Genomic DNA, 46,962 nt, shown 5'->3' on the forward strand with positions numbered 1-46,962 from the left:
TGGACCCGAGGCCGTTTCTCCGTCATCTCCGGCTCCAGCCTTTCATCTTGCGAACATGGGGCTGAGCTTGGCCGATAAGCAGGTCCTGTTAATCCATCTTTCAATCCTGTTAATCCTGTCCATGCCTTGAAAAGCTCAGCGGCTGAAGAACGGATCCAGGATGACGGCGGCGGTGAGGACGAGGGCGAAGAGGTTGATGTTCATGAAGACCCGGCGATAAAGCGGGGCGTCCTGGCCCTCCCGCAGCAGCGGCAGGGAGCCGGCGATGAGCCAGACCGCGCCCAGGCCCAGCATGGCCTGCGAAGGCCAGGACGTGAGCACCCGGAAGAGGGGCAGCAGGCCGCAGGCGGCGGCGGTGCCGCAGGTCCAGGTGAAGGTGAGGCGCGACAGGCGCGGCCGGCCGAAGACCGAGACCAGCGTGGGGAAGCCCGCCTTCTCGTAGCCCTCGGCGTGGAGGCCCACCAGCAGCCAGAAGTGGGGCACCTGCCAGATGAAGAAGACGAAGGCCAGGGCCAGGACCGAGGGATCCGCCACGCTGCCGCCCGCGGCGGTCCAGCCGATGGCCGGGGGCAGGGCCCCGATGAGCGAACCCGGCACCACCGCGAAGGGGCTCACGCGCTTGAGGGGCGTGTAGAAGCCGTTGTACCAACCCAGGGCCAGGGCCCCCAGCAGGGCGGAGGTGAGGTTGTGGGCGGCCAGCAGCACCAGGAAACCGGAGACGGCGAGGATCACCGCCACAAGGGTCGCCCGGCCCGCGGTGATGTCGCCGTGGGGGATGGGCCGGCCGGCGGTGCGGGGCATCATCGCATCGTAGCGGCGCTCCTGCACCTCGTTGAGGGCGCTGCTGCCCATGGCGAGGAGCAGGATGCCGAGCAGCGTGGTGATCAGCCCGGCATCCGCCCCGCGCAGGAAGGCCACGTAGCCCGCCGCCGCCGTGAAGGTGGAGGCCCCGGAGATGCGCAGCTTGGTCAGCTCCAGGAAGGTCGAGACCGGACTGGGTTTGGGAAGGGCCACGGTGGCTGCGCTCAATGGGACTCGCTTGAAGGATGTGGCAGGGTTGGGACTTCTTAATAGCGGAACACCGAGGACACAGAAGGCTCGCAGGGAGGCACAGAGGAAAAAGCAAAGCGATTTGTTTCTGCTCCTTTTCAGTTCTCTGTGTCCTTTGTGCGATCTCCGCGTCCTCTGTGTTCCGCTTTTCTTAGTTCAAAGTCTTGATGTAGCGCACGACCTCGCTCAGTTCCTGCTCCGTCATGGGCGTCTGGGGCATGGCGGGCGGATAGCCGCGCACCACCTGCTCCATCGGGTTGGTGATGGCCCGGCGGAGGTAGGCCTCGTCCACGGTGACCTGGCGCATGGCGCCGGCCACGAGGACCTCCTCCTGCCGGCCGTAGAGGGCCTTGAGGGTGGGGCCCACCTTGGGCTTGCCGTCCACGGAGTGGCAGGCGAGGCAGCCCTTGGAGGTGAGCACGGCGAGGCCCGGGGGAAGGTCCTTGAGGTCCGGGTGGGCCTCCGCGGCGCGGAGGGCCTTGCCGGGCTCCGGGGCGTCCTCGCCGCCGAAGTACCAGGCCTTGAACTCGTCCTCGGGCACCACGATGACCTTGCTCAGCATGAGGCTGTGGTCCACGCCGCAGATGACCGTGCACTCGATGTCGTACGAGCCCAGCTTGGTGGCCTGGAACCAGGTGGTGTTGGTGCGGGCCGGCACGGCGTCGATCTTGAGACGGAAGGAGGGGATGAAGAACCCGTGCACCACGTCGGCGCTGTGGACCTCCATCTTCATGGGCTTGTTGATGGGGGCGAAGAGCACCTTGCTCTTCTTGCCGTTGGGGTATTCGAAGGACCAGCTCCACTGGCGGGCCGTGACCTTCACGGCCATGGCGTCGCGCGGGGCCTGGCGCATGTACTCGTAGTTGGTCCAGCCGTAGTAGAAGATCGTCAGGAACAGGACGAGGGGGATGCTGGTCCACAGGAGCTCGAGGCCCAGGTGGCCCTCGATCTGCTCGGCCACGGGGTGGCGCTTCTTGCTGTAGCGCACCACGAAATAGATCATCAGGGCCGTGATGAAGATGAGGAACGCCACGGATAGGCCGAACACGTAGAAGAAGACCGCGTCGGACTTCTGGGCCGAGAGGGCGGCTTGGTTCATCCAGTCCATGGGTGCCTCAGTGGAAAGCGACGTCGGAGAAGAGCAGGGCGAAGAAGATCAGCAGCGTGCCCAGGGTGACCAGGACCACAATCTTGAGCAGCGGCCCCTCGTACTTCAGGTGCATGAAGAAGTAGAAGACCAGGCCCGCCTTGAGGGGGGTCAGCGTGAGCAGGCCCCAGACGGCATAGGTCTGGCCCAGGTGGCTGACGCCCACCAGGGCGCCCGTGAGGATCAGCAGGGCCACCCAGACCTTGATGAAGGTGCCGTAGCCGGGGTGCTCGGCGTGGGCTTCTGTGGAATGGATGGTTTCACTCATGGGGGTTCCTCAAACCGAGCATCCAGCTTGGCTGGAAGCGAGGTGGGGGGCACGGGGGTGTGCGCACAGCGCGGGACCCCCGGAGAGCATCAGGCGGCGAGATAGAACAGGGGGAGGAGGAAGATCCAGATCACGTCCACCAGGTGCCAGTAGAGGCCGCCGTTCTCCAGATGCACGTAGCGGTCCTGACGGATGCGGTCCGTGGCCACCCACCAGAGCATGACGCCCAGCACCGAGAGCCCGGCGATGACGTGGAGCCCGTGGAGGCCGGTCATGGTGAAGTAGAGGCCGAAGAACACCTGCTCCCCCGGGGGCAGCGTGGCCAGATGGGGGGCGTTCGGGTAGAGGCCGTGGTGGAACTTGGCGGCCCACTCGAAGGACTTGATGACCAGGAAGGTGAGGCCCAGACCCAGGGTGGTGCCCAGGAAGGCCATGGCCCGCTTCTTCTCGGCCCGCTGGATGGCCACGATGGCGAGCACCACCGTGAGGCTGCTGGTGAGCAGCACGAGCGTGTTGATGACGCCCAGGGTGGCGTTCAGTTCCATGCCGCCGTGGTGGAACTCGATGGGGTACTTGTACCGCATGTACGAGTAGCCGATGAAGAGGCCGCCGAAGAGGACGATCTCCGTCACCAGGAACAGCCACATGCCGAGCCGGGCGCCGAAGTCGTCGCGGTGGACGTGCTCACTCATTTGGACTCCTGCTCGAAGTGGTAGGGGCCGTGGGTGATGGTGGGGATGGTCTCGAAGTTCTCCAGGGGGGGCGGGCTGGGGATGGTCCACTCCAGGGTCACGCCGCCCCAGGGATTGTCCTCGGCCTTCCCGCCCTTGAAGAGCGCGTAGAGCAGCGCACCGAAGAACATCAGGAGGCCCAGCACCAGGAACCAGCTGCCCACGGTGGCCACCACATGCATGGTGTGGAACTGGGGCAGGTGCACGTAGTAGCGGCGGGGCATGCCCATCATGCCGAGGATCAGCATGCCGAAGTAGAGCATGTTGAAGCCGATGAACATGGGGAACCAGGAGGCGTAGATGGCCTTCTTGGAGTACATCTTCCCGAACATCTTGGGGAACCAGTAGAGCAGGGCCGCGAAGAGGCCCATGCCGGTGCCGCCGAACATCACGTAGTGGAAGTGCCCCACGATGAAGTAGGTGTCGTGGATGTGCACGTTGATGGCCAGGGCGCCCTGCATGACGCCCGTGAGGCCGCCGATGGCGAAGAGGAAGATGAAGGTCAGCGCGAAGAGCAGGGGCGGCTGGAAGTCGATGCTGCCCTTGTAGAGGGTGGCGACCCAGTTGAAGACCTTGATGGCGCTGGGCACGGCCACGATCATCGTCAGCAGCGAGAAGACCATGTTGGCCACGCTGCTCATGCCCGAGGTGAACATGTGGTGGGCCCACACCAGGCTGCCCACGCCGGCGATGGCCATGCTGGAGAAGGCGATGGCGCCATAGCCGAAGATGGTGCGCTTGGCGAAGGTGGGGATGATCTCGGTGATGGCGCCCATGGCCGGCAGGATCATGATGTAGACCGCCGGGTGGGAGTAGATCCAGAAGAGGTGCTGGTAGAGCAGGGGATCGCCGCCCTTGGCGGGATCGAAGATGCCGATGCCGAAGAACCGCTCCAGGATCACCAGCACCAGGGTGATGGCCACGATGGGGGTGGCCAGCAGCTGGATCCAGGAGGTGGAGTAGAGGGCCCAGCACATGAGGGGCATGCGGAACCACTTCATGCCCGGGGCCCGCAGGCGGTGGATGGTGGTGATGAAGTTGATGCCCGTGAGCATGGACGAGAAGCCCAGGATGAAGGCGGCGAACACCGCCAGGCTCACGTTGGTGCCGGTCTTCAGGCTGAAGGGGGCGTAGAAGGACCAGCCGGTGTCCGGAGCGCCGCCGCCCGTGAAGAGGGACAGCACGGCGAGGATGGCGCCGGCCATGAAGAAGTACCAGGAGGCCAGGTTCAGCCGCGGGAAGGCCACGTCCTTGGCGCCGATGAGGATGGGCAGGAAGAAGTTTCCGAAGATGGCCGGCAGGCCCGGGATCACGAACAGGAAGATCATGATCACGCCGTGAACCGTGAACAGGGCGTTGTAGGTCTGGGCTGTGATCAGGTGCTGGAAGGAGGTCAGCTGGACCAGGCGCATGACGAAGCCGATGCCCATGCCCACCAGGAAGAAGGCGATCATGGAGTAGAGGTAGAGCACCCCGATGCGCTTGTGGTCCGTGGTGGTCAGCCAGGCCATGAGGCCCTTGCGCGAGCCCGTGTCCACCAGGTAGCTGGGCTGGGGTTGGGCGGTGGCGGCGTGGGTGGTCATTCGGCCTCCTGGGACTTGGGCTTGCGGCCCCGGCGGATGAGGACGGCCACGTAGATCAGCGCCGCCAGGATGATGACGGTGGCGCTGATGGCCGTGGTGTTCAGGACGTACTTGCGCCCCGCCGGGTCATAGCTGAAGCAGAACTTCAGGAACTTGTTGATGGTGGGCTGGGCCTCGCCCCGCCCGGCCTCCTGGGCCGCCAGCTGGAGGTCCGCCGGCAGGTAGGTGACGCCGTACATGTACCGGGTGACCTTCCCCTGGGGGCTGAGGAAGATGATGGCGGCGGCATGCACGAAGTCGTCGCCCACCTGCTTGAATTTGAAGCCCACAGCATCGGCCAGGGCGCGGCTGGTGGCATCGGGGCCCGTGAGGAAGCGCCAGGCGGCCGGAGGGAAGGGGCGGGTGAGCTCGCCCAGGTAGTTGGTGCGCTTCTGGGCCGCCATCTCCGGCGTGTCCCGCCCGTCGAAGCTGACCGTGATGACCTGGAAGTCCTTGCCGGGGTCGGCTTGGGTGCGGTTCAGCACCTCGACCACGCCGTTGAGCTGGGGGGTGCAGATGCCGGCGCAGCGGAAGTAGTTCAGGGTCAGGATGGTGGGCTTGTCGATGAGCTGGCGGAGCGTGACGGGGCTGCCGTCCTCGGCCTTGAAGGCCAGGTCCAGGGGCACGGAGGCGCCCAGCTTCTCGTCGATGCCCACTTCCTGGGGCGTGAAGGAGGGCGTGGCCGGGCCTTCGACAGGCCGGGGAGCCGGGGCCGGGGGCGGCGTGGGGGCCTGGGCCTGGGCGGGAGCGCAGAGGAGCGCCGCGGCCAGGGCCAGGGACGAAAGGGTGACGGGGATCTGGCAGAGGTTCATGGCCGGCCTTCCGGGTGGGCTTCGGCGTACTCGCGGCAGAGGAGGTCCACGGCGCGGGAGACGGGGATGCGGTTGGGGACCACCTCGCCGGCGCTGGCGAACAGCTTCTCCATGGCGGCGAGGGCCTTGGGATCACTGGCGCCGTGGTCGAAGGCGCCCAGGGACTGCACCACGTGGACCAGGGCCATGCGGTCCCGCTTGGAGAGGTCCGTGTAGGCCACCATGGAGCTGCCCTTGATGCCCTCGTTCAGGGTCTTGTAGATGTCCTCGACCCGGGTGCCGTTCTTCCAGCCCGCGCTCTGGGTGAAGTTGCGGGGCGTGGGGTTGAGGCCCTTGCCGCCGGGACCGTCGCCCTTGCCGTCGGGTCCGTGGCAGGTGGCGCAGGTCTGGGCGTAGATGGCCTTGCCCCGGGCCATGAGGGCCGGGTTCGGCGTCATCACCGTGGCGGGGTCGATGGGCGGGATGACCTGCCGGGCTTGGGCGGGGTACTCCGTGGGGTCCAGCCAGCCCGTCTCGCCCTGCACGGCCTGCACCGGGGCCCCGGTGGTGGCCGTGTGGGCCTGGTAGCGCAGGCCGGGCAGCACGGTGAAGCCGAAGAAGGCGGCGATGAAGATGAAGCAGACCACCACCAGGAGGGCGGAGAGGAGGCGCTTCAGCTCGTCGGGGGAGAGGTAGTCGTGGATCTTCATAGACGGAACTCCAGGCCCTCGCGCAGGAAGGGGTCGCCGGCCGGCATGTCCTCGCCCTTCTGCATGGCGCCGCGGATCCACAGGAGGATCCCGCCCAGGAAGAAGAGGGCGAAGCTGAGCTCGGGCCAGGAGAAGCGGGGGCTGGCACCGAGGATGGGGAAGATGAGCCAGTAGATGTCGAGCGTGTGGGCGCCGAGCATCAGGTAGGCCACCCGGCGGAGGCGCCGGGGGTCCTTCTTCGCGTCCCGGGTCACCAGGGCGAAGAAGGGCAGGACGAAGTGCAGGCTCGCCAGGGCGATGGTGATGAGCCGCCAGGCGCCCTGGAGCCGGACCTTGTACCAGATGACCTCGTCCGGCAGGTTCGCGTACCACATGAGCATGTACTGGGCGAAGCCGATGTAGGACCAGAACACCGTGAAGGCGAAGAGGAAGCCGCCCAGGTTGTAGAGGTGGTCGCCCTTCACGCCCTCCAGCCGCCCCTCGTCCTGGAGGTGCAGGACCGAGAGGGACGTGGCCGCCAGGCCACTGAGGAAGGCCCCGGCGAAGACGTAGACGCCGAAGATGTCGCTGTACCACTCAGGCGTCAGGCCCGACAGCCAGTCGAAGGCCACGAGGGTGATCACGAGGGCGAAGATGGCCATGAAGGCGGGCGCGAACTTGCGGGCCTTGAAGTTGAAGGCGGGATCCTTGGTGGTGTCCTGCCTGAGGGAGCCGCCCACCAGTACCCAGAGGCCCAGGATGCAGAGAGCCAGGGCGATCACCGTGCGCACGGAGAAGAAGGGCAGGCTCAGCCAGAAGGCCTTGCCGGCCAGGATCGGGTGGTGGGCCGCCTCGGGCCGGGTGCCGGGGTAGAGCACCGGCAAAGCCGCCAGGGCGATGAGGCCCACGGGGACCGCGGGGATCAGCAGGGTGGCCAGGCGCTCGGGGATGCGCCGCACGGGCACGCTCCACTTGGCGTTGACCAGGTGCTCGAGGGCCACGATGAAGAGCGAGCCCAGGCCCAGGGTGAAGAGCAGCACGAACCAGAGGATCCAGTTGGCCCAGAAGCGCTCGGGGCCGGCAGAGGCATAGGTGCCGAGGACGCCCAGGGCGCCCAGGGCGACGGCACCCCAGAGCCAGGAGGAGGGCAGGTTGGAGGTGTTCTTGTTCGGGCTCATCGGGTGGCCACCTTCAGGTCCTCGTCCTTGGCGTTCTGGGCGCGCTGGAGGGCGCGCACGTAGTGCACCACGGCCCAGCGCTCCTGCTCGGAGAGGTAGGGGGCGTGGGAGGGCATGGCGTTCTTGCCGTTCACGACGGCCCAATAGATCTTGCCGTCCGGGTAGTCCAGGAACTGCTGGGCCTGCAGGTTGGCGGGCTTGGCGCCGTAGGCGGCCGTCAGGCTGCCCACGCCGGTGCCGACGGCCCCGTGGCAGACCTCGCAGCGGTTCGTGTAGACCTTCTTTCCGAGGGCGAAGACCTCCTTCGTGCGGGGCAGGGGATTCACCAGCGAGGCGGCCTCATCCTGGGTGCCCGTGGCCGTGGGCAGGTGCCCCCGGGCCACGGTGCCCGCCACGGGCTGCTGCATGCCGTGGCCGTCCTTGAAGAAGCTGGAGGGCTTCTGCGCGTTGAGGCGGGGCTGGTCCTGCATGTTGGCCATGGGCTTGAGCAGGGGGAACCACTTGGTGGCGAAGTACATCGCCAGGCCCGCCACCAGGCAGGCGACGAAGATGCCGCCGAGGGCCCGCAGGATGTTGTCGCTGGTGAGGAAGGGGCTGCGGTCCGGGGCCGGCAGGGCCTCGACCTCGATGGCGCCGGCGGCCCGGAGGGCCATGGCCGCCCCGGCGCTGTCGAAGGCTTCGTCTTCGGCCTCCACGGCCAGGACGTAGCGGTCGCGGGTGATGCCCTTGATGGACTTGGACGACAGCACCGGATGGCCGAAGAAGGGCAGCTTGTTCAGCAGATGCAGCATCCCCAGGCCTGCGGTGAAGGTGGCGAAGAGCACCGTCACCTCGAACATGATGGGGATGAAGGCCTCCCAGGAGCCTGCGCCCTTGCCGCCGGTGATGATGGGGTAGTCGATGGCGCTGATCCAGTACTGGAAGCCCAGGGCGGTGAGCGCGCCGATGATGCCCATGACCAGTACCATGCCGCCCAGGGGCGACTTGCGGAGGCCCAGGGCCTCCTCGATGCCGTGGATGGCGTAGGGCGTGTAGGCCTCGACGGTGCCCAGCTTGGCGGCCCGCACCTTGGGGATGGCCTTCATCAGGGCATCCGGGGTTTCGAAGACGCCCAGGACGGAGAAGGATCGGTCGGACATGGGGGCCCCTTCGGCCGCGAAGGCCGTCTCAGGCATGGCGCCGGTCCCGGAGGCGGACGTGATCTCAGGCATGGTGGTCGTCTCCATGGTGAGAGGGCTGGGCGTCCGGCAGGATCGCCTTCACCTCCGTGGTGGCGATGACCGGCAGGACCCGGGCGAAGAGCAGGACCAGGGTGAAGAAGATCCCGAAGGTGCCCAGGAGGACGCCGAAGTCCACGATGGTGGGTTTGTAGATGCGCCAGGCCGAGGGCAGGAAGTCCTGGTGCAGCGAGATCACGATGATCACGAAGCGCTCGAACCACATGCCGATGGTCACCCCGATGGCCACGAGGATCATCCAGAAGTAGCTGGCGCGGGCCTTCTTGAACCAGAGGATCTGAGGGATGAGGATGTTGCAGCTGATGGTGACCCAGCCGGCCCAGCCGTAGGTGCCCGTGATGATGTTCATGAAGCCGTGGTGGAGGTACTCGTTCATGGAGTACCAGGCCGTGAAGCCCTCCATCAGGTAGCTGTAGCCCATGATGCAGCTCATGGCGAGGATCACCTTGTTCATCACGTCCAGGTGGCGGTCGGTGATGAGGTTCTTGAGCTCCATGGTCTCGCGCACGACCACCAGCACCATCACCACCATGGCGAAGCCGGCGAAGATGGCGCCCGCCACGAAGTAGGGTGGGAAGATGGTCATGTGCCAGCCGGGCACCACCGAGGTGGCGAAGTCGAAGCTCACCACCGAGTGCACGGAGAGCACCAGGCCCGTCGCCAGGCCCGCCAGCAGCAGGTAGGCCTTCTCGTAGTGCTGCCAGTGGGCGGCGGCGCCGCGCCAGCCCATGGCCAGCACGGTGTAGAGGAGCTTCCGCAGCTTGCTGGTGGTGCGGTCGCGCATGGAGGCGATGTCGGGGATGAGACCCAGGTACCAGAACATCAGGGACACGGAGAAATAGGTGTTCACCGCAAAGACGTCCCAGAGCAGGGGCGACCGGAAGTTGGTCCAGAGGGCCCGCTGGTTCGGGTAGGGGAAGAGCCAGTAGGCCAGCCAGGGGCGGCCCACGTGGATGAGGGGGAAGATCACGGCGCAGATGACGGCGAAGATCGTCATGGCCTCGGCGAAGCGGGCGATGGCATTGCGCCAGCGCTTGCGGAAAAGGAAGAGGATGGCCGAGATCAGCGTGCCGGCATGGCCGATGCCCACCCAGAACACGAAGTTGATGATGTCGAAGGCCCAGAACACGGGGCTGGTGTTGCCCCAGGCGCCGATGCCGAGGTAGAACGTGTAGCCGATGCTGACCACGCCGATGAGGGCGGCGGTCAGCGTGATGGCCAGGGCGATGTACCACCGCCTGGGGGGCTTGGTCTCAGGGAAGGCCAGCACCTGGTCGTCCAGGCTGCCGGGCGTGACCTTGCCCACTGTGAGCGCCGGCTCGAGCAGGCCCTCCGGGATGTCGCCGGCGGACGTGGCGGCATCAAGCTTCATGGTGACCTCCCACGGGTGCCTCGACGGCGGGGTTCTTTAGATCGGCCAGGTAGGTGATGGCGGGCTTCACGCCCAGCTCCTCGAGCACCTTGTAGGCGCGGCTGGCGGCCACCAGCTGGGAGACCTTGCTCTTGGGGTCCTTCAGGTCGCCGAACACGATGGCGTCCGAGGGGCAGCCGGCCATGCAGGCCGTGGTGATCTCGCCGTCGAGGATGGCGCGGCCCTCGCCCTTGGCGCGGATCTTCACGTCGTTGATGCGCTGCACGCAGAAGGAGCACTTCTCCATGACGCCGCGGGGGCGGACCGTGACCTCGGGGTTGTAGGCCAGGGTCTCGGGCTCGGTCTTGTAGGCGGTGTACTCGAGGAAGTTGAAGCGCCGCACCTTGTAGGGGCAGTTGTTGGCGCAGTAGCGGGTGCCCACGCAGCGGTTGTAGGCCATCTGGTTGAGGCCCTCGGAGCTGTGGTTGGTGGCGTTCACCGGGCAGACGTTCTCGCAGGGGGCGTTGTCGCAGTGCTGGCAGAGCATGGGCTGGTGGACGACCTTGGGGTTCTCCAGCTCGCCCTCGTAGTAGCGGTCGATGCGGATCCAGTGCATCTCGCGGCCGCGGGCCACCTGCTCGGGGCCCACCACGGGCACGTTGTTCTCGGACTGGCAGGCCACCACACAGGCGGAGCAGCCGGTGCAGGCGGCCAGGTCGATGACCATGCCCCACTTGTGATCGGGGAACTTCTGGTCCTCGTAGAGGGTCACCAGCTCGGGCATGTGGTGGTGGCCCTTCGGGTTGTGGGCGAACTCGTCCATGGTGAGGGAGCGGACGAGGTCGCGGCCCTCCATGCGGTGGTGGCTCTGGGTGCGGGACAGCTCCTTCCGGCCGCCGGCCTTGGCCAGCTTCGCGCCCGCGCGCACGTGGGCGCTGGCAGGATCCAGGCCCGCCAAGGGGAAGGCGTTGGCGCCCACGCCCTTTGCCACGCCGCCGGTGGTGCGGCCGTAGCCCAGCGCCAGGGCGAGCACGCCCGCGGCCTGGCCGGGCTGGATGACGGCGGGCAGGCGCAGGGTGGCGCCGTCCAGGGAGAGGGTGACCAGGTCGCCTTCTTCGAGGCCCAGGGCCTTGGCGTCCTGCACGGAGACGGCCACGGGGTTGTCCCAGGTCATCTTGGTGATGGGGTCCGGCGTCTCCTGGAGCCAGCTGTTGTTGCCGTGGCGGCCGTCGTGGGTGGCGAAGCCGGGGAAGAGCACCAGCTCCAAGCCGTCGGCCTTGGAAGCGGCGGCCCTCTTCGCGGCGGGGGCCACGGAGGCGCCCTTGAAGGCCCCCCTGATGGACAGGTAGGCGGCCTTCTCCTCGACCTTCACGAGGCCGTCGTGGAGGGCCTGCTCGAAGGTGACGCCGAGGGGCAGCTCCTTCTTCCATCGGGCCTGGAGGTAGGCGTGGTAGCTCTCGGGGACATTGGCGCCCAGGGCCTTGAGGGCCCCCAGGAGGATGTCCTCGCCCTGGCGGGTATCGTAGAGGGTGCCGATGGCGGGCTGCTGGAGCACGGCGGCGCCGGGGGTGCTGAAGTCGCCCCAGCTCTCCAGCCAGTGGCTCTCGGGCAGCAGCAGGTGGCACTGGGCGGCGGTCTCGTCCTCCACCTGCCCGATCCAGGCGCGGACGGGCACCTTGGCCACGGCGTCCTTCCAGGCGGCGGCCCTGGGGAAGGTGTAGGCGGGGTTCACGTCCCAGAAGATCGCGGCGGCGTAGGCGCCGGCGGCCATCTTCTGCGCGGTGGCCTCCAGGTCCTTCACGGTGGCCAGGGGCTCGGCCGCACGGACCGTCACGGCCTCGGAGCCCAGCATGGCGTTGAGCAGGTGGGCGGCCTGGTGGGCCTCGGCGGGCATCTGGGCGCCGCAGAGCACCACGGCGTTGCGGCCGGCGTGCTGGAGGTCCTTCACCAGGCTGGTCCAGGTGGCAGGCGGAATTCCCGCGGGCGTGCCCGCAGGAATTCCGGACAGGTCGGAGCCGGCGGGCAGCGAGATACCCTTGGTGCTCAGCTCTTTCGCCAGCGCGAAGGCGATGGCGCCGAGCCGGGAGGGGGAGACGGGCACGCGCTGATCCGCGTTGGTGCCGGTCAGCGTGAGGGGACCCTCCAGGACCCACAGCCGGTTGATGGATTCATTCGCGCTTTTCAGCCTGCGCTTGGCGCCCCAGGCGCCAAGCGCCTCCGGATCCTCGCCGTTGAGGAAGTCCGCCCCGAGCGACAGGATGACCTTGGCCTTGTCCAGCCGCGGCTGCAGATCCACGGCCTGCCCGTAGCTGGCCAGGGCGGCCACCTCGGCGGCGTCGCCGGTGGCGGGTTCGACCGCCAGGTGCTCCAGGGTGGGCAGGGCGGCCTTGAAGTCCGCCAGCAGGGCCTTGCGGCTGGGGGAAACCACGGCGCCGGAGACCAGCAGCACGGGCTTGCCCGAGGCCTTGGCCTCCTTCAGGGCGCCGTGCAGCTTCGCCTCAGCCTCGGCCCAGCCGACGACGCGGCCCTCGGCCTTGGGAGCGCGGAGGCGGTCCGGATCGTAGAGGCGCAGCACGTCAGCCATGACGCGGGGGCTGGTCTTGCCCTTCACGCCGGGGTGCTCGTCGTTGCCCGTGAGGTGGATGGGGCGGCCCTCGCGGGTCTTCACCAGCACGGGGTAGACGCGGCGGCCCTCGTGGGTGGCGCTGGCGTAGTAGTTGGCCACGCCGGGGATCACCTCCACGGGGCGCTTGGTGTAGGGCACCACGGTGCCCTGGCCCATGCGGTCGCAGGCCACGGTGGCGGCCAGGGCCGCGGCGGCACTCACCAGGCCCAGGAAGTCGCGGCGGGAGACGCCGCTCTGGGGAGGCAGGCCATGGACGTCGTCGTAGTTGGGGCCGGCCGGAACGGCGCCCGGCAGGAACTCGTCGTGGGCCGCCTGCTGGGCCTCGGGCGTCTCGATGCGCTCCTCGAGGGTTCGCCAGAAGCGCGGGGTCTCGAGGGGGCCGTGTTCGGGGAGTCGTGTCTTCATCGGGTCATCCGCGGCGCTTGATGGCGTGTTCAGGGGTGGTGACGGGGATGCGGAGGGGGGCCGGAGGGGTCTCCGGAGGGGCCTCCCGGCCTGGCGGGAACACGAGGCCCAGGGCCTCCCGGCCCAGGAGGAAGGGGCCCGCCACCAGGGCGGCGGCGCGTTCGAGGAGCGGCTTGCGGGTCTCGTCGGCCATCGTCGGATCCCCCCGGCCTAGCGGTGGCAGGCGGCGCAGTTCTCGGCGCCCCTGGTGATCTTGGAGCCCGCCGGCAGCGCGGCATGGGGGTCCCGGTGGCAGGCCAGGCAGTTGCCCATGCGCATGCCCATCTCGCGGGTGACCACCTTCATGGTCTGCACCTCGCCGTGGCAGCTCTGGCAGGTGATGCCCGCGTTCACGTGGGGCCGGTGGTCGAAGAAGACGTGGTCCGGCAGGGTGTGGATCCGCTGCCAGGCCAGGGGGGCCCCGGAGTTGGCGATCTGCGTCAGCTTCTGGATGGCGGGGCTGTCGGTCTTGGTGACCTTGTGGCAGCCCATGCAGAGATCCACGCTGGGAATGCCCGCCGTCCGGGACTTCTCCACGCCGGAGTGGCAGTACTGGCACTGCATGCGGAGGGTGCCGGCGTGCAGCTCGTGGGAGAAGGGGATGGGCTGCTCGGGGGCGTAGCCCTTGGCGAAGCGGTCCGGCTGGGTGAACCAGCCCACGGACAGGACCGTGAGAAGGACCGCCACGGCCCCCGCCGGCAGGACGAAGCGGAACGCCTGATCGAATCGGTGCATGCACAACCCCATGGAAAGCGCTGTCTCACGAAGGGAGCGGGAGGGCCATCGGGAACAGGTGGGACGGGTGACGCGGCCGGGTATGGAGGGTGTGGTCGCGGAGATTCTGGCACGCACGGGGACCGGGGAAGCAGATTCCCCGAAATCCGGCGCCTCCGCCCGGGAGTGTCGGTGGGATGTTGTCCTGGACAATGATTGGGCAGCATCCGGAACCAGGGGCTGGGCCCGCTGGGGCGACCATGTGATGAGTTGTGTCGCAGGTCACGATCATAGATCAATGGACCTGTATTGTTTACCTATTTTTTCTGAGGAAGTTGCAGACATTTAGGGGATTTAAGGGTGCTCTATCTTGACCAGCCTGGACAGGGCGATTTCCTCCAGGGCCGGTGCTGATGCTCCCTGCCCCTCGCCTCCGGTGGCGGGGGAGGCAGGCCGGGGGCCGAGATTCCTTCCCAGAACCTCTCCTTTGCCAATGATTTCGGAACTTTCCGATGGATCCCCTACCGGGGCAGGCCCATCCAGGGGAGGAGAAGGCCCAGCCGGAGGAACAGCTCCCCCACGCGCTCGACCGGCAGGCCCATCACGGTGGAGAAGCTGCCCTCCACCCCCTCGATGAAGAGGGCCCCGATGCCCTGGATGGCGTAGGCCCCGGCCTTATCCATGGGCTCGCGGGTGCCCACGTACCAGCGGATCTGTGCTTCCGTGAGGGGGCGGAAGACCACCTGGGCCGTGTCCACGAAGCTGTGGCTGTCCCGGTCGCGCTGGAGGCAGAACCCCGTGTGCACCTGGTGGGCCCGCCCCTGGATGAGGGTGAGCATCCGCACGGCGTCTTCCACGTCCACGGGCTTGTTCAGGGTGTGATGGTCCACGGCCACGGTGGTGTCCGCGGCCATGACCCAGCGGCCGGGGTGGCGCTGGGCCACCACCTCCGCCTTCAGCTCCGCCAGGCGGAGCACCAGGTCGCCGGGCTCCTCGTCCAGCAGGGGCGTCTCGTCCACATCCGGGACCTGGATCTCGAAGGGGATGCGCATGGCCTCCAGCCAGTGCCGGCGGCGGGGGCTGCTGCTGGCGAGGACGAGGGGCTGCAGGGTGGTTTCGGGCAGGCCGGGCCGGGTCTCGTTCACCGCAGGCCCCGCTGCTCCAGTTCGGCGGTCCCCACGCGCATGTGGAAGCTGTCGATGTCCTGGCCCAGGCGGAAGCCGAAGCGGGGGTAGAAGTTCGCCGCGTCCCGGGTCTCGAGCACGTAGCGCTGCACCTCTCCCGCCCAGGGATGCCGCAGGGCCCACTTCACCAGCTCCGTGGCGACCCCCTGGCCCATGAGGTCCCGGGCCGTGACCACGTCGTAGAGCTTGGCCTCGTAGGCGTGATCGGACCAGAGCCGGGTGGCGCCCACCAGCCGGCCCCCCCGGTGACCCTCAGGCACGAGCCGGGCCGTCAGGAGGCGGGAGCAGGCCAGCAGCCGCCGCCACTGCCCGATGGTGCGATCCGCGGTCCAGTAGACTTCCTCCGCCTGGAAGAAGATCTGCAGCTCGCGGGGATCCACACTCCAGGTCTCGTCGAAGAAGGCCACGGTGCCGGATGGCGTCAGGAGCGGCTCGGGTACGAGGAGATCACGGTCCATCAGGCCTTCCGGGGCAGAGCCTTCAATCCTAACAGCAGGGCCAGGAGAGCCATGAGGCCCGGCAGCAGCCAGGCCGAGCGGGCGGGCGTGCGGACGGGCCGCCAGCGCAGCTCCAGGGTATAGGCGCCCTCGCTGAGGGGCTCGCCCCACAGCTCGAAGCGGCCGTCCTCGCGGAAGAGGCCCGACTTCCCCGTGAGCGTGGCCCGCAGCAGGGGCACGCCCAGCTCCGGCGCCCGCAGGCGGATCTGCGCCGCGTGCAGGTCCGTGGCGATGCTGCGGTCGAACCAGCCGTCGTTGGTGTGGTTGCTCAGGAGGTCGGCGCGGCCCAGCTCGAAGCCCCGGCGGGTGCGCTGGGGCAGGAGGGCCTCGCTGCAGATGAGGGGATGCACCCGCAGGTCGCCGCTGGGGGTGGGCACTGCGAAGGCGCAGCCCTCCTGAAGCACACCGGCCTCCTGGGAGACGAAGCCCATCTTCGCGTCTATCCACCGCCGGAAGGCCGCGGGCCCAGGCGTGCGCTCGCCGAAGGGCATGGGCTCGGTCTTGGCGAAGATGAACGCTGGCCGGCCCGCGGCCTCGCCCCGCACCAGGTTGTAGGGACCACCTTCGGTGCCGTAGAGCCAGGCCAGGCCCCGGGAGGCGGCCTCGGCGGAGAGGCGGGGATCCGGATGGCGGTCGTCCCGCCCCAACACGGAGCTCTCAGGCCAGAGCAGCAGGGTGGCCCGTCCCTTCCCGGGCCAGCCCTGGGCCTTCAGCAGCGCGTCGCTGCGCCGCCACATCTCGGCCTCCATGCCCAGCCAGCGCTCGCCCGCCCGGAAATTGGGCTGGACCATGGCCACGTCCAGGGTCCGTTCCGCCTCCCGCGGCAGCAGGTACCAGGCCCCGCCCAGCAGGGCCAGCAGGCCCACGGCGAAACCGGGGCCCGCCAGCGTCCGGCGCAGGGGGGCATCCCCCGCCAGGCAGGCAGCCGACCAGGCCCCCGCCCCCCAGGCCAGGGCCGACAGGCCCGAGGCACCCAGGAAGGCCGCCGCGCGCGCGGCCCAGGGCAGGGCGCCGAAGGCGGCGCCCCAGGTCCAGGGGTAGACGTGGAAGCCGAAGGTCTCCCAGGCCATGAGCAGGAAGCCGGCCGCGCAGGCCGCGGACAGGGCCCCCAGGCGCCGGAAGGCCCAGCGCGAGCCCAGAGCCACCAGCCAGAGCCCGGTGGCTTCCCAGAGGCTCAGCAGGACCATCCCCAGCCAGGCCAGACCGAGGGGAAGGCCGCCCTTGGAGGCCAGGGTCTGGGGCACCCACACATAGAGGAGGAGGAGGCCCGCCAGGATGGCCGCCCAGGTCCAGGCCGCGTGCCGCCCCTTGAACAGGCCCTCCAGGAGGAGGAGGGGGAAGAGCAGGGCCATGACCGGCTCCAGCCAGCCCCCCAGGGCGCCGGGGAAGCGGAAGGCCAGCACGAAGATCCCCGCCAGGACGGCGGTTTCGAGGGGGCGGAGCAGCCAGCCGCGGGTCAACGCGACGTCCCCCGGTCCAGCCTCCGTGCCGCCTCGTAGCACGCGATGCCCGCGGCCACGGCGGCGTTGAGGCTCTCCACGCCCTGGATGGGGATGGCGAGGCGCCGCACGGCCGCCGGGAGGGCCACGCCCTGCCAGCCGTGCCCCTCATTGCCCACCCAGAGGCGCAGGGGCTCGGAGAGATCGACCTCCGCCAGCGGCACCGAGCCAGGGCCGCCGTCCAGGGCGTACCAATGGCCGGGATCCGGCTCCAGCCGCTCCGTGCGGCGCAGGGGAAGGAGGAAGGCCGCGCCCATGCTGCCGCGCAGGGTCTTCGGGTGGAAGGGGTCCGCGCAGCCGGGACCCAGCAGCACCTCCTGGAAGCCGAAGGCGGCAGCGCTGCGGAGCACGGCGCCCAGGTTGCCCGGATCCTGGATGCCCCAGGCGCCGAGGACCCGGCCGGGCAGGGGTCCCGCTGGCTCTGGGCCCAGGTCCATCAGCAGGGCGTGATCGGGGGGGCTGCCGGCCTCCGCCAGCTCCCGCATGAGCGACTCGCCCAGGATCTGGGCCTCGACGCCAAGGACCGCTTCCAGGGGATGGGGATCGGTCTGTTCGAGCCTCAGCCAGAGGGCTGGGCGCAGGCGCTTTCCCGCAGCGGTCTGTCGAGCCTCAGCCCAGGCCTCGATGAGCTTCGCCCCCAGCAGGACCGTGGCTCCGCGCCGGGCGCCCCCCGGCCGGAGGCGGGCCAGGAGGTCCTTAAAGCGCGGATTGGCCTTGCTGGTGAGGGTGGGCATGGAATGGATCAAACGGTGATGTATTAGACTAACCGCTCCATCCGGCCTTTCTTTCCATCCCTCTGCGCCTTTCCAGGAGCATCGATGCAACCCTTTGTCCCCTCCGACCAGAACCTGCGGGAGTTCTCCCTGCGGGCGGTGCTCATCGGCCTCGTCATGGCCGTGGTGCTCGGCTCCGCCAACGCCTACCTCGGGCTCAAGGCGGGCATGACCATCGCCGCCACCTACCCGGCGGCGGTCATCGGCATGGCCCTCATCAAGCTGATGAAGGGCACCATCCTGGAAGAGAACATGGCCCGCACCGTGGGCAGCATCGGCGAGTCCGTGGCCGCCGGCGCCATCTTCACCATCCCGGCCTTCGCCATCAGCGGCATCTGGCCCAAGTTCTTCACCGCCGGGCACTACCTCACCAGCTCCCTGATCATGTTCGGCGGTGGCGTGCTGGGCATCATGTTCGTGGCCCTGCTCCGCCGCGTGATGGTGGAGGATGCGGAGCTGCCCTACCCCGAGAGCGTGGCCGCCGCCGAGATCCACAAGGCTGGCGCCCGCGGGGGCAGCGGCACCACGTTCCTCTTCGGCGCCATGGGCCTCGGCGCGGTGATCCAGGCCCTGGTGAAGATCCAGATCTTCGCCACCACCTGGGAGAAGTTCGTGGCCTTCAAGACCACGGCCATCACTCTGGCGGCCGGCTGGAAGGCCAAGGTCATGGGCGGCATGCTGCTCAGCTCCCCCGGCATCAGCCCCGCCTACATGGGCGTGGGCTACATCATCGGGCCCAAGCTCGGCGCCCTGAACTTCTCCGGCGGCATCCTGGCCTGGGGTCTGCTGGTGCCCATCATCACCTACTTCCTGGCCCCCGGCGTCCTGCCTGAGAACGCCGCCAACGGCGACTGGATCGCCCTCTCCTACGCGGTCTGGAAGTTCATCGTCCGCCCCATCGCCATCGGCGGCATGCTCGTAGGCGCCGGCTTCACCCTCTTCAAGATGCGCAAGAGCCTGGGCGCGGGCCTGGCCCGCTCCGTCTCCGACGTGAAGAAGGCCGCCGGCGGCGAGCACGTGGTGGACCGCGTCAACAAGGACCTGCCCTTCACCAACGTCCTGGTGGGCATCCTCTTCGCCGCCGCCGTCACCTTCTTCGTGACCTGGAAGATCTTCGGCGTGGGCGCCCTGACCTCCTTCGTGGCGGCCCTGGTGATGGTCATCCTCGGCTTCTTCTTCGCGGCCATCAGCGGCTACCTGGTGGGCATCATGGGCTCCAGCAACAACCCCATCTCCGGCCTGACCCTCACCGCGCTCGTCGTGACCGCCCTGGTCATGGTGGTGCTGGGCGTGAAGGGCCAGGAGGGCGTGGCGGCCGTGCTGGGCGTGGCGGCCATCGTCTGCGTGTCCGCGGCCGTCGCCGGCGAGATGCTCCAGGACCTCAAGGCCGGCCACATCCTGGGCGGCACGCCCTGGCGCATGGAGATGGGCGACATCCTGGGCGTGGCCCTGGCCTCCGTGGTCCTCTTCCTGCCCCTGATGATGCTCCACGAGGGCGACATCAAGGCCCAGTCCACCAAGCGCATCGCCGAGCTCACCGCCCAGCAGGTCCAGGTGGTCACGGCCCCTGACGGCAAGGCCTACTCGCTGGATGAAGTGAAGCAGCTGCCCGCCGACCAGAAGAAGGCCGTGCTGAACCTGGACGCCGGCTTCGGCTCCAAGCAGCTGGCGGCGCCCCAGGCGGGCCTCATGGCCCTGCTCAGCCGCGGCATCGTGGAGGGCAAGATGGCCTGGCCGCTGATCATCGTGGGCATGATGATGGGCTTCGCCTTCATCCTCATGCAGGTGAAGAGTCCCATGCTGGTCAGCGTGGGCATGTATCTGCCGCTGGAGACCACCTTCGCCATCTTCCTGGGCGGCCTCATCAAGGGTGCTGTGGAGATGGCGGGCGCCAAGCGGGGCTTCAACGATGCCCAGAAGGTGCGCGTGGAGAACAACGGCGTGCTCCTGGCCGCCGGCCTCATCGCCGGCGAGGCCCTGGTGGGCCTGCTCTTCGCGTCCTTCGCCTTCTTCGAGGTGAAGTACGAGCTGGTGAAGGATCCCGGCATGTTCTGGATCAGCCTGCTGATCCTGGCGGGCATCGCCGTCTACCTCATCCGGGTGCCCCTGGCCAACGCCGGCGAAGCCGACGAGCCCGCCCCGCCCAGCGCGAATTTCTAGGCCACTGACTTTTCACCACGAAGACGAGAAGACCACGAAGGATGAGCTTTTCTTCGTGGTCTTCTCGTCTTCGTGGTTCATTCTTTTGGTTTGAGAGTCCCGAGCATGAACGCGTTTCCTGATGACACCTTCCTGGGCCTCGTGCCCGCCCAGGCCGTGGAGGCAGAGCCCGGGGAGGGCGATACGGTGGTGCTGATCCGCCCGAAGATCCTTTCGCCGCGCTGGGCCTGGCTGCTGAAGCTGATGAAGCGGCCCCACTTCCGGGTGAAGCTGGATGCCCGGGGCACGGCCCTGTGGCGGGCCTGCGACAGCGCGCGCACCGTGGCCCAGGTGATGGAGGCCATGGCCCGGGCGCACCCCGGCGAAGCCGATGCCGGCTTCCGGGCTGCCCTCTTCCTCCGGGAACTGGCCCGGGGCGGGTTCGTGCGCCTGTCCTAAGACCTGTTTCCGCCCCAGGAAAAGCGATACAAGCGGAGGAGGCTGAAGAGCGGTGGAAGCGAGGTTGTTTTACTCCGCTTTCCTCCGCTCTTCCGCAATCCTCAGCTTAGGGATGTCTTTGTCTTTTCCCATCGCCGGCCCTGGATGGCGGGGACAGGACCTAGACTGGATGGTGGAGGCGTTTCCCATGGCCAGGCAGGTGAAGCAGGGTGGCCAGGTCCTCACCCGCCAGCGGGCGAAGGTGAAGGAGCCCGGCCTGTGGAAGGTGCTCCTCCACAACGACGACTACACCACCCAGGAGTTCGTGGTGTGGCTGCTGAAGACCGTCTTCCGCAAGGCGGAGCCCGAGGCCACGGCCATCATGCTGGCGGTGCACAAGGCCGGCGTGGGCGTGGCGGGCGTCTACACCCGGGACGTGGCCGAGACCCGCGCCGAGCGCGGCCGCCAGCTCGCCGAACGGGAGGGCTTCCCCCTGCTGCTGACCGTGGAGGCCGAGGATGCCTGAATCGCCCCAGATCAGCGCGGACCTGAACCAGGGCTTCCAGCGGGCCTTCGAGCTGGCCAAGGCGCGGCGCCACGAGGACGTGGCGCTGGAGCACCTCCTGCTGGCCCTCCTGGACGACCCTCACGCGGCCCGGTCCCTGAAGGGCTGCGGCGTGAAGCTGGACGGCCTCCGGCGCGACCTGGAGGCGGCCCTGGAAAAGCTGTTCGAGCCAGTCCCCGAAGGGGAGGAATTTCAGCCCCACAGCACCCTGGGCTTCGTGCGGGTGGTGGAGCGGGCCCTGGTCCACGCCTTCAGCGCGGGGCAGAGGGAGGTCCGGGGCGGCGAGCTGCTGCCGGCCTTCCTGGAGGAGGAGGCCAGCCACGCCCGCCACCTGCTGGAGAAGCACGGCGTGAAGCGGCTGGCCCTGCTCAAGGTGCTGAGCCACGGGCCCGCGGCGGCGAAGGCCAAGCCCTCCGCGAAGAAGCAGGTGGAGGAGGAAGAGGAAGAGGGCACCGTGGCCGAGCATCCCCTGGAGGCCTACGCCACGGACCTGGTGACCCGGGCTTCGGCGGGTCGGCTGGATCCCCTGGTGGGCCGCGAGGCCGAAATCACCCGCATGGCCCAGGTGCTCTGCCGGCGCCGCAAGAACAACCCCCTGCTGGTGGGGGAGCCCGGCGTGGGCAAGACCGCCATCGTGGAGGGCCTGGCCATGCGCATCCACGAGGGGAAGGTGCCAGAACCCCTCAAGGCGGCGCGGATCTTCGCGCTGGATCTCGGCGCCCTCCTCGCCGGAACCCGCTACCGGGGCGACTTCGAGGAGCGTCTCAAGGCTGTGTTGAAGGCCCTGGCGGAGGAACCAGGCGCCATCCTCTTCGTGGATGAGCTGCACACCCTGGTGGGCGCGGGCGCCACCAGCGGCGGCGCCATGGACGCGGCCAACCTGCTGAAGCCCGCCCTGGCCTCGGGCGACCTGCGCTGCATCGGCGCCACCACCTTCCAGGACCTCAAGGGCTCCCTGGACCGCGACCGGGCCCTGTCCCGCCGCTTCCAGGTGGTGGAGGTGAGCGAGCCGGCCACGGCCGATGCGCTCGCCATCCTGGAGGGCCTGAAGGCCTCCTACGAATCGCACCACGGCGTGAAGTACTCCAGCGAGGCCCTGGAAGCCGCCGTGCGCCTGGCAGCCAAGCACCTCACGGACCGCAAGCTGCCGGACAGCGCCCTGGACGTGGTGGATGAAGCGGGCGCCGCCCAGAGGCTGCTGCCGAAGAAGGCGCGTGCGAAGCAGGTGGGCCCGGCAGAAATCGAGGCCGTGGTGGCCCGCATGGCGCGAGTGCCAATGGCCTCCGTGTCTGCGGACGACCGGGAAGCTTTGCATACGCTCGAAGCGCAGCTTCGAGCGCAGATCTTCGGCCAGGATCCCGCGTGCGAAGCCGTCGCCAGCGCCATCAAGCTGGCCCGGTCCGGCCTGCGGGACCCGCTGAAACCCATGGGCTGCTTCCTCTTCGCCGGGCCCACGGGCGTGGGCAAGACGGAGCTGGCCAAGCAGCTGGCCAAGGCCCTGGGCATCGCCTTCCTGCGCTTCGACATGAGCGAGTACCAGGAGAAGCACACGGTGGCCCGGCTCATCGGCGCGCCGCCCGGGTATGTGGGCTACGAGGAGGGCGGCCTGCTCACGGATGCCGTGCGCAAGCAGCCCCACGCCGTGCTGCTGCTGGATGAGCTGGAGAAGGCCCACCCGGACCTCTTCGGCATCCTGCTGCAGGTGATGGACCACGCCGCCCTCACGGACAGCCACGGCCGCAGCGCGGACTTCCGCCACACGGTGCTGGTGATGACCACCAATGTGGGCGCGCGCGAGCTCTCGGCCCGGCAGGTGGGCTTCGCCGAGGCGGGCGGGCGGCGCTCGGCCACCGGCACCATCGAAAAAGCCTTCAGCCCCGAGTTCCGCAACCGGCTCGACGCCATCCTCCAGTTCGCGCCCCTCGGGAGGCCGGAGATGGAGCGCGTGGCGGACAAGCACCTCCGCGAGTTGGAGGAGCAGCTCAAGGAGAAGCGCGTCAGCCTCGCCTGTACGCCCGCCGCCCGCGTCTGGCTGGCGGAGAAGGGCTATGACCCGGCCTTTGGCGCCCGCCCCATGGCCCGGCTCATCGAGCGCGAGCTGCGCCGCCCCCTGGCGGAGGCCATCCTCTTCGGCCCCCTCGTCAAGGGCGGAAAGGCCGCCGTGGACCTCAAGGACGGCCGGCTGTGCCTGTCTTTCGGCTGACGAAGGCCCTGGTCTTCCCGGACCCGGAGCTGGCGGAGGACGGGCTGCTGGCCATCGGCGGCGACCTCGGCGTGGAGCGCCTCCTGCTGGCCTACCGCAGCGGCATCTTCCCCTGGTACGGTGAAGGCGATCCCCTGCTCTGGTGGTCGCCGCCGGAGCGGGCCCTGCTGCGTCCCGGCCACCTGCACCTCTCCGTCCGCACTCGCCGGAGCCTGCGCCACCGCCCCTTCGAGGTCCGCTTCGACACGGCCTTCGAGCAGGTCATCGGGCACTGCTCCGCTGTGCCGCGCCCGGGCCAGGACGGCACCTGGATCACGCCAGAGATGCGGGAGGCGTACATGGGGCTGCACCGTGCGGGCCATGCCCACAGCGTGGAGGCCTGGCGGGATGGCGAGCTGCGGGGCGGCCTCTACGGCGTATCCCTGGGCCGGGCCTTCTTCGGCGAGAGCATGTTCAGCCTCGAACCCGGAGGCCAGCCGCGCGGCCCTCCAGAGCCTGGACGCGCGCCTGAAGGCCTGGAATTTCGCCCTGATCGATGGCCAGCTGCCCCATGAGGGGCTGATGGGCTATGGCTTCCAGTGCGTGCCCCGGGCCCTGTTTCTGGAGGAGCTGGCCGACGCGCTGCGTGGGGCGGGGAGGACGGGGTCCTGGGAGTGCCTGTAGGGACATGAATGAATCCCGAGATTTCGAGGCGGGAAGGGGGCCGGGGACCTATGGTGGGTGCGGGAGCATTTCAGCTTCCCCGGCCTTCCATGATCAAGCGAACCCCCCGTTCCTGGCTCAACACCCTCTTCCTCTTGGGGACGCTGGCCTTGGCCCTGATCTGCGTGCCCTGGAAGCTGGCGGCGCAGGGCCTCCGCTGGAGCGAAGTCGTGGTGCTGCTGGCCATGTACACGGCCACCGGTCTCGCCATCACCATCGGCTACCACCGCCTCTTCAGCCATCGCGCCTTCCAGGCCGCCTGGCCGGTGCGGCTTGCGGTGTTGCTTCTCGGCGCCGCGGCCTTCCAGAACTCCGCCATTGCCTGGTGCAGTGATCACCGCCATCACCACCGCTTCGTGGACGACCCCGCGCGCGATCCCTATCCGGTCAAGCGGGGCTTCTGGTACGCCCACTGGCTCTGGGTGATGGAAGGCGGAGAGCGTCCCTTCGATGGTGTCGCCGACCTCCTGCGGGATCCCCTGCTGCGCTGGCAGCGCCGCTATCACTTCTGGATCGGCGGTGTGGTCGCGGCCCTGCCGGTGCTGGTGGTGGGCTGGGCGACCGGGAACCTCGTGGGTCAGTTGGTCATGGGCCTGCTGCTGCGCATCGTGCTGACGCACCACAGCACCTTCCTCATCAATTCCGCTGCCCACTGGTTCGGCCGCCAGCCCTACTCGGACGCCAGCAGCGCCCGCGACAACGCCCTGCTGGCGCCCTTCACCTTCGGCGAGGGGTACCACAACTTCCACCACATGTGGCAGTGGGACTACCGCAACGGTCCGCGCTGGTACCAGTGGGACCCGGCCAAGTGGCTCATCGCCGCCGGCGCCTGGGTGGGGCTCACCCGGGGGCTGCGCCGGGTGCCGGCCACGGAGATGCAGCGCGCCCGCGTGGCCATGGAGGCGAAGCGCCTGGCCACGCATCTGGCCCGGGGCTTCCCGATGGGTGCCCTTCAGGCCAGGTCAGCTCTGGAGGCGGCCCATGCACGGCTGGACGCGGCTCTTGCGGCCTTCCAGGCCTGCCTTGATGCGTGGCGGTTGAAGCAGGCGGGATGGCACCAGATGGGCCTGGCCAAGGCTGAAGCCTGGCGTGGGGCACGGGCGGAATGGAAGACCCAGCGCGCCCGCTACCGCTGTGATCTCCGCGAGGCCTGGACCGCCTGGAAACAGGCGCGGCTGGTGGCGCGGCTGGTGGCGCGGCGGCAGCCTGCGGCCTGAGCTGCCCTCCGGGGAGTGCCCGGAGAGAAGCGCCGAGACCATGGGATCACGCGTGGGCCTGCTGGGCGGCCGGTGGCGGGCGCCGATCCTCCCGACCCTGGCTCCGTCCGGGCGCAGGGAATGGAGGGGAATTCGCGTCCGGGACCGTGGATGGGGCCGGCCGCCGCGACCCTACTCGATGGGCAGGCGTCCCTGGCCCATGCGGATGATGGCGGGCACGTGGAGGTCGTCGTTGCCGCCGGGCAGCTCGCCGCTGGGGGTGGGGGCCTGGGGCAGGAGGCGGGTGGGCGTGGGGCCCTGGGGCTCGCCCGCGGGCACCTCGCCGTAGACGCGGCCGCTGACGCCATTCGCGGGGAGCACGGCCTGGCCATCCGCCGGCACGACCAGCGCGGTGGAGCTGGCGGGAAGGACGGCCTCCAGGGGGATGCCCAGGTGCAGGCTGTCCCGGCGGCCCTTCTGGAGCTCCTCCTCCCCGTCGAAGCCGCTGGCCAGGATGGTGACCAGGACGCGGTCCTCCATGCCTTCGCCCTCCACGGTGCAGGCCTTGATGTCGGGCCGGCCGCTGTAGTGGTCCTGGAGGTAGTTCATGGCGGTCTCGATGGCCGTGGCCTCCATGACCTCCCAGTCGGCGGTGATGGACACCATGACGTTGGCAGCGGCGCCGGTCTGGGCGCGCTCCAGCAGGGGGCAGGCCAGGGCCTTCTTGAGGGCGTCCATGACGGCGTCCTCGCCGCGGCCTGCGCCGGTGCCGATGAGGGCCTCGCCGCCGTTGCGGAGCACGGCCTCCACGTCGGCGAAGTCGCCGTTGATGATGCCGGGCTTGAGGATGAGGTCCGCGATGCCGCGCACGCCTTGGATGAGCACGCCGTCCGCCACGCGGAAGGCCTCCTTCATGGTCACCCGCTTGTCGCAGACGGTCTTCAGCCGCTCATTGCTCACCACGATGACCGTGTCGGCGGTGCTGCGCAGGTTGTTCAGGCCCGAGAGGGCCAGGTCGCCCTTCTTGCGGCCCTCCCAGGCGAAGGGAGTGAGCACCACGGCCACGGTGAGGGCGCCCAGCTCCCGGGCGAAGCTGGCCAGCACCGGCGCCGCGCCCGTGCCCGTGCCGCCGCCCATGCCGCCGGTGATGAAGACCATGTCGGCGCCCTGCAGGGCCGCCAGCACTTCCTCGCGGCTCTCCTCGGCGGCCACGGCGCCGCGCTCGGCATTGCCGCCCGCACCTAGCCCCCGGCTGCTCTGGGGCCCCAGGGGCAGCTTGAGGTGGGCCTTGCTCATGGACAGGCTCTGTTGGTCCGTGTTCATGGCGATGAACTGCACGCCAGTGACGCCGCTCTCGATCATGCGGTTGATGGCGTTGCAGCCCGCGCCGCCCACGCCGAGCACCTTGATGTTGGCGCCGGGCAGGCTGTGGGGGCAGGGGAGGAAGGGGGTCTCGGTCATCGGAACTCCCGATTGGGGGACGAGGGATTCGGAAGGATTCACCACGGAGACGCGGAGGAACAGATGGAGAAAGGCACGGAGAAAGACATGAGGGGGGCCGTCGAAAGGGTTTGCAGTGGCGATGAAGTCCAGGAGGAAGATGGAGGGCGAGGGGGGCTCGCGTAAGAGGTACCAGGTCTTTTCTCCGTGGTTTTCTCTGAGTGGTTCTCAGTGATCTCCGTGTCTCCGTGGTGGATCTTTTGGATCAGAACAGCTTCTTGAAACGACCGAGGAAACCGTCGCCCCGGTCCTGCTTGCTGTGGGTCTCGCCCATGTCGCGGGCCAGGGCCTTCACCGCGCCCAGGGCGTTCACGAAGTAGGGATTGCCGGTGGCCTGGGGCAGGCCACCCACGCCCATGATGCGGCCCAGCACCACGCGGGGCCGGCCCAGGATGGTCTGGGCGAGGATGGCGAGGTGGGTGAGGAGGGCCCCGCCGCCCACCAGGTGCACGCCGCCGTGGATCTCGTGCATGAGGCCCGTGCGGCCCATCTCGGCCAGCACCAGGTTCAGCAGCTCCGCGGCCCGGGCCTGGAGCACCTCGGCGATCTCCCGCCGGGGTACCAGGCGCCCCTCCTCCTCGAGCTCGATGGACTCCTCGCCGGGCACCTGGCTGGGCAGCACGGTGCCGAAGCGGATCTTGATGCGCTCGGAGGCGGCGATGCCGCCCAGGTGCTTGGTGATCTCCAGGTCGCGGGTGAAGTGCATGCCGCCGATGGGGATGACCGCGGAATGGAAGAGGGTGCCGTGCAGGAAGATGCCCAGGTGGGTGAGGTGCTCGCCGATGTCCACCACCACGGCGCCGTTCTGGCGGTCCTCGCGGGAGAGCACCGCCTCGGCGCTGGCCAGGGGCGAGTACATCAGCTCGGCGCCGTGCAGGCCCGCATTCTTCAGTGCCAGCTGGATGTTCATGATCACGGGGCTGGGGGCCACGACGATGCGGACCTCGGCCTCCAGCGACTCGCCGAACATGCCCACGGGGTTCCGGATGTCGCGCTGGCCCTTGATGTGGAACATCTGGGGGATGCGGTGGAGGACCAGCTCCTCCTTGGCCAGCTTGCAGCCGTTGGTGGCCTGCTCCAGCACCCGATCCCGGTCCGAGGTGCTGATGATCTTGTCGCTGCTGCTGATGGTGATGGAGTCGCGGAGGTTCTCGCCCTTGAACTGGATGCCGTCCACGGCCACGCGGATGCCGTCCACCTTGGTCTGGCCCGCGGTGTTCATGGCCTCCTCCACCGCCCGCACGATGGCGCGGGTGCAGAGGTCCATGTCCGTGATCTGGCCCTGCGTGAAGCCGCCCTGGGGCGAGGCCTGGCCGGTGCCTGTCACGTTCAGCGTCCCGTCTTCTTCCTGGACGGCCACCACCGCCACCACTTTGCTTGCACCGAGGTCGAGCCCTAGGAGAACGGCACGCTGAGGCATGAAGATCCTTTTCCTTGCTCTAGGTTTACACCACTTCCGTGCCGGGTTCGAGCCCTTGCGCACGGAAAAAACGCCGCTTTCTTCCCGCGGAGGTCAGCGTGGCGTCTTGGCGGCGGGGGAGGCCTCCTCGGGTTCCCCCACGGCGACCTCCTCGTCCCAGCGAAGGTCGATGTAGCGGAGCCGGGCCAGATCCGGCCGCTGGGACAGGCGATCCACGAAGAGACCCTGAAAATTGGGCACGTTTTTCGTCACATCCTGGCGGGAGAGATAGATGGGGGCCGGGAGACCCTCGATGTAGGCCACGGGCCCCTTCGAGCTCCACCTCAGCTCCGTCAGCCGATCGTAAAATCCTCCCTGTTTTTCCCTCAGAGCCCGTGCTGCGCTCACAAGCCGGGCCAGACCCTGGTCCGTCTGGCTGGCGGGATCCACCACCACGGGAATGGGGCTTAGGTTCGCCTGGCTCACCCGGTCCAGGAGGATGCCGTCGTCCGACACCAGGAACACGCCGTTGCTCCGCACCAGCCAGAGCACGGGATGCCGCTCCTCCACCACGAGGCTCAGCCGGTCCGGGGGGTCCTTGCGGATCAGGAGGTTCCTCACCCAGCGCTTGGCCTCGATGCGGGCCCGCAACTCCTCTGCATCCACCCAGAAGAGGGGCTTGCCCAGCACCAGCTTCTCCGCCAGGGCCTGGATCTCCGCCTGGCGCTCGCCCCGGCAGCCGCTCACATTCACCTGCTCGATGGTGAGCTTCTGGAGGCCCAGGTACCGGGTGCCCACCTCCATGAGCCCCCAGGCCACCCCGCCCAGCACCACCACCGTGAGTCCCGCCCGCACCCAGGGGAACCAGGGGCGCTTGGGACGGGTGCGGGGGAGCATGGGCATGGGGGTCAGTCTACCGCCTGGGGGCGGCGGCCCGAATGATCCGGAAGCATCCCCCATCCTCGAAAAGCTGGGAGGATGCCCCATGGCCGCGACCGCCCCCGGAGGCATTCCGGATCTCCTTGATGCGCTCTTCCGCTCGGAGTCGCGCCGGATCCTGGCCACGCTGATCCGGTTGCTCGGGGATTTCGACCTGGCCGAGGACGGCATGCATGATGCGTTCACGGCCGCGCTGGAATCCTGGCCCAGGGATGGCGTGCCCCGGAACCCCAGGGCCTGGCTGGTCTCCACGGGCCGCTTCAAGGCCATCGACCGCCTGAGGCGGTCCGCCCGTTTCAAAACCCCGCTCGAAGGCCTGGCGGAGATCCCCGACGAAGAAGCGCCAGGGTTCATGGAAGGGCAAGAAGGTATTGAAGATGACCGGCTTCGGCTCATCTTCACCTGCTGCCATCCGGCCCTGTCGCCGGAAGCCAGCGCCGCCCTGACCCTCCGGGAGGTGTGCGGCCTGACGACGGAGGCCATCGCGCGCGCCTTCCTCACCGCCCCATCGACGCTGGCCCAGCGGATCGTCCGGGCCAAGTCGAAGATCCGGGACGCCGGCATTCCCTACGAAGTCCCCGGCCGGGAGGAACTGCCGGACCGGCTGGACGCGGTGCTGAAGGTCGTCTACCTCGTGTTCAACGAAGGCTACTCCGCCTCCTCGGGAGCGGCGCTGACGCGTCCGGACCTCTCGGGCGAGGCCGTCCGCCTGGGCCGGCTGCTCCTTGAGCTGCTGCCGGATCCGGAGGTGAGGGGCCTGCTCGCCCTCATGCTGCTCCAGGAGTCCCGGAGGGCCGCGCGGACCTCGCCGGCGGGGGACCTGGTGCTGCTGGAGGACCAGGACCGCTCCCTGTGGGACCGGGCCCTGATGGCCGAGGGGAAGGCGCTGGCGGAGCGGGCCCTGGCCTCCCGCCGGGTCGGACCCTACACACTCCAGGCCGCCATCGCCGCCGTCCATGCCGAGGCTGTCCAAGGATCCGCCACGGACTGGACCCGGATCATCGGGCTCTACACCCTCCTCCTCCGGATCGCGCCCTCGCCCGTGGTCGAACTCAACCGGGCGGTGGCCGTGGCCATGCGGGACGGCCCCCGGGCCGGGCTGGACCTCATCGACGCCCTTCTGGGGCGCCGCGAACTGGCGGAGTACCACCTGGCCCACTCCGCCAGGGCGGACCTCTGCCGCCGGCTGGGGAGAACCGGGGAGGCGATCGACTCCTACCGCCAGGCCCTGGGGCTGGCCCGGCAGGAGCCCGAGCGGCGGTTCCTCGAACGGCGTCTGGTCGAGCTCCAGAAATAATGTTTCGGGCCCTGTCGAAAGGGTTCCTCCTCGAACGACCAGGGGGTGAAGGCGGTCAAGACGACCCCCAAGGAGCCACCCATGAAATACATCTGCTTCGGGTACCTCGACGTCCAGCAGTGGGCGACCCTCTCCCAAAGCGAGCAACACGACAGGTTCGATGCGTGCTTCACCTACGACGAGGGGCTGAAGAAGGACGGCCACTGGGTCGGCGGGGAGGGGCTGCAGGGCCCGGATACCGCCGTCATGGTGCGATACAAGGAAGGCAAGGTGTCCGTGACGGACGGCCCCTATGCCGAGACCAAGGAGCTGTTGGGTGGTCTCTTGATCCTGGAGGCCAGGGATCTCAACCACGCCATCCATCTGATCTCGAACCATCCGGGGCTGAAGATGGGCCCCTGGGAGATCCGCCCCGCCGCGGACCTCACCCCGATGATCCGCGAAAGCGAGCAGCGCCGCGCCGCCTTGAAATAGGCGCGGGGATCGCGTTCGACGGGCGGCCCTGGACCCTACCGCCAGATCTCCACTTCGGGTTCCAGGGCCACCCCCCAGCGCTCCCGCACGGCGGTCTGCACCCGCTCCATCAGCTCCGCGAACTGGGCGGCGGTGGCGTGGCCGTGGTTGATGAGGAAGTTGGCGTGTTCGGGGCTCACCTCGGCGTCGCCCACGCGCAGGCCCTTGAGGCCCGCCTGGTCGATGAGGCGGCCGGCGCTCTGGCCCGGCGGGTTCTTGAAGATGCAGCCGGCGTTGCGCTTCGACAGCGGCTGGCTGGTGCCGCGCTTCTGCCGGTACTCGGCCACCTGGGCCCGGATGGTGGCGGGATCGCCTTCCGCCAGCCGGGCCGTGGCGGAGAGCACCACGCGGCCCCCCGTGAGGAAGCTCCAGCGGTAGCGGAACTCGCCGGGATCCGGGGCCTTCTCCACCAGGTCGCCCTCGGGCGTGAGGAAGCGGTAGCGCTCCAGCACGTCCACCCACTCCCGGCCGTAGGCCCCGGCGTTCATGCGGATGGCGCCGCCGAGGGAGCCGGGTATGCCGCTGGCGAACTCCAGGCCCGAGAGTCCCGCCGCCGCAGCGGCCTCCGCCAGGGCGATGTGGCCGTGGCTGGCGGGAGCCGTGAGGCGCGCGCCGTCGCGCTGGACCGTCTTCGGCAGGGCCAGGCGCAGCACCGGCGTGTCGATGTCGCCCAGCACCACCAGGTTCGAGCCGCCTCCCAGCACCCGCCAGGGCAGGCCCTCCCGGGCGCAGGCGCGGACGAAGGCCTGGGCCTCATCCTCGGTCGTGGGCTCGAAGAGCCAGCGGCAGACGCCTCCGACGCCCAGCGTCGTGAGGCGCGCGAAGGGCACGTCCCGGCGGTGGGGCACCTTCAGCAGCTCGTCGGGCAGGGGGCGCGTCATCGATTCCAGTATGGACGAACCGGCTCAGCTCCCGGCTTCCGGCGCGGGCCGGAGGGAGGCCAGCACCATCTCCAGCAGGCCGTCGATCATGGCGCGGAGCTCGTCGGCGTCTTTGGCGGTCTCCTTGAAGCCGTGGACGGCGCGGGTGAGGACCCGGGCGATCTGCTCTGGAGGCAGGGTACCCGCGCCCAGGGGCGCGAGGATGGCCGCCAGCTCGACCTCAAAGGCCGCGATGGCCTGGTCGATGGCGGGTTTCGCGAAGGCGAGGCCGGTGTGGGCGGGCTCCCGGAACTCCGGCGAGGCCGCGAAGAGCCCGAAGGGCCGGACGGCCCAGAGCTCGAAGGCGAAGCGGAGCTTTTCCAGGGGGGTGGTCCGGGCGCCCAGGCCCTGGCGGACCTCCTCCAGGGTGCGGGCCGTGAAGGACCGGAGGACGGCCTCGAAGACCTCCTCCTTGCGGCAGAAGACCAGGTAGAGGGCGGGCCGGGACATGCCGGCGGCCTCGGCGAGGTCGCCCATGGTGGTCCGCCGGTAGCCGTGGCGGAGGAACACGGATTCGGCGGCCTCGAGGACCCGGGACCTCTTGTCGCTGCCCATGAAATGAGGATTGACAAAATGTGTCCGATTGTCAATATGAACGCACTGACATTATTCGTCTGAATGTCAAATCCTAGTTGGAGAGCCACATGAGACAAGAACCTTGGACCTGGGCCCAAGTGCCCAACCAGACCGGCCGGGTGGCCGTGGTCACCGGGGCCACCTCCGGCACGGGGTATGAGGCGGCCCGCATCCTGGCGGCCTGCCGGGCCACGGTGGTCCTGGCCTGCCGCAATCTGCCCAAGGCCGGGGAGGCCGCCCAGCGCATCCGAGTGCTCCACCCCGGGGCCCGGGTGGAGGTCCAGGGCCTGGACCTGGCCTCCCTGGCCTCCGTCCGGCAGGCCGCCGCGGACCTCCTCGGCCGCTTCGACCGGCTGGACCTGCTCCTCAACAACGCCGGCGTCATGGTCCCTCCTTATGGAAAGACCGAGGACGGCTTCGAGCTGCAGCTCGGCACCAACCACTTCGGCCCCTTCGCGCTGACCGGTCTTCTGATGGACCGCCTGCTGGCCACCCCGGGCTCCCGCGTGGCGACCATGAGCAGCAACGCCCACCGGATGGGCCGCATCTACGCCGACGACCTGAACTTCGAGCGCGGCTACCGGGCCTGGGCCGCCTACGGCCAGTCCAAGCTGGCGAACCTCCTCTTCGCCTACGAGCTGGATCGCCGCCTGGCGGCGGCCGGAGCGGCGACGCGCTCGGTGGCTGCGCATCCCGGCTGGGCCCGGACGGAGCTCCAGCGCCACGCGGGCTGGATCAGCTGGCTCCGCGTCGCGGGCCTGGAGAGCCTGCTGAGCCAGGACGCCTTCGGCGGCGCCCAGCCCCTGCTGCGGGCGGCCACGGATCCCGCCGTGAAGGGCGGCGAGTACTTCGGGCCCTCGGGCTTCCAGGAGATGAAGGGGGCGCCCATGCCGGTCCAGTCCGATGCCCGCTCCCGGGACGAGGGGCTCCAGCGCTGGATGTGGCGGCTCTCCGAGCAGAGCACGGGGGTGGTGTATCCGCTCTGACCGTTTTCGAAAAGCCGGGGCCCTGGTCCTCGCCGCTCTGGTGGCGGGAGGCTTCTGGGCTGCCGGTTCCTCCCCCGACTTCCTGAGGAGTCCCCGCATGGACCGATCCCCCCAATCTTCCCAGTGGCGCGATGGGCGCTTCCGGAACCCCCAGCCCCTCTGGAACGACACCCGGGGCATGCTCGGCGCCATGTTCCGGAGGGATCCGAACGCCAGCCCCCAGGCCGAGCTGCCCGTGGTCCATCCCACCCGGGCGGACTTGGCCGCGGAGGCCCCCCCGGGCCTGCGGGCCACGTGGCTGGGCCACTCCACCGTGTATCTGGACGTGGACGGCACGCGCATCCTCACGGATCCCGTGTGGGGCAAGCGCGCCTCGCCCCTCGGGTGGGCCGGGCCCAAGCGCTTCTACGCACCGCTCATCGCCCTGGACGAGGTGCCCGTGCCCCAGGTGGTGGCCATCTCCCACGACCACTACGACCACCTGGACGAGGGCACCCTGCGCCGCCTGAAGGACTGGGACACGCGCTTCGTGGTGCCCCTGGGCGTGGGCGCGCGGCTGATCCGCTGGGGCGTGCCCGCGGGCCGCGTCACCGAACTGGACTGGTGGGAGTCCGTGCGGGTGGGCGAGCTGGAGGTGGTGCTCGTTCCGGCCCGCCACGCCTCGGGCCGCGGCCTCCGGGACAAGGACAAGACCCTGTGGGGCGGCTTCGCCTTCCTGGGGCCCCGGCACCGGGCCTACTTCTCCGGGGACACGGGGATGTTCCCGGGCCTGGCCGACATCGGCGAGCGCCTGGGCCCCTTCGACCTGGCCATGATCGAGGCCGGCGCCTACAACCCGGCCTGGCCCGACTGGCACCTGGGCCCGGAGCAGGCCGTGCAGGCCCACCGGATGGTGCGGGGCCGCGTGCTCCTGCCCATCCACTGGGGCCTCTTCAACCTGGCGGCCCACGGCTGGACGGAGCCCGTGGAGCGCGTGCTGGCCGCGGCGGACCAGGTGGGCGTCACCGTGGCGCTGCCCCGGCCGGGCGAGGGCTTCGAGCTCAGCGGGGAGCCGCCCAGCCGGCGCTGGTGGCCCGCGCTGCCCTGGAAGACCGGAGCGGAGGTCCCCATCCGTGCCACGCTGGACGGGCGGCAGCCCATCGCGGAAGGAGGCCTGCCATGAAGGTCCTGCTCTTCGGCGCCACGGGCATGGTCGGCCAGGGCGTGCTGCGCGAGTGCCTGCGGGATCCCGGCGTCACCCAGGTGATGGCCCTCGTGCGGAAGCCCTCGGGGCAGACCCATGCCAAGCTGCGGGAGCTCGTCCACGGGGACTTCTTCGACTACCGCGTGGTCGAACCGGATCTCACCGGACTCGACGCCTGCTTCTTCTGCCTGGGCGTGTCCGCGGCCGGGCTGGGCGAAGCCGAGTACCGCCGCCTGACCCACGACCTGACGCTGGCCGCGGCGGAGACCCTCGCCCGGCTCAATCCCGCCATGACCTTCGTCTACGTCTCCGGCGCGGGGACGGACAGCACCGAGCAGGGCCGCACCATGTGGGCGCGGGTGAAGGGACGGACCGAGAACGCCCTGCGGCGCCTGCCCTTCAAGGCGGTGTATCTCTTCCGCCCCGGCCTCATCCAACCCCTGCACGGCATCCGGTCCCGGACGGGCTGGTACCAGGCCATCTACACCCTGATGAGGCCCGCGTTCCCTCTGCTGCGGCGCCTGTTCCCGAAGGCCATCCTCACCACGGAGGAACTGGGCAGGGCCATGCTCCGCGTGGCACGGGAGGGGGCACCCACGGCCATCCTCGAGGCCGCCGACCTCATTGTCCTCGGGGCGCCTCCAACTCGATCAGCCGCGCCTTGACCTCGGGCGATCCGAAGGCGCTCCAGCCACCCTCGTCCTTCGCGCCCACCACGCGGTGGCAGGGCACGAGGATGAGCACGGGATTCGCCTTCACGGCTTGACCCACGGCCCGCGCCGCTCCGGGCCGGCCCGCCAGCAGGGCCACCTCGCCGTAGGCGAGGCTCTGGCCGGGCCGCGTGGCCCGCAGCACTTCGGCCACACGAAGCTGGAAGGGCGTCAGGGCCGAGAGGTCCAGGGGGATCCGGGTCAGGTCCTGGGGGCTGCCCGAGAGGTGGGCCATGAGCCGCCGTACGGCCTCCAGCACCCAGGCCGGGGCTTCCCGGGCCTCTTCTCGATCCAGGGTGTCCGTGAAGCGCAGCAGGCAGATCCCCTCCGCCGTCCAGCCCAGGCGCAGGCGGCCCAGGGCGGTGGCGAAGGTGAGGAGGTGCCGTGTCATGGGGCTAGGATGGCAGGATGCGCTGGCTCGCCCTCGACCACGGCACGAAGAAGATCGGCCTCGCCTTCTCGGATGAGCTGGAGATCCTGGCCTCGCCCTTCGAGGTGTGGCCCCAGGAGGAGGTCCGCACGCTGGAGCGGCTGGCGCGGCTGTGCAGGGAGGAGGGTGTGCAGGCCCTCTGCGTGGGGCTGCCCCGCCACAAGGACGGCGCCGAGAGCGCCACGGCCCCCGCGGCCCGGGCCTTCGGCGAGGCCCTGGCCCAGCGCACGGGCCTGCCCCTGCGCTTCGTGAACGAGCACCTGAGCAGCGCCGAAGCCGAGCGGCTCCTGCGGGAGCGGGGGGTGAAGCCCGAGAAGCGCAAGCTCCTGCTGGACGCGGCCGCGGCGGCGGTCATCCTGGACGAGCTGCTGGAGGACCGGCGGGCCAAGGGGATACCCGCCAGCTCCCTGGATTGAATCCCCACCACGGGAGGGAAGCATGCGCATCGCATTCCTGGGCCTGGGACGGATGGGCGATCCCATGGCGCGCCGGCTGGTGGGCGCCTTCGAGCTGGCGGTGTTCAACCGGGACATGGCCCGGGCCAAGCCCTTCGAGGCGCTGGGCGCGCGCGTCGCCGGGTCGGTGCGGGAGGCCGTGGAAGGCGCGGAGGTGGCCGTGACCATGCTCTCGGACGACGCCGCGGAGGAGGCCATTACCTTCGGGCCCGGAGGGCTCCTGGAGGCCCTGGCCCCGGATGCCATCCACGTGTCCATGAGCACCATCGGTATCGCCACCTCCGCCCGCTTGGGCGAGGCCCACGCCGAGGCGAGGCAGGGCTACGTGGCGGCGCCGGTCTTCGGCCGCCCGCCCGCGGCGGCTTCGGGCCAGCTCTGGATCCTGGCCGCGGGCCCCGAGGACCAGGTGGCCAAGTGCCAGCCGCTGTTCCAGGCCCTGGGCCAGGGCGTCTTCCCCCTGGGGGGCCGGGCCTCCACGGCCCACGCCATGAAGCTGGCGGGCAACAGCCTCCTCGTCACCGCCGTGGAGGCGCTGAGCGAGGCCTTCGCCTTCGGCGAGAAGGCGGGCGTGGCGCCGGAGACCACGCTGAATATCCTCAACACGGCCCTGCTGAAATCCCCCCTGGCGGACGCCTACGGGGGCGCCGTGGTGCGGGGCGACTTCGAGCCCGCGGGCTTCGCCCTGCGCCTGGGCCTGAAGGACGTGAGCCTGGCCCTCCGCGCCGCCGAGGCCTACCAGGCCCCCCTGCCCATCGCCAGCCTCCTGCGGGACCGCCTCCTGTCCGCCGTGGCCCGGGGCTACGGCGACCAGGACCTGGCCGCCCTCTCCCGCATCAGCCGCGAGGACGCGGGGCTTTGAGCCCGGCAGGGACTGAAAGACAAAAGATCACCACCAAGACACCAAGGCACCAAGAACTGAAGAAAGCTTTTCTTGGTGCCTTGGTGTCTTGGTGGTGGGAATTTCCGCTTTCCGCCTGGAACGGCCCTCAGCCCAGCCGTACGGTCCGCATGCAGCGCTCGGCCAGGCCCGGGTTGTGGGTGACGAGGAGAGTGGTGGGGCGCAGTTCGGCGTGGAGGTCCAGCAGGAAGCCGAATACCTCCTCGGCGGTGGCGGGATCCAGGTTGCCCGTGGGCTCGTCCAGCAGCCAGAGGGCGGGCTTGCGCACCAGGGCGCGGGCCAGTCCGGCGCGGGCGGCCTGGCCGCCGGAGAGCTGGCCCGGCAGCCGCTCGCCGAGATCGCCCAGACCCACGGTGGACAGGAGCTGTCCGATCCAGGCCTCGGCCCCGGCGGAGCCGTCGCCGTCGATGAGCAGAGGCATGCGCAGGTTCTCCCGCACGGTGAACTCCGGCAGCAGGTGGGGCTGCTGGAAGGCCAGGCCCACGCGGCGACGGCGGTAGAGGGCCCGGGCCTCGGCGCCCTCGGGCACGGGCTCTCCGCCCACGGCGATGCCGCCGCCCTCCCAGTGATCCAGGCCCGCGATGCAGTTCAGGAGTGTGGTCTTGCCCACGCCGGAGACGCCCACCACGGCGCAGAGGCTGCCGGCCTCGACGTCCAGCGAGAAGCCGTCGAAGACGGGATGGGCGTTGCCGGGGTAGGTCTTGTGCAGGCCAGTGATGGAAAGGGGCTGTCCGATCATGGCACCTCGCACCCAGGGCTAGTGATCCACCACGGAGACACGGAACTCGCGGAGGCGTCACGGAGGCCTCTGTGGTTCCTCCGTGCATGGGCTGGCCAAAGGCCCATTCCGGCCAAGCCGGAATGGACTGAATGCACCGGGCTCGGATCCCCTTGCAAGGATCCGGGCCCGGTGCATTCAGTCAGCCCATACTCCGTGTCTCCGTGGTGGATCTTGATGGGTTGAACGCACGGTTGCACGAGCTTCATTCGGCCCTCAGCGCGTCGACGGGGTCCAGGGCCGCGGCCTTCTTGGCGGGGTACCGCGCAGCCAGCCAGGAGACCAGCAGGGGGAAGATGGCCACGAGGACGACGTCCAGCACCTTCAGGCGGAAGGGCATGTAGGTGATGAAGTCGTAGACGGCCGCCGGCAGCTTCAGGAGCTTCCAGCGGTCGAGGATGAGGCACATGGGCACGCTGATGCCCAGGCCCCAGGCTGTGCCCACGGCGCCGATGCGCAGGCCCTGCAGCTCGAAGAGCCGCTGGATCTGCTTCGGCGTGGCGCCCAGCGCCAGCAGCACGCCCAGGTCCCGGCGCTTCTCCGTCACCAGCAGCACCAGGGAGGCCACGATGTTGAAGGCCGCCACCAGCACGATGAGGCTGAGGATGGAGGCGAAGGCCCACTTCTCCACGGTGAGCGCCGCGAAGAGGGCCTTGTTGGACTCCCGCAGGTCCGTGGCCTGGAAGGCCGGGCCCAGGGCCTGGAGCACCCGGGGCTTCACGTCCGCGATGGCGTCGATGCTGGTGGCGCGGACCTCGATCATCTCGGCCCGGCCCTCGGAGCGGGCGATCCGGATGGCGTCCGCGAGGTGGATGAAGGCCCAGGCCTTGTCGTACTCGGAGCTGTGGCTGTGGAAGGTGCCCGCCACGCGGAAGGCCGCCACCTTGGGCTGCTGGCCGCCCAGGCCCAGCTCCAGCCGGAAGACGGCCAGGGCCACGGTGTCGCCCACCTTGAGACCCAGTCGCTGGGCCAGCTCCTTGCCCAGGACGATCTCCCCCTCCTTGAGCTGCTCCACGGGGGCGGGCTGCATGGAGTCGAAGATGCTGGAGGTCCCGTGGGCGGTGGCGGGGTCCACGGCCTTCACCACCACGGTTTCCGGCGGCATCTCGCTGTCGGGCCGGCGCAGCAGGCCCTTCTCCAGCCGGATGGGCGAGGCGGCCTGCACCCCAGGCACGGCGCGGATGGCCTTCAATGCCCCTTCGGTATCCGGAATGTCCCCGCCCAGGTTGAAGACGGTGAAGTGGGCCGTGGCGCTGAAGAGGGTGGCCTGGATCTCCTCATGGAAGCCGTTCATCACGGCCAGAGTCACCACCATGGCGAAGACGCCCAGGGCCGTGCCGCCCCGGGCGAAGCGCACCATGGTCCGCACAAAGGCCCCCTTCCGGTGGGTCTTCAGGTAGCGGTCGGCGATGGTGCGTTCGAACAGGGCCATGGATCCAGGGTAGCCGGGACTTGATGAATGCCCTCCGGCGCGGCAGATTGACCTCATGGCCGAAACCCCGCCCCGCTGTCTGCTCATCGCCCGCCAGGGCCCCGAGGACCGGGAGGACCCCATCGAGGACCACCTGCTGGAGCTGGCGGAGCTGGCCCGCAGCTGCGGCTTCGAGGTCTGGACCCGGCGCCGGCTCAAGCGGCCCCAGGTGGCGCCGCGCACGTTCTACGGCTCGGGTCAGCTCCAGGCCCTGGCGGACGAGGCCGCCCGGCAGGGGGTGCGCCACCTCATCTGCGACGACGAGCTGAGCGGCAGCCAGGTGAACGCCATCCAGAAGCTCACCAACCTCACCTGCCTGGACCGCACGGGCCTCATCCTCAGCATCTTCGAGCAGCGGGCCCAGACCCGGGAGGCCAGGGCCCAGGTGGAGCTGGCCCGGCTGGAGTACGAGCTGCCCCGCCTGAAGGGCGCCTGGACCCACCTGGAGCGCCAGGGGGGCGGCGTGGGTCTTCGCGGCGGGCCCGGCGAGACCCAGATCGAGGTGGACCGCCGCATGATCCGCACCCGCATCAGCCAGCTCAAGCGGGAACTCACCCACCTCGAAACCGTGCGGGAGACCCAGCGCCAGGGCCGGCCCCAGGGCCTGCCCCGGGTGGCCCTGGTGGGCTACACCAACGCGGGCAAGACCACCCTGCTGAAGGCCCTCACGGGCGAAGGCGAACCGCGGGACCTCCTCTTCGCCACCCTCGACACCACCACCCGCAAGGCCTGGCTGGGCCAGGACTTCGACCCGGAGACCGGCGAGGGCAGCACGGCGCCCAAGCACTGCCTGGTGGCCGACACCGTGGGCTTCATCCGCAAGCTGCCCCACCAGCTGGTGGCGGCCTTCCGCAGCACCCTGGGCGAGGTGCGCACGGCGGATGCCCTGCTGGTGGTGGCCGATGCCGCCCACCCGGACCTGGAGGACCACCTGCGGGTGGTGGGCGCCACCCTGCGGGAGATCGGCTGCGCCCCCGAGGAGGGCGACGCCCAGCCCCGGCTGCTGGTGCTGAACCAGGTGGACCGCCTGCATCGCCCCCAGAAGCTGGACCTGAAGAAGCGGCACCCGGGCGCCGTCCAGGCCTGCGCCCTCCATGCCACGGGCATCCCCGAGATCCGGGCCTGGCTCCGGGAGCTCATCCCCGGCCCGCCCAAACCCCGGGAACTGGAGGACTGGGAGCTGCCGGAGCCCACCCCGGCATTCTGAGATCCGGACACGGTTTGGGTATGGACGCGGGGCTGGCCCTTTCCTAAGATAGTTGCTTATGCAACTAAAAGCCTCCTGGAAGACCGCCAGCCTGTCCCACGTGATCACCGCCGTGAAGAGCCGCATGCGCCAGGTGGCCGGGCGCCGGCTGGCCCCGTACGGGCTGACGCCCCAGCAGTTCCAGCTTCTGATGGCCGTGGCCGAGAAGGACGGCCGCTGCCACGGCGACCTGGCCCGGAGCACCTGGATGGACAAGCCCACGGCCACCCGGATCCTCAAGACCCTTCAGGACCGGGGTCTCGTGCTTGCCGCCGCGGACCCGGCCCACCGGCGCCGCGTGCTGTTCCACCTCCTGCCCGAGGCGGAGCCGCTGGTGCGGCAGCTGCGGGGCTTCCGCCAGTCCATGCGCGAGGGGATGGAGCAGGGGCTGGCGCCCGAGGACCGGGACCGCCTGCGGGACATCCTGGCTTCGGTCATGGACAACCTGGACCGGATGGACGAGGAGCTGACGGGCTCCGCGGAAGGGAAGTAGGCACGCCATGTGGATCGTCCGGCTTGCCCTCCGCCGCCCCTACACCACCGCCGTCATGTGCATGCTGGTGCTGCTGATGGGGATCCTCTCCGTCCTGCGCATGCCCGTGGACATCTTCCCCAGCATCGACATCCCCGTGGTGGCCGTGGTCTGGCAGTACGGCGGCCTTCCCCCGGAGGAGATGGAGCGGCGGGTGGTGACCGTCAGCGAGCGCGCCATGTCCACCACCGTCAACGGCATCGAGCGCATCGAGTCCCAGAGCATCCAGGGCATCGGCCTGCTGCGGGTCTACTTCCAGCCGGGGACGGACATCGGCTCGGCCATCGCCCAGATCTCCGCCGTGAACAGCACCATCCTGCGCATCCTGCCGCCGGGCATGACGGCGCCGAGCGTCATCCAATTCAATGCCAGCAACGTCCCCGTGGTGCAGCTGGCGGCGCGCAGCGACGCCATGCCCGAGCAGCAGGTGGTGGACTACGCCCTGAACTTCATCCGCATGCGCCTCTTCACCATCCCCGGGCTCGCCACGCCCGGGCCCTTCGGGGGCAAGTCGCGCCAGGTCTCCGTGGACATCGACACGGCCAAGCTGGCGGCCCGGGGCCTCAGCCCCGCGGACGTGGTGAACGCCCTCTCCTCCGAGAACGTCATCACCCCTGCCGGCGTGGCCCGCATGGGCAGCCGCGAGGTGCCCATCGTCACCAACTCCAGCCCCGCCTCCATCGAGGCCTTCAGCAGCCTGCCCGTGAAGGTGGTGAACGGCGCGCCGGTGCTCCTGGGCGATGTGGCCCGCGTCTACGACGGCTTCGCGGACCAGACCAACATCGTGCGCATCAACGGCCAGCGGGCCACCTACCTGGCCATCCTCAAGAAGGCGGACGCCTCCACCCTGGCGGTGGTGGACGCGGCCAAGGAGGCCCTGCCCGGCATCCAGGCCGCGGCCCCCAAGGGCCTGGAGCTGAAGTTCGACTTCGACCAGAGCCACTTCGTGCGGGCCGCCATCCTGGATGTGGCGAAGGAGGCCCTCGTCTCGTCGCTGCTCGTCTCGCTGATGATCCTGCTGTTCCTGGGGTCCTGGCGCAGCATGCTCATCGTCTCCACCAGCATCCCCCTGGCCATCTTCGTGGGCCTGGTGGGGCTGAAGCTCTCGGGCCAGACCCTCAACATCATGACCCTGGGCGGCTTCAGCCTCGCCATCGGCATGCTGGTGGACGACGCCACCGTGGCCGTGGAGAACATCCACCGCAACGAGGCCATGGGCAAGCCGCTCACCGTGGCCATCCTCGACGGCGCCAACCAGATCGCCGTGCCGGCCATCGTGGCCACCCTGGCCATCTGCATCGTGTTCTTCCCGGTGGTGCTCCTCGTGGGCCCCGCCAAGTACCTCTTCACGCCCCTGGCCATGGCCGTGGTCTTCTCCATGCTGGCCTCGTACGTGCTGTCGCGGACCCTGGTGCCTACGCTCTCCCGCATGCTCATGGGCCACGATCACCCCGATCCGGACAGCCGGTGGGCCCGCTTCAACGCCCGGCGCGAGGCTTGGCTGGACCGGCTCCAGGAGGCCTACGGCCGGGCCCTGGAGCAGGTGCTGCACCACCGGGTCTACGTCCTGGGCGTGGCCCTGGCCTTTGTGGCCGTCAGCTCCGGCTTGCTCTTCGTCATCGGCCGGGATTTCTTCCCCACGGTGGATGTGGGCCTCATGAAGCTGCACATGCGCGTGCCCCCGGGCCTGCGCCTGGAGGAGACGGAGCGGATGGTGGCCCAGGCCGAGTCCGAGATCCGCACCCTCATCCCCGCGGCGGAGCTGCGCTCACTGAACAGCAACATCGGCACGCCCAGCGCCTTCAACATGGCCTTCCTGCCCAGCGACAACGTCACCAGCCAGGACGCGGACCTCTTCATCTCCCTGGCGCCGGAGGGGCACCGCACGCGGGAGCACATGGCGAGCCTGCGGGAGGAACTCCCCAAGCGCCTGCCGGGCGTCAGCTTCTACTTCCAGCCCGCGGACATCGTGAGCCAGGTGCTGAACTTCGGCGTGGCCGCGCCCATCGACATCCAGATCGAGGGGCCGAATCTGCGGGCCAGCGCCGACCTCGCGCAGCGGCTGAAGGCGGGCATCCAGGGCATCCCCGGAGCCGTGGATGTGCGCGTCAAGCAGGTCCTGGACACCCCGGCCTACCGCATCGACGTGGACCGCCTCCGGGCCGCCCGGGCCGGCATCTCCCAGCGCGATGTGGCCAACGGCCTGCTGGTGTCGCTCTCCGGCAACGGCCAGCTGGCCCCCTCCTTCTACCTGAACCCGGCCAACGGCGTGAACTACACAGTCTCCGTGAAGTCGCCCCTGGCGTCCCTGAACTCGCCGGACAGGCTCCTCGCCACGCCCTTCGGCCCGCCGGGTTCCGGGGCCCTGCTCCAGACGGACCCCTTCCGGCCGGCGGGACCCGCGGCCCAGGCGCCCTTCCAGCCACTCTCCAACCTGGCCAGCCTCCAGCGCGTGAGCACCCCCAGCGAGATCAACCACATGACGATCCAGCGGGTCATCGACGTCATGGCCAATGTGGATGGGCGGGACCTGGGCGCCGTGGTGAAGGACATCGAAGGCCAGATCAAGGCCCTGGGGCCCCTGGGCCCCACCACGAAGATCAGGATCCGGGGCCAGAACGAGGTGATGAGGGAGTCCTTCCGGAGCCTGGGCGGCGGCCTCCTCATCGCCATCGTCCTGGTCTACCTGCTCATGGTCGTGCTCTTCCAGAGCTGGCTGGATCCCTTCATCATCATCACGGCCGTGCCCGGGGCCCTGGTGGGCATCCTGTGGATGCTGGCGCTGACGGGCACGACCTTCAACGTGGAGTCCCTCATGGGCGCCATCATGGCCGTGGGCATCGCCACCTCCAACGCCATCCTCATCGTGAGCTTCGCCAACGAGGTACGGGCCGGGAACCCGGGCCTCAGCGCCCTGGACGCGGCCCTGGAGGCGGGCAGGGTGCGCCTGCGCCCTGTACTGATGACGGCCCTCGCCATGATCATCGGCATGGTGCCCATGGCCCTGGCCCTGGGCGAGGCCGGCAGCCAGAACGCGCCCCTGGGCCGGGCGGTGATCGGGGGCCTGCTCATGGCCACCTTCGTCACCCTCTTCATCGTGCCCGTCATCTACAGCCTCCTGCGGAAGAAGCCGCCCACGGCCCACCTGCTGGAGAGCCGGTTCCAGGAAGAACAGCAAGGGAGTGAAGCATGAGCGAGCGTCCGGAATCCCCCGCCTTCAAGCTGGGCGGCGCCCTCACCGTGGTCGTGGCCCTCCTGGGCGTGGGCGGTCTTCTCTGGGCCCGGCAGTCAGGTCTGAAACAGGAGGCCCGGCACCGCCGGGCCGAGCTGGAGGCCGGCCCCCGCGTCCGCGTGGCCAAGGTGGACAGCCAGGGTTCCGAGCGGGGCCTGAGCCTGGAGGGCGAGGCCCTGCCCTACGCGAGCACCACCCTCTACGCCAAGGTGAGCGGCTTCGTGCGGAGCATCCCCGTGGACAAAGGCAGCGCCGTGGCCAAAGGGCAGGTGGTGGCCGTGGTGGAGTCCCCTGAGACGGACCGGGATACCCAGGCCCTCCAGGCGGACGCGGAGAACAAGCGCCGGAACGCCGAGCGCAGCCGGTCCCTGGGGAAGGACGGCCTCCTGAGCCCCCGGGACGTGGAACAGGCCGACGCGGACGCCCGGGTGGCCGAGGCCAAGCTGGCCTCCCAGGCCACCCTGAAGGGCTACCAGGTGGTCCGCGCCCCCTTCAGCGGCGTGGTCACCCAGCGCTTCGCCGATCCCGGCGCCCTGGTGCAGAACGGCGGCGCCACCAGCACGGCCCAGCCCCTGGTGACCCTGGCGCAGGTGGACCGGCTGCGCGTCACCCTGTACCTGGACGCCACCGCAGCCGCCCGGGTGAAGGTGGGGACCGAAGTGGAGGTCCGTCCGGTGGAGCGCCTCGACGTGGTCCGCAAGGTCCGGCTCAGCCGGGTAGCCGGGGCCCTGGATCCCAGGACCCGCACCCTGCTGGTGGAGGCCGACCTCGACAACCGGGACCGGGCCTTCCTGGCGGGCGGCTTCATCCGGGCCGGGCTGAACCTGCCCGCCTCCGGGCGCTTCGCCGTGCCCGCTGAGGCCGTGGTCCTGCGGGAGGGGAAACCGCTGGCCGCCGTGGTGCTGGCCGATGGCACGGTGCGCTTCCAGGCGCTCCAGCTCGGGGAGGAGGAGGACCAGCGGATCCGCGTGCTGGGCGGCCTCCAGCCCGGCGAGACCGTGGTGCTCAATCCGCCCGTGGGCCTGAAGGACGGGGATCGGGTTCAGGCTTCCGGGGCTTGATTCTTCCGGGGCAGCATCCCCACGGTGGCCGCCAGGCCCAGGGCCAGCGCGATGCGCAGGAAGAAGAGGTTGCGGCTGACGCCGTGGGCCTTGTTGTAGGCCACGCGGTCCGCGTGGTCCGGCGCCAGCGTCTCCACGGGCGCGGCGATGCGGGCGCGGATGTCCCGGACCTTGGGCGTCACCACGAAGGTGCTGGCCAGGCACATGAGCATGGCCACCAGCCACCCGGCGCTCCAGAGGCGGATGGGGCCGATGGCCTCCTCCTGCAGCTCCGCCATCCAGCGGGCGCCCCAGCTGAGGCCCGCCAGCCCGAAGGCCGTCCAGGCCGCCCAGTCCAGTCGGCCGATGATCAGCCCGGCGATGCGGCCCGCCACGTCACGGCTGGGCAGCTCCTGGAAGAAGACCGGCGCGGAGAACACGCCGAATCCCAGGGCCGCCCCCGCCCAGAGCAACAGGAGGGCCGCCGAGATGCGATCGAGGTAGCGCAGGCTTTTCGGGCTCATGGTTCCCTGGACTGAAGACTGAAGACTGAAGACTGAAGACCGCCCTACCACTCGTTGTAGGGAATTCCGTTCTCGCCCTTGTCGGCGGAACCGCTGCGGACCCGCCACACCCCCAATTCGGCATCGGGGTTGTCCGGATCGGGAGCTTCCAGTTCCAGCTGCCAGGTGTCCCGGGACTGGGTGATGGGATCCCATGGGATGTCCCGGAGGTAGCCCAGCTCCCGGAGGGGCCCCAGGCTCGACGGGTACTTGCCCCGGTCGGCCCGGTACTGCTCCAGGGCGTGGTTGATCTGGAAGAGGTTCTCCTTGAGGACCGCCTCGCGCGCCACCAGGGTCTTGTGCCGGTAGCCCGCCAGGCCCACCGTGGCCAGCAGGGCCAGGATGGTCATGACCGTGAGCAGTTCCAGCAGGGTGAACCCGCGCTGGCGGGAGGGGGCGGCGCGCATGGAACCACCTTACCTCAATGCCGCCCGGGCCGCCGCGTCCCTGCGTCGGGGAGCTGGCATCCTGGGGGGCCATCCGGAGGCACCATGGCACCTGAGCGCTCCCGCGAAGTCGATACGCTCCTCCTGGCCCTGGACCAGGCCTATGACCGCAAGTCCTGGCATGGGGCCAACCTGAGGGGGGCCCTCCGGGGCCTGGGCGCCGAGGCCGCCTCCCTCCGGCCCGGCCCGGGCCGGCCCTCCATCCAGGAGCTGGTGGTCCACCTGGCCTACTGGAAATACGCCGTACTGCGCCAGCTGGTGGACCTGCCCCGGGGTGCCTTCCCCCTGAAGGGCTCCAACTGGTTCCCCCGGGAGGGTGCCGATGCCGCCTGCTGGAAGGCGGACCTGGCCCTGCTGGACCGCATGCACCGGAACCTGCGGGCCGCCGTGGCGGTGCTGGGCCCCGCCGACCTGGACCGCCCCTCCGCCAAGGCCCAGCACCGGATCCGGGACCTCGTCCTCGGCGCCGTTGCCCACGACCTGCACCACGGTGGGCAGATCCAGCTCATCAAGCGGCTGGCAGGGACCCGTTAGAGCACGCCCCGCTTCTTCTGATCCAGCTCAATGGTCGCGACCGCCGGGTGACGGAGCAGGCTCCGGGGGAGCCTGCGGAGTCGGGCCCAGGCGAGGAGCGAATCAGGCGGCGAAGGTCAGAGCACGCCCCGCTTCTTCTGATCCAGCTCAATGGAGTCGTACAGGGCCTGGAAGTTGCCCTCGCCGAAGCCCATGGGGCGACCGGCTATCGCAGGCTGCGGGGCAGCCTGCGATAGGGAGCGCATGAAGAAGGGCTGCGCCAGCGGCCC

44 protein-coding genes and 1 pseudogene are annotated in these 46,962 nt (G+C 69.6%); 18 read left to right on the forward strand and 27 right to left on the reverse strand.

Annotation, left to right across the window (positions count from 1 at the left end):
• Positions 1-135: 135 nt before the first annotated feature.
• The 17 genes from G398_RS19620 to G398_RS19640 form a co-directional block, all read right to left on the reverse strand.
• The gene (locus tag G398_RS19620) at positions 136-1,014 is read right to left on the reverse strand and encodes a protoheme IX farnesyltransferase (protein WP_052571731.1); all 879 of its coding nucleotides are present in this window, start codon (positions 1,012-1,014) and stop codon (positions 136-138) included.
• 187 nt (positions 1,015-1,201) lie between these two features.
• Positions 1,202-2,158, reverse strand: a complete 957-nt coding sequence (gene coxB / locus G398_RS0109130) for a cytochrome c oxidase subunit II (RefSeq protein ID WP_052571732.1) — start codon at positions 2,156-2,158, stop codon at positions 1,202-1,204.
• Between the two features lie 7 nt (positions 2,159-2,165).
• A complete protein-coding gene (locus tag G398_RS0109135) occupies positions 2,166-2,465 on the reverse strand; it encodes a cytochrome C oxidase subunit IV family protein (RefSeq protein ID WP_026853377.1) in 300 nt (99 codons plus the stop codon).
• 89 nt (positions 2,466-2,554) lie between these two features.
• The gene (locus G398_RS0109140) at positions 2,555-3,157 is read right to left on the reverse strand and encodes a cytochrome c oxidase subunit 3 (RefSeq protein WP_026853378.1); all 603 of its coding nucleotides are present in this window, start codon (positions 3,155-3,157) and stop codon (positions 2,555-2,557) included.
• Positions 3,154-4,779, reverse strand: a complete 1,626-nt coding sequence (locus G398_RS0109145; protein WP_026853379.1) for a cytochrome c oxidase subunit I — start codon at positions 4,777-4,779, stop codon at positions 3,154-3,156. Before G398_RS0109145 ends, G398_RS0109140 begins: the two co-directional genes overlap by 4 nt.
• Positions 4,776-5,630, reverse strand: coding sequence for an SCO family protein (locus G398_RS20765; RefSeq protein WP_052571733.1), 855 nt, complete (start codon positions 5,628-5,630; stop codon positions 4,776-4,778). The genes G398_RS0109145 and G398_RS20765 overlap by 4 nt, the downstream gene beginning before the upstream one ends.
• Positions 5,627-6,319: a c-type cytochrome gene (locus tag G398_RS19625; RefSeq protein ID WP_052571734.1), complete on the reverse strand. Its 693-nt coding sequence runs from the start codon at positions 6,317-6,319 to the stop codon at positions 5,627-5,629. Before G398_RS19625 ends, G398_RS20765 begins: the two co-directional genes overlap by 4 nt.
• The gene (locus G398_RS0109160) at positions 6,316-7,476 is read right to left on the reverse strand and encodes a hypothetical protein (RefSeq protein ID WP_052571735.1); all 1,161 of its coding nucleotides are present in this window, start codon (positions 7,474-7,476) and stop codon (positions 6,316-6,318) included. Before G398_RS0109160 ends, G398_RS19625 begins: the two co-directional genes overlap by 4 nt.
• Entirely contained in the window at positions 7,473-8,687 is a 1,215-nt protein-coding gene (locus G398_RS19630) for a quinol:electron acceptor oxidoreductase subunit ActD (protein WP_052571736.1), read from the reverse strand. Before G398_RS19630 ends, G398_RS0109160 begins: the two co-directional genes overlap by 4 nt.
• Complete coding sequence (gene nrfD, locus G398_RS0109170) at positions 8,680-10,086, reverse strand: NrfD/PsrC family molybdoenzyme membrane anchor subunit (protein WP_052571737.1); 1,407 nt, start codon at positions 10,084-10,086, stop codon at positions 8,680-8,682. Before nrfD ends, G398_RS19630 begins: the two co-directional genes overlap by 8 nt.
• Entirely contained in the window at positions 10,076-13,096 is a 3,021-nt protein-coding gene (locus G398_RS17420; RefSeq protein ID WP_052571739.1) for a TAT-variant-translocated molybdopterin oxidoreductase, read from the reverse strand. The genes nrfD and G398_RS17420 overlap by 11 nt, the downstream gene beginning before the upstream one ends.
• Before the next feature lie 4 nt (positions 13,097-13,100).
• On the reverse strand, positions 13,101-13,289 hold the full coding sequence (locus G398_RS0109180) for a hypothetical protein (RefSeq protein ID WP_026853382.1): 189 nt from the start codon (positions 13,287-13,289) through the stop codon (positions 13,101-13,103).
• A 17-nt stretch (positions 13,290-13,306) separates the two neighbouring features.
• Entirely contained in the window at positions 13,307-13,870 is a 564-nt protein-coding gene (locus G398_RS0109185; RefSeq protein WP_026853383.1) for a cytochrome c3 family protein, read from the reverse strand.
• Between the two features lie 500 nt (positions 13,871-14,370).
• The gene (locus G398_RS0109190) at positions 14,371-14,994 is read right to left on the reverse strand and encodes a Maf family protein (RefSeq protein WP_211229069.1); all 624 of its coding nucleotides are present in this window, start codon (positions 14,992-14,994) and stop codon (positions 14,371-14,373) included.
• Positions 14,991-15,491, reverse strand: a complete 501-nt coding sequence (locus G398_RS19635; protein WP_052571740.1) for a GNAT family N-acetyltransferase — start codon at positions 15,489-15,491, stop codon at positions 14,991-14,993. Before G398_RS19635 ends, G398_RS0109190 begins: the two co-directional genes overlap by 4 nt.
• On the reverse strand, positions 15,491-16,990 hold the full coding sequence (gene lnt, locus G398_RS0109200) for an apolipoprotein N-acyltransferase (protein ID WP_026853385.1): 1,500 nt from the start codon (positions 16,988-16,990) through the stop codon (positions 15,491-15,493). Before lnt ends, G398_RS19635 begins: the two co-directional genes overlap by 1 nt.
• Complete coding sequence (locus tag G398_RS19640; protein WP_052571743.1) at positions 16,987-17,763, reverse strand: TrmH family RNA methyltransferase; 777 nt, start codon at positions 17,761-17,763, stop codon at positions 16,987-16,989. Before G398_RS19640 ends, lnt begins: the two co-directional genes overlap by 4 nt.
• Before the next feature lie 84 nt (positions 17,764-17,847).
• Between G398_RS19640 and G398_RS0109210 the strand changes: the two genes are divergently transcribed.
• The 6 genes and pseudogenes from G398_RS0109210 to G398_RS19645 all read left to right on the forward strand — a co-directional run bounded on the left by G398_RS0109210 (position 17,848) and on the right by G398_RS19645 (position 25,066).
• Positions 17,848-19,962: an OPT family oligopeptide transporter gene (locus tag G398_RS0109210; protein WP_026853386.1), complete on the forward strand. Its 2,115-nt coding sequence runs from the start codon at positions 17,848-17,850 to the stop codon at positions 19,960-19,962.
• Positions 19,963-20,067: 105 nt separating this feature from the next.
• Positions 20,068-20,400, forward strand: coding sequence for a PqqD family peptide modification chaperone (locus tag G398_RS0109215; RefSeq protein ID WP_026853387.1), 333 nt, complete (start codon positions 20,068-20,070; stop codon positions 20,398-20,400).
• A 187-nt stretch (positions 20,401-20,587) separates the two neighbouring features.
• On the forward strand, positions 20,588-20,905 hold the full coding sequence (locus G398_RS0109220; RefSeq protein WP_026853388.1) for an ATP-dependent Clp protease adaptor ClpS: 318 nt from the start codon (positions 20,588-20,590) through the stop codon (positions 20,903-20,905).
• Entirely contained in the window at positions 20,898-23,147 is a 2,250-nt protein-coding gene (gene clpA / locus G398_RS0109225; RefSeq protein WP_026853389.1) for an ATP-dependent Clp protease ATP-binding subunit ClpA, read from the forward strand. Before G398_RS0109220 ends, clpA begins: the two co-directional genes overlap by 8 nt.
• Positions 23,129-23,810 (forward strand): annotated as a pseudogene (aat, locus tag G398_RS17435) (leucyl/phenylalanyl-tRNA--protein transferase). Before clpA ends, aat begins: the two are co-directional and overlap by 19 nt.
• A gap of 89 nt (positions 23,811-23,899) precedes the next feature.
• The gene (locus G398_RS19645) at positions 23,900-25,066 is read left to right on the forward strand and encodes an acyl-CoA desaturase (protein ID WP_052571745.1); all 1,167 of its coding nucleotides are present in this window, start codon (positions 23,900-23,902) and stop codon (positions 25,064-25,066) included.
• A gap of 171 nt (positions 25,067-25,237) precedes the next feature.
• Here G398_RS19645 and ftsZ read toward each other — a convergent pair whose 3' ends face one another.
• The 3 genes from ftsZ to G398_RS0109255 form a co-directional block, all read right to left on the reverse strand.
• Positions 25,238-26,506, reverse strand: a complete 1,269-nt coding sequence (gene ftsZ, locus G398_RS17445) for a cell division protein FtsZ (protein WP_052571747.1) — start codon at positions 26,504-26,506, stop codon at positions 25,238-25,240.
• Positions 26,507-26,750: 244 nt separating this feature from the next.
• Positions 26,751-27,965 carry a cell division protein FtsA gene (gene ftsA, locus G398_RS0109250; RefSeq protein ID WP_084512369.1) on the reverse strand — a complete coding sequence of 405 codons (1,215 nt, stop codon included), beginning with the start codon at positions 27,963-27,965 and terminating at the stop codon, positions 26,751-26,753.
• 93 nt (positions 27,966-28,058) lie between these two features.
• On the reverse strand, positions 28,059-28,847 hold the full coding sequence (locus tag G398_RS0109255; protein WP_026853391.1) for a cell division protein FtsQ/DivIB: 789 nt from the start codon (positions 28,845-28,847) through the stop codon (positions 28,059-28,061).
• A gap of 82 nt (positions 28,848-28,929) precedes the next feature.
• Here G398_RS0109255 and G398_RS0109260 point away from each other — a divergent pair, with 82 nt between their 5' ends.
• Both G398_RS0109260 and G398_RS0109265 read left to right on the forward strand, forming a co-directional pair.
• On the forward strand, positions 28,930-30,180 hold the full coding sequence (locus tag G398_RS0109260; protein WP_052571750.1) for an RNA polymerase sigma factor: 1,251 nt from the start codon (positions 28,930-28,932) through the stop codon (positions 30,178-30,180).
• Positions 30,181-30,261: 81 nt separating this feature from the next.
• Entirely contained in the window at positions 30,262-30,654 is a 393-nt protein-coding gene (locus G398_RS0109265) for a YciI family protein (protein ID WP_026853393.1), read from the forward strand.
• Positions 30,655-30,689: 35 nt separating this feature from the next.
• On the opposite strand, the gene murB is transcribed toward G398_RS0109265, so the two are convergent.
• Both murB and G398_RS0109275 read right to left on the reverse strand, forming a co-directional pair.
• Positions 30,690-31,574, reverse strand: a complete 885-nt coding sequence (murB, locus tag G398_RS0109270; RefSeq protein ID WP_043484547.1) for a UDP-N-acetylmuramate dehydrogenase — start codon at positions 31,572-31,574, stop codon at positions 30,690-30,692.
• 24 nt (positions 31,575-31,598) lie between these two features.
• Positions 31,599-32,168 carry a TetR/AcrR family transcriptional regulator gene (locus G398_RS0109275; RefSeq protein WP_026853395.1) on the reverse strand — a complete coding sequence of 190 codons (570 nt, stop codon included), beginning with the start codon at positions 32,166-32,168 and terminating at the stop codon, positions 31,599-31,601.
• Between the two features lie 89 nt (positions 32,169-32,257).
• Between G398_RS0109275 and G398_RS0109280 the strand changes: the two genes are divergently transcribed.
• The 3 genes from G398_RS0109280 (at position 32,258) to G398_RS0109290 (ending at position 35,023) form a co-directional block, all read left to right on the forward strand.
• Positions 32,258-33,175, forward strand: a complete 918-nt coding sequence (locus G398_RS0109280; RefSeq protein ID WP_043484550.1) for an oxidoreductase — start codon at positions 32,258-32,260, stop codon at positions 33,173-33,175.
• Positions 33,176-33,272: 97 nt separating this feature from the next.
• Positions 33,273-34,337 (forward strand): MBL fold metallo-hydrolase, encoded by a 1,065-nt coding sequence (locus G398_RS17450; protein ID WP_084512375.1) that lies wholly within the window; start codon positions 33,273-33,275, stop codon positions 34,335-34,337.
• Entirely contained in the window at positions 34,334-35,023 is a 690-nt protein-coding gene (locus G398_RS0109290; RefSeq protein WP_026853397.1) for an NAD(P)H-binding protein, read from the forward strand. The genes G398_RS17450 and G398_RS0109290 overlap by 4 nt, the downstream gene beginning before the upstream one ends.
• Here G398_RS0109290 and G398_RS0109295 read toward each other — a convergent pair.
• On the reverse strand, positions 34,980-35,459 hold the full coding sequence (locus tag G398_RS0109295; RefSeq protein ID WP_026853398.1) for a methylated-DNA--[protein]-cysteine S-methyltransferase: 480 nt from the start codon (positions 35,457-35,459) through the stop codon (positions 34,980-34,982). The two genes, G398_RS0109290 and G398_RS0109295, sit on opposite strands and share 44 nt — an antisense overlap.
• A 17-nt stretch (positions 35,460-35,476) precedes the next feature.
• On the opposite strand from G398_RS0109295, the gene ruvX reads away from it, so the two are divergent.
• On the forward strand, positions 35,477-35,914 hold the full coding sequence (gene ruvX / locus G398_RS0109300; RefSeq protein WP_026853399.1) for a Holliday junction resolvase RuvX: 438 nt from the start codon (positions 35,477-35,479) through the stop codon (positions 35,912-35,914).
• 22 nt (positions 35,915-35,936) lie between these two features.
• The gene (locus G398_RS21945; RefSeq protein ID WP_026853400.1) at positions 35,937-36,812 is read left to right on the forward strand and encodes an NAD(P)-dependent oxidoreductase; all 876 of its coding nucleotides are present in this window, start codon (positions 35,937-35,939) and stop codon (positions 36,810-36,812) included.
• Positions 36,813-36,939: 127 nt separating this feature from the next.
• Here the strand turns inward: G398_RS21945 and G398_RS0109310 are convergent, their stop codons facing one another.
• Together G398_RS0109310 and G398_RS0109315 are read right to left on the reverse strand one after the other, a co-directional pair.
• Positions 36,940-37,590, reverse strand: coding sequence for an ABC transporter ATP-binding protein (locus G398_RS0109310; RefSeq protein WP_026853401.1), 651 nt, complete (start codon positions 37,588-37,590; stop codon positions 36,940-36,942).
• 244 nt (positions 37,591-37,834) lie between these two features.
• Complete coding sequence (locus G398_RS0109315; protein ID WP_026853402.1) at positions 37,835-39,061, reverse strand: ABC transporter permease; 1,227 nt, start codon at positions 39,059-39,061, stop codon at positions 37,835-37,837.
• Positions 39,062-39,116: 55 nt separating this feature from the next.
• Here G398_RS0109315 and hflX point away from each other — a divergent pair, with 55 nt between their 5' ends.
• The 4 genes from hflX to G398_RS19655 are packed head-to-tail and all read left to right on the forward strand — an operon-like array spanning position 39,117 to position 45,171.
• Positions 39,117-40,307, forward strand: coding sequence for a GTPase HflX (gene hflX, locus G398_RS17455; RefSeq protein ID WP_052571752.1), 1,191 nt, complete (start codon positions 39,117-39,119; stop codon positions 40,305-40,307).
• A gap of 58 nt (positions 40,308-40,365) precedes the next feature.
• A complete protein-coding gene (locus G398_RS19650) occupies positions 40,366-40,839 on the forward strand; it encodes a MarR family winged helix-turn-helix transcriptional regulator (RefSeq protein ID WP_084512380.1) in 474 nt (157 codons plus the stop codon).
• Between the two features lie 7 nt (positions 40,840-40,846).
• On the forward strand, positions 40,847-44,071 hold the full coding sequence (locus G398_RS17465) for an efflux RND transporter permease subunit (RefSeq protein WP_043484553.1): 3,225 nt from the start codon (positions 40,847-40,849) through the stop codon (positions 44,069-44,071).
• The gene (locus G398_RS19655) at positions 44,068-45,171 is read left to right on the forward strand and encodes an efflux RND transporter periplasmic adaptor subunit (protein ID WP_052571756.1); all 1,104 of its coding nucleotides are present in this window, start codon (positions 44,068-44,070) and stop codon (positions 45,169-45,171) included. The genes G398_RS17465 and G398_RS19655 overlap by 4 nt, the downstream gene beginning before the upstream one ends.
• Here G398_RS19655 and G398_RS0109340 read toward each other — a convergent pair.
• Together G398_RS0109340 and G398_RS0109345 are read right to left on the reverse strand one after the other, a co-directional pair.
• The gene (locus G398_RS0109340; RefSeq protein ID WP_026853403.1) at positions 45,153-45,674 is read right to left on the reverse strand and encodes a DUF4149 domain-containing protein; all 522 of its coding nucleotides are present in this window, start codon (positions 45,672-45,674) and stop codon (positions 45,153-45,155) included. The genes G398_RS19655 and G398_RS0109340 overlap by 19 nt on opposite strands.
• 44 nt (positions 45,675-45,718) lie before the next feature.
• Positions 45,719-46,120, reverse strand: a complete 402-nt coding sequence (locus tag G398_RS0109345) for a type II secretion system protein (protein WP_026853404.1) — start codon at positions 46,118-46,120, stop codon at positions 45,719-45,721.
• An 84-nt stretch (positions 46,121-46,204) separates the two neighbouring features.
• On the opposite strand from G398_RS0109345, the gene G398_RS0109350 reads away from it, so the two are divergent.
• Positions 46,205-46,693 carry a DinB family protein gene (locus G398_RS0109350; protein ID WP_026853405.1) on the forward strand — a complete coding sequence of 163 codons (489 nt, stop codon included), beginning with the start codon at positions 46,205-46,207 and terminating at the stop codon, positions 46,691-46,693.
• The last annotated feature ends 269 nt before the right edge of the window (positions 46,694-46,962 follow it).

The organism is Geothrix fermentans DSM 14018, assembly GCF_000428885.1.
Taxonomy (GTDB): Bacteria; Acidobacteriota; Holophagae; order Holophagales; family Holophagaceae; genus Geothrix; species Geothrix fermentans.

Coding starts and splice junctions, on each gene's coding strand:
- coxB (WP_052571732.1), bottom strand. CDS start 2,158: ATGGACTGGATGAACCAAGCCGCCCTCTCGGCCCAGAAGTCCGACGCG.
- G398_RS0109135 (WP_026853377.1), bottom strand. CDS start 2,465: ATGAGTGAAACCATCCATTCCACAGAAGCCCACGCCGAGCACCCCGGC.
- G398_RS0109140 (WP_026853378.1), bottom strand. CDS start 3,157: ATGAGTGAGCACGTCCACCGCGACGACTTCGGCGCCCGGCTCGGCATG.
- G398_RS0109145 (WP_026853379.1), bottom strand. CDS start 4,779: ATGACCACCCACGCCGCCACCGCCCAACCCCAGCCCAGCTACCTGGTG.
- G398_RS20765 (WP_052571733.1), bottom strand. CDS start 5,630: ATGAACCTCTGCCAGATCCCCGTCACCCTTTCGTCCCTGGCCCTGGCC.
- G398_RS19625 (WP_052571734.1), bottom strand. CDS start 6,319: ATGAAGATCCACGACTACCTCTCCCCCGACGAGCTGAAGCGCCTCCTC.
- G398_RS0109160 (WP_052571735.1), bottom strand. CDS start 7,476: ATGAGCCCGAACAAGAACACCTCCAACCTGCCCTCCTCCTGGCTCTGG.
- G398_RS19630 (WP_052571736.1), bottom strand. CDS start 8,687: ATGCCTGAGATCACGTCCGCCTCCGGGACCGGCGCCATGCCTGAGACG.
- nrfD (WP_052571737.1), bottom strand. CDS start 10,086: ATGAAGCTTGATGCCGCCACGTCCGCCGGCGACATCCCGGAGGGCCTG.
- G398_RS17420 (WP_052571739.1), bottom strand. CDS start 13,096: ATGAAGACACGACTCCCCGAACACGGCCCCCTCGAGACCCCGCGCTTC.
- G398_RS0109180 (WP_026853382.1), bottom strand. CDS start 13,289: ATGGCCGACGAGACCCGCAAGCCGCTCCTCGAACGCGCCGCCGCCCTG.
- G398_RS0109185 (WP_026853383.1), bottom strand. CDS start 13,870: ATGCACCGATTCGATCAGGCGTTCCGCTTCGTCCTGCCGGCGGGGGCC.
- G398_RS19635 (WP_052571740.1), bottom strand. CDS start 15,491: ATGGACCGTGATCTCCTCGTACCCGAGCCGCTCCTGACGCCATCCGGC.
- G398_RS19640 (WP_052571743.1), bottom strand. CDS start 17,763: ATGCCCACCCTCACCAGCAAGGCCAATCCGCGCTTTAAGGACCTCCTG.
- G398_RS0109210 (WP_026853386.1), top strand. CDS start 17,848: ATGCAACCCTTTGTCCCCTCCGACCAGAACCTGCGGGAGTTCTCCCTG.
- G398_RS0109215 (WP_026853387.1), top strand. CDS start 20,068: ATGAACGCGTTTCCTGATGACACCTTCCTGGGCCTCGTGCCCGCCCAG.
- G398_RS0109220 (WP_026853388.1), top strand. CDS start 20,588: ATGGCCAGGCAGGTGAAGCAGGGTGGCCAGGTCCTCACCCGCCAGCGG.
- clpA (WP_026853389.1), top strand. CDS start 20,898: ATGCCTGAATCGCCCCAGATCAGCGCGGACCTGAACCAGGGCTTCCAG.
- G398_RS19645 (WP_052571745.1), top strand. CDS start 23,900: ATGATCAAGCGAACCCCCCGTTCCTGGCTCAACACCCTCTTCCTCTTG.
- ftsZ (WP_052571747.1), bottom strand. CDS start 26,506: ATGACCGAGACCCCCTTCCTCCCCTGCCCCCACAGCCTGCCCGGCGCC.
- ftsA (WP_084512369.1), bottom strand. CDS start 27,965: ATGCCTCAGCGTGCCGTTCTCCTAGGGCTCGACCTCGGTGCAAGCAAA.
- G398_RS0109255 (WP_026853391.1), bottom strand. CDS start 28,847: ATGCCCATGCTCCCCCGCACCCGTCCCAAGCGCCCCTGGTTCCCCTGG.
- G398_RS0109260 (WP_052571750.1), top strand. CDS start 28,930: ATGGCCGCGACCGCCCCCGGAGGCATTCCGGATCTCCTTGATGCGCTC.
- G398_RS0109265 (WP_026853393.1), top strand. CDS start 30,262: ATGAAATACATCTGCTTCGGGTACCTCGACGTCCAGCAGTGGGCGACC.
- murB (WP_043484547.1), bottom strand. CDS start 31,574: ATGACGCGCCCCCTGCCCGACGAGCTGCTGAAGGTGCCCCACCGCCGG.
- G398_RS0109275 (WP_026853395.1), bottom strand. CDS start 32,168: ATGGGCAGCGACAAGAGGTCCCGGGTCCTCGAGGCCGCCGAATCCGTG.
- G398_RS0109280 (WP_043484550.1), top strand. CDS start 32,258: ATGAGACAAGAACCTTGGACCTGGGCCCAAGTGCCCAACCAGACCGGC.
- G398_RS17450 (WP_084512375.1), top strand. CDS start 33,273: ATGGACCGATCCCCCCAATCTTCCCAGTGGCGCGATGGGCGCTTCCGG.
- G398_RS0109290 (WP_026853397.1), top strand. CDS start 34,334: ATGAAGGTCCTGCTCTTCGGCGCCACGGGCATGGTCGGCCAGGGCGTG.
- G398_RS0109295 (WP_026853398.1), bottom strand. CDS start 35,459: ATGACACGGCACCTCCTCACCTTCGCCACCGCCCTGGGCCGCCTGCGC.
- ruvX (WP_026853399.1), top strand. CDS start 35,477: ATGCGCTGGCTCGCCCTCGACCACGGCACGAAGAAGATCGGCCTCGCC.
- G398_RS21945 (WP_026853400.1), top strand. CDS start 35,937: ATGCGCATCGCATTCCTGGGCCTGGGACGGATGGGCGATCCCATGGCG.
- G398_RS0109310 (WP_026853401.1), bottom strand. CDS start 37,590: ATGATCGGACAGCCCCTTTCCATCACTGGCCTGCACAAGACCTACCCC.
- G398_RS0109315 (WP_026853402.1), bottom strand. CDS start 39,061: ATGGCCCTGTTCGAACGCACCATCGCCGACCGCTACCTGAAGACCCAC.
- hflX (WP_052571752.1), top strand. CDS start 39,117: ATGGCCGAAACCCCGCCCCGCTGTCTGCTCATCGCCCGCCAGGGCCCC.
- G398_RS19650 (WP_084512380.1), top strand. CDS start 40,366: ATGCAACTAAAAGCCTCCTGGAAGACCGCCAGCCTGTCCCACGTGATC.
- G398_RS17465 (WP_043484553.1), top strand. CDS start 40,847: ATGTGGATCGTCCGGCTTGCCCTCCGCCGCCCCTACACCACCGCCGTC.
- G398_RS19655 (WP_052571756.1), top strand. CDS start 44,068: ATGAGCGAGCGTCCGGAATCCCCCGCCTTCAAGCTGGGCGGCGCCCTC.
- G398_RS0109340 (WP_026853403.1), bottom strand. CDS start 45,674: ATGAGCCCGAAAAGCCTGCGCTACCTCGATCGCATCTCGGCGGCCCTC.
- G398_RS0109345 (WP_026853404.1), bottom strand. CDS start 46,120: ATGCGCGCCGCCCCCTCCCGCCAGCGCGGGTTCACCCTGCTGGAACTG.
- G398_RS0109350 (WP_026853405.1), top strand. CDS start 46,205: ATGGCACCTGAGCGCTCCCGCGAAGTCGATACGCTCCTCCTGGCCCTG.